This window comes from Pseudomonas sp. PDM10 (genome assembly GCF_014852295.1).
Lineage (GTDB): Bacteria > Pseudomonadota > Gammaproteobacteria > Pseudomonadales > Pseudomonadaceae > Aquipseudomonas.
Map to the genome: position 1 here is coordinate 170544 of NZ_JACVBJ010000008.1, position 56280 is coordinate 226823.

Here is a 56280-nt window from a genome sequence, read left to right on the forward strand (position 1 = left end):
CGGAAACCCGCGTACGCAGGTCGTGCGCCCCCAATACTCCCGGTACGCTGCAGGCCAGTTCGAGCATGTGCCGGCTGACGTCCGTTGGCAGCGCTTCATCCATCAGCACCGTAAAACTTTCCCGGGCGATCTGAATCGCGCTCCAGAGAATGTACACGGCAATCCCTAGCCCGAACCACGGGTCGACCTGATGCCAGCCATACTCGGCGAGCACCAGCGCCACCAGAATGCTACCGTTGAGCAGCAAGTCCGAGCGGTAATGCAGGGAGTCGGCGCGCACCGCGTTGGAGCCGGTCGCCTTGACGACCCGATGTTGCAACATCAGCAGGGCGACGGTCAGCACCAGGGAAAACACAATCACCCCGATACTGATCCAGGGCGCCCCCACCGGTTCCGGGTGTTTCAGTCGATCGATCGCCTGCAAGGCAATCAGCACCGCACTGCCGCCAATGAACAACGCCTGGGCCATGCCCGCCAGCGACTCGGCCTTGCCATGGCCGTAACGGTGATCATCGTCGGCCGGGCGCAAGGCGTAATGCACCGCGAGCAGGTTGAGCAGCGAGGTGACGCCGTCAAGGGTCGAATCAGTCAACCCGGCGAGCATGCTCACTGAGCCGCTCAACCACCAGGCGATGGCTTTGGCGACGATCAGCGTGCACGCCACCGCCACCGAGGCACGGGTCGCCAGCCGCAGCAGGCGGGCGTGTTCGGAGCTGGAAATCATAAGTGCGGCTATTCCTTTATGTGCACGGGTTACGCCGCAGGTTGCAGGCCGAACATGGCCAGTTGCTGGGCGCTGCCCTTGTGCTGGATCAAGCGTGGGTCATCCAGCGGGAAGCTGCGGCCCAGTTCAGTTTCAAGAATAGTCTGCAACTTGTGATTATCGACCTTGCCGTCGGCGCCGATGGCTTCCTTGAGTTTTTCCGGGGCCACCTGTGCGGTCTCGCCGGGCGCGTAGTAAATCGCGCCAGTGGCGAAGTCGACCGCAAACGCGATCAGCCCGGGGATGATGTAGAACAGCAGACCCACGGCATCCAGCGCGGCGATGGCCGGGTCGATCTTGCCGTCAATCTGACCGCGACGGTCAGGGTAGAAAATCGACCCGCAAGCGGTGACCTGGGTCAGCAACGTCGCGACCAATACACCGCCAATCAAACGAAAGGGAACACGCATATGAAATCTCCTGAGTCATCTGGAAAACGAAGCGTAGCCGTTATGAATTAGGACCACGACGAACGCCAGGCAGTTCGCCGTTATACTCGGCCCTCTGTTTTGGAGCCAGCATGATTTCTTTGCCGATTGATGAAGTTTTACCCGCCCTGCGTGAAGCCTTGGCTACACGCCACGAAGCCGTGCTCGAAGCACCGCCCGGCGCCGGTAAAACCACCCGCGTGCCGCTGGCCTTGCTCAACGAGCCCTGGTTGGCCGGGCAGACCATTCTGATGCTCGAACCGCGGCGCTTGGCCGCACGCGCGGCAGCGGAGCGGCTGGCCAGTGAGCTGGGCGAGAAGGTCGGCGAAACCGTCGGTTATCGCATTCGTCTCGACAGCAAAGTCGGCCCCAACACCCGCATTGAAGTGGTCACCGAAGGGATTCTGACCCGACGCTTGCAGGACGACCCGGCGCTCGAAGGCGTTGGCCTGCTGATCTTCGACGAATTCCACGAGCGCAGCCTCGACGCCGATCTGGCGCTGGCCTTGAGCCTGAATGGCCGCGAGCTGTTTCGTGACGATCAGCCGCTGAAGATCCTGTTGATGTCGGCAACCCTGGAAGGCGAACGCCTGGCCGGGTTGCTCGATGACGCGCCGATTCTGCGCAGTGAAGGCCGCATGTACCCGGTGGCGATGCGCTGGGGTCGGCCGTTCCAGCCCGGTGAATTCATCGAGCCGCGTCTGGTGCAAACCATTCTCGAAGCCTTGAATGATGAAACCGGCAGCGTGCTGGTGTTTCTGCCGGGGCAAGCGGAAATCCGTCGGGTGCATCAGCAACTCGCCGATGCACTGGGCGAGAGCACGCAAGTTTTGCTCTGCCCATTGCACGGTGAGCTGGATCTGGCCGCGCAACGCGCCGCGATCGATCCTGCCCCCACCGGCAAACGTAAAGTGGTGCTGGCGACCAACATCGCCGAGACCAGCCTGACCATCAACGGCGTGCGCGTGGTAATCGATGCCGGGTTGGCGCGGGTACCGCGTTTCGACCCGGGCAGCGGCATGGCCCGCCTCGATACTCAGCGTATTTCCAAAGCCAGCGCCACTCAGCGCGCGGGCCGGGCCGGGCGGTTGGAACCGGGCGTGTGTTATCGCTTGTGGTCGCAGGATCAGCACGAGCAACTGGCGGCCTACGCCAGTGCGGAAATCCTCTCGGCGGACCTTGCCGGATTAGCCTTGCAGCTCGGTCGTTGGGGCGTGACACCGGGGCAATTGGTGTGGCTCGACGTACCGCCCGCCGCCGCTTATGCACAGGCTCAGGACTTGCTTGAGCGCCTGGGCGCATTGGACGGCGAAGCGCTGACCCGCCACGGTCAGGCCATGGCCGAACTGCCGGCACATCCACGTATTGCGCATTTGCTGTTGCGCGGTCAGGCGCTCGGCTTGGCCAACATGGCCTGCGATGTCGCGGCCTTGCTCGGCGAGCGGGATATCTTGCGTGGCGCCGGGGCGGATCTGCACAGCCGATTGGTGCTGTTGTCCGGCGAAGAACGGGCCGCACGCGGCGCTCAGGGTGGCGTGCAACGTGCCCGGCAACTGGCGCGGCAGTATCGCGGTTACCTGCGGGGTAAAGCGTCGGAACCGGTCAGCGATCCGGATCATCCGCGCTGGCTGGGCGCGCTGTTGGCGTTGGCCTATCCCGACCGCGTTGCCCAGCAGCGTCGTGCCGGTGGTGCGGAGTATCGTCTGGCCAACGGCCGTGCGGCGTTGTTCGCCGAAGCCGACAGTTTGATGAAGCAGCCGTGGCTGGTGATCGCCGATCTCGGCAGTCGTCAGGGCCAGCGTGAAGAACGGATTTATCTGGCGGCGGATTTCGATCCGGCGCTGTTCGATTCGGTGCTGGCCGAGCAAGTGCGCGTGGTCGATCAACTGGATTGGGATGAGCGCGAAGGCGTGTTGCGCGCCGAGCGTCAGCGCAAGGTCGGTGAATTGATCCTCAGCCGTGAACCCCTGACCGGGCTCGATGAAACTGCCCGCAGTCAGGCATTGGTGAATCTGGTGCGGCGCAAAGGTCTGGAGCTGCTGCCGTGGACTCCGGAGCTGCGTCAATGGCAGGCGCGAGTGGCGTTGTTGCGGCAGCTGGACCTCAGCAGTAAAGAGCAGAGCGAATGGCCGGATGTCAGCGACGCCGCCTTGCTCAAAAGCCTCGAACATTGGCTGATGCCGTATCTGGGCAAAGTCTCGCGGCTCAGTCATTTCGCCAATCTGGACCTGTCGAGCATCGTCCATAACCTGTTGCCGTGGCCGCTGCCACAACGGCTCGATGAGCTGGCGCCGCATCATCTGAGCGTGCCGTCGGGTTCGTCGATTCGTCTGGACTACAGCGAACAGCCGCCGATTCTGGCGGTGCGGTTGCAGGAGTTGTTCGGCCTGGCCGAGACCCCGCGGATTGCCGGTGGCCGGCAGGTGGTCAAACTGCATCTGCTGTCCCCGGCGCGACGACCGGTGCAGGTGACCCAGGATCTGGCGAACTTCTGGCGTAGCACGTATGCCGAGGTGAAGAAGGATTTGAAAGGGCGCTACCCGAAGCACTATTGGCCGGATGACCCGCTGGTCGCCGAGGCAACCGCTCGAATCAAACCGCGTAAAAGCTGAAGCGCTGATCGTTCCCACGCTCCGCGTGGGAATGCATCCCGTGACGCTCCGCGTCACTTCGGTGCCAGGCCCGACGCCAGCGGTGCTGCTGGAACGCGGAGCGTCCCTTGAGGCATTCCCACGCGGAGCATGGGAACGATCATAAGCGCTAAGTTCGGGTGCCGGCCTTGGCGGTGAGCTGCTCCCGGCAATAATCGGCAAACAACTGCGCCGGTTTGGTCAACTGCCCGCGCTTCAACCACGCCGCCACCAGCCCTGAGCCGGTGACGTCTTCGACGATGTCCACGCACACCACTTTCTGGCCGTCATAGGTGCATTCCGAATGCGGCCGGGTGACCAGGATCGAGAAGCCAAAGCCTTGCCCGACCATGCCCCGGACCATCTCGATCGACGGTGAGCTGAAGGCAATGTTCGGCGTCAGCCCCAACTCTTCGAACAGGCTGACGAAGTAGGTCCGGCTTGGTTGCACGTCCAGCAGAATCATTGGCTCCAGGCACAGGTCACGCAGCGACACTTGCTTGAGCTGAGCAAAGCGATGATCCGCCGGCAGCAGCGCATAAGGCCGTTGCGCCGGCATCAGGGATTCGGTCTGGATGGTGGCGTCGAGGTCGTGTTCATACAGGATCGCCAGGTCGAAGGTGCCCGAGGTCAGGCCTTGCACCAGCTCTTGCTGTTCGCCGTCGCGGATACGGATTTTCACCCCGGGATACAGCGCTGAGAACCCGGCAATCAACTGCGGCAGGTACAGCGGCGCGACCGTTTCGAAGCAACCGATATCGATTTGCCCGGCCACCACGTCGTTGTCAGCGAGGGCGTTCTGTTCGAACTCCTTGGCCATGCGCAGCAGTTCCTGGGCCTTGCGGTAGAAGCGGGCGCCGCTGGGGGTCAAGGACACGCCCTGGGCGTGATGACGGATCAGCAGTTGCACGCCGAAGCTGTCCTCCAGGCCTTTGATCGCCGTGGAAATCGCCGGTTGGGCGATGTACAGCTTGCGCGATGCCTCGGCGACGCTGCCGCATTCGACGGTGGTGATGAAGTACTTCAATTGACGCAGGTTGTAGGCAGCCACGGCAAACCTCGGGGTGGATGATGTCGACATCCAGGCAATTTTCGCGCCGACTGCATCCGTTCTGACGACGGTGTTGTTGTGCCTGAACAATAACCACATACCGCGCCACCGGGGAGATCGGCTGCCCAGTTTTTTCATGGTCTGCGAAGACATTTTTACTATTTTTCCTCGACACAGGCCTGGGCCATCATCCAATTCACAAGAAAAGCCCATGGAGCATCTGAACGTGTTCGAGCTTACAGACTGGCAAAAAAAAGCTGCTGCGCTGCGGTTTCCCGATCAAGCCGTGATCGACGGCAAACCCCGTGCGGCGCAGTCGGGGCAGACCTTCGCTGCGGTCAACCCCGCCACCGGCCAGTGCCTGGCCAACGTGGTTGCGTGCGGCAAAGAAGATGTAGACGCCGCGGTGCGCAATGCGCGGCAGGTGTTCGAGGCCGGCACCTGGTCGGCGCGTTCGCCGAGTGAGCGCAAGCAGGTGCTGTTGCGCCTGGCCGATCTGATCATGACCCACCGCGAAGAACTGGCGCTGCTCGATTCGCTAAACATGGGCAAACCGGTGATGGACGCCTACAACATCGACGTGCCAGGCGCCGCCGGGGTATTTCGCTGGTACGCCGAAAGCCTCGACAAACTCTACGACCAGATCGCCCCGAGCGCGCAGAACGTGCTGGCGACCATCACCCGCGAAGCACTGGGCGTGGTCGCTGCCGTGGTGCCCTGGAATTTCCCGCTGGACATGGCCGCCTGGAAACTCGCACCCGCGTTGGCGGCGGGTAATTCGGTGATCCTCAAACCCGCCGAGCAGTCACCGTTTTCCGCCCTGCGTCTGGCCGAACTGGCGCTGGAAGCCGGCCTGCCAGCCGGCGTGCTGAACGTGCTGCCGGGGCTCGGGGAACAGACCGGCAAAGCCCTCGGTTTGCACCCGGATGTCGATTGTCTGGTGTTCACCGGCTCCACCGAAGTCGGCAAATATTTCATGCAGTACTCCGCGCAATCGAACCTGAAACAGGTGTGGCTGGAGTGTGGCGGCAAGAGCGCCAATCTGGTGTTTGCTGATTGTCAGGACCTCGACCTCGCTGCGGAGAAAGCGGCGTTCGGGATCTTCTTCAATCAGGGTGAAGTGTGCTCGGCCAACTCGCGGTTGCTGGTGGCGCGTTCGATCCATGATGAGTTCGTCGAGCGTCTCAAAGTGCAGGCCGAGCGCTGGCAACCGGGTGATCCATTGGACCCGTCGAGTAGCGCCGGAGCCATCGTCGATAGCAGTCAAACCGCACGCATCATGAAGTTCATCCAAAACGCCGAGAGCCGAGGCGCGACCAAGGTGTGTGGCGGTCGACAGTCGATTTTCAACGGCTCCGACAACTTCATTCAGCCGACGATTTTTACCGGTGTGAGCCCGGACATGCCGCTGTTTCGCGATGAGGTATTCGGGCCGGTACTGGCGGTCACGGCGTTCGATGATGAGGCTCACGCCTTGCAACTGGCCAACGACAGCGTCTACGGTTTGGCCGCGTCGCTGTGGACCGACGACCTCAATCGCGCCCACCGCGTGGCGCGGCAATTGCGAGCCGGCACGGTGTCGGTCAACAGCGTCGATGCGCTGGACGTGACCGTGCCTTTCGGTGGCGGCAAACAATCCGGTTTCGGCCGCGACCTGTCGCTGCATTCATTCGATAAATACACCCAGTTGAAGACCACCTGGTTTCAGCTGCGCACATAACAGCCGCTCATAACAAAACGGAGAACTGGCGATGACCACACCACGTGAAACCCGCGACTACCAGGCCGCCGACGCTGCGCACCACATCCACGCATTCGTCGATCAAAAAGCGCTCAACGATGAAGGCCCCCGGGTGATGGTCCGTGGCGAGCGTCTGCACCTGTGGGACAACGATGGTCGGCGTTACCTCGACGGCATGTCCGGGCTGTGGTGCACCAACCTCGGTTACGGCCGCAAGGATCTGGCCGCCGCCGCGACCCGGCAACTGGAGCAGTTGCCGTACTACAACATGTTTTTCCACACCACTCACCCGCAGGTGATCGAGCTTTCGGAGCTGCTGTTCAGCCTGTTGCCGGGCCACTACAGCCACGCGATCTACACCAACTCCGGCTCCGAGGCCAACGAGGTGCTGATCCGCACCGTGCGTCGTTACTGGACCATTCTCGGCAAGCCCGAGAAGAAAATCATGATCGGTCGCTGGAACGGTTACCACGGCTCGACCCTGGCGGCGACGGCGCTCGGGGGCATGAAATTCATGCACGAAATGGGCGGCATGATTCCCGACATCGAACACATCGATGAGCCGTACTTTTTCGCCCACGAGGGCAACCTGACCCCGGCTGAATTTGGCCTGCGGGCGGCGCAGCAATTGGAAGCGAAGATTCTCGAGCTAGGCGCGGACAAGGTCGCCGGGTTTATCGCCGAACCGTTCCAGGGCGCTGGCGGGATGATCTTTCCACCCGAGAGTTACTGGCCGGAAATTCAGCGGATCTGCCGTAAGTACGACGTGCTGTTGTGCGCTGATGAAGTGATCGGCGGCTTCGGCCGTACCGGCGAATGGTTTGCCCACGAGTACTTTGGTTTCGAGCCGGACACGCTGTCGATCGCCAAGGGTTTGACCTCGGGTTACATCCCCATGGGCGGTCTGATTCTGTCGAAGAAAATGGCTCAGGTGCTGGTGGAGCAGGGCGGGGTGTTTGCCCACGGCTTGACCTACTCCGGGCACCCGGTGGCGGCCGCAGTGGCCATCGCCAACCTCACGGCATTGCGTGATGAAGGGGTGGTGGCGCGGGTCAAGGATGACATCGGGCCGTACCTGCAACAGTGCTTGCGCGAGGTGTTCGGCAATCACCCGTTGGTGGGTGATATTCAGGGTGTCGGCATGGTGGCGGCGTTGCAATTGGCAGAGGACAAAACCAGTCGCAAGCGCTTTGCCAATGAAAACGACATTGCCTGGCGTTGCCGCACGATTGGCTTTGAAGAGGGGGTGATTATTCGCTCGACATTGGGGCGGATGATCATGGCGCCGGCGTTGATTGCCAGTCGGGAAGAGGTTGATGAACTGGTTGGCAAAACCCTGAAAGCGGTTGATCGTACGGCGCAGGAATACGGTCGGCTTTAATCTTGTAGCGTTCTTGCGGGCCTCTTCGCGAGCAAGCCCGCTCCCACAGGGGATCTGTGTTGATCACAAATCCCCTGTGGGAGCGGGCTTGCTCGCGAAAGCTATGGTCGATTCACCACACTTCTGATGTTTTGCACCCACCTCGGGCATCCCCGCCCACAGCGCCCTTTTACGGCGCACGCTACCCAGTTTTTTCATCACTCCCAACGATATATTTCCTGATTTTCCTTCTCCCGGCCTTGGGCCAACATCGACCTCGCCAGTCAGCCAAACGCTGCTTGCCGAAAGGTCCATCAGAGACCTCAGGTAGCAGCACTTCTCCAAGGCCGCTGGCCGTACTGCCCATGACAAAACTAAATCAACAGCTTTGGGAGTGCTCCATGATCAAGTCCTTGCTTACTCGCTTCGCACATCCACTGGCGGTCACCGCCATCGCCGCGACGGTCGCTACCAGCGCCCAGGCCGGCACCCTCTCTATCGGCCACACCACGTGGGTCGGTTACGGAACGCTCTACCTGGCTCAGGACCTGGGCTATTTCAAGGAAAACGGTTTGACCGTCGAATTGCCCGTCGTCGAAGAGGCCTCGATGTACATGGCCGCGCAAGCCTCGGGCGAGTTGTCGGGCTCGGCGTCGACCATCGACGAAGTGCTCAAGTACCGCCCACAATTCTGCTTCAAGGCTGTAGCTGCACTGGATGACAGCCATGGTGGCGACGGTGTTCTGGTCGGCAAGGACGTCAAGAGTTTGCAGGAGTTGAAAGGCAAGGCCGTGGCGGTGAACGAAGGTTCGACCTCGCAGTTCTGGTTGTCTTATTTGCTGAAAAAGCACGGCATGAAAATGAGCGACATCACCGTGCAGAACATGACGGCTGACGACGCCGCCACCGCGTTCATCGCCGGTCGCGTGCCAGCGGCCGTGACCTGGGAACCGCACCTGTCGATGGTTCGCAGCAAGCAACAAGGCAAGGTGCTGATCGACAGCAGCAGTACGCCGGGAGTGATTGTCGACGTGGTCGCGCTCAACTGCACGGTTATCGAGAAGCAGCCGGAAGACGTCAAGGCGTTGGTGGCCGGTTTGTACAAAGCGGTGCAGTACACCAAGGACCATCCGCAAGAAGCTTACAAAATCATGGCCAAAGGCGTCGGCGGTTATCTGGCCGATCCGAAGGAACTGGCCGCTGCCGCGCAGGGCGTGCGCTTCTACGATCAGGCCATGAGCGAAAAACTCCTGGGCTCGCCGGGCAATCCGGGCGACAGCGAACCGCTGATCAAACTGGCCAACGAGACCGCCAGTGAATTGCAGGGCAAACCCTACAACGTCAGCAATGACGACCTGATCGACAACCGCTTCGTCAGCCCGCTCTAGGAGGTTCGCATGTTCAAGCGCAATTCATGGCTGAGCCGCTGCATCACGCCCAAGACCGGCCTTCCGGTGTCGGTGATCTGGAGCGCGAGCGGTCTGGCCTGGGTGTTGTTGGTCGGCCTGTGGGCCGGGTTGTCTTACGGCGGCGTGGTGCCGGGCATGTTCTTGCCGACACCGGGCGCGGTGGTCGAGGCCGCTGTGCGCCTGAGCCGTGACGGCACGCTGGGCCAGCATGTGTGGGCCAGCCTCGAAGTGGTCATGGTCGGCTTCATCGTGTCGTCGCTGGTGGCCGTGCCGCTGGGGTTGCTGATGGGCAGCTTTCGCATCGTCCAGGCGTTCCTTGAGCCAATGGTCAATTTCATCCGCTACCTGCCGGTCACGTCGTTCGTGCCGCTGTTCATTCTGTGGATCGGCATCGGTCTGGAGCAGCGGGTGTCGGTGATCATCTTCGGCGTGTTCTTCCAGCAACTGGTGATGATCGCGGACGTGTCCAAAGGCATCTCCAAGGACCTGATCAACGCGTCTTACACCTTGGGTTCGAACCGCCGCGATGCGGTGCTGCATGTGATCGCCCCGGCGTCGTTGCCGGGTGTGCTCGACACTTTGCGCGTGACCATGGGCTGGGCCTGGACTTACCTGGTGGTTGCCGAGCTGGTCGCGGCTTCCAGCGGTCTGGGCTACTTGAGCCTTAAAGCCATGCGCGGCTTTCAGGTGGATGTGATTTTCCTGGCAATCGCGATCATCGGCCTGTTGGGCCTGGTCACCGATCAACTGTTCCGTTTTCTCCGTCTGAGGATCGCCGCATGGGCTCAGTAAGCGCCGTCAACCCTCGTTTCGTCACGTCACAGGCCGCCCCGGTGCACGCCGCGCCAAGGCTGCAAGTGGACAAGGTCAGCCTTCGCTATCAAAAGCCCGACGGTGGCGTGTTCACCGCGCTGGATCAGGTGTCGTTCGAAGTGCCGGATCAGCAATTCGCCGTGCTGGTGGGGCCTTCGGGCTGCGGCAAGTCGAGTCTGCTGTACCTCACGGCGGGTTTGAATGAGCCCACGGAAGGCGAGATCTACGTCGGTGGCCAGCAAGTTCAAGGGCCGGGTGCGGATCGCGGCATGGTGTTCCAGAGCTATACGCTGTTCCCGTGGCTGACGGTGCGGCAGAACGTCGAATTCGGCCTCAAGCGTCGCGGTATGGCCGCCGCCCAACGCAAGGAGATTGTCGACTACTACGTCAACGAAGTGGGCCTGACCGGGTTTGCCGACAACTACGCCAAGCAGCTGTCCGGCGGCATGATGCAGCGCGTCGCCATTGCTCGGGCGCTGGCCAACGATCCGCAAATCCTGCTCATGGACGAGCCCTTCGGTGCACTCGACAGCCAGACGCGCCTGCAAATGCAGCAGCTGTTATTGCGGGTCTGGGGCAACAGCAAAAAGACCGTGTTGTTCGTGACCCACGATATCGACGAGGCGATTCTGCTGGGCGACCGGGTCTATGTGATGGGCGCCAGGCCTGGGCGGATCAAGCAGATTCTGGACGTGCCGATCGAACGCCCACGGACGTTGGACATGGTCATGGAGCGCTCGTTTATCGACATGAAGCGCAAGATCTTCGGGCTATTGCATGATGATTTGGAGGAGGTGCATTGAGCCGATTTTCCGTCATGCCCAAATCCCCTGTGGGAGCGGGCCTGCTCGCGATTGCGATTGATCATTCAACAATGATGTCGACTGACACTACGCCATCGCGAGCAGGCTCGCTCCCACAGGTTTTGCATTAAGCGGAGGTTAGGGCGCTGCCGGCAGGAGGAACCGCGCAATCACCGGCAAGTGATCGGAGATCCGCAAGGTATCGTCCTGTCTCACCATCGCCTCGACCCGTTTGATCCGCGGACTGTAGAACAGGTAGTCGACAGTCCGGTCCGGGCCGTTCAAGCCCGGATCATTCGGGTAATGGGTCAACCACTGCGCCCGGTCGATGCCGCTGGCTTCGTTGTTGGTCGGGATCATCGGGTATTTGTCCCACAGCACATGCAGCGCACTGTCGGCGGAGTAGGGCGTGCGTTGCTCGTCGGGCAGACGTCGATATTGCCCCAGCGGCAACAGGTTGAAGTCCCCGCCGATCAACCACGGCGTGCCGCGGCTTTCGAACTTGTCGAGGACTTTGACCATGGCCGTCACCTGGGATTGCAGCGTTTCGTCGGGCTGGATGAGGCGGTCCAGATGGGTGTTGAGCACCGCTATCTGGCTGCCGTCGCTCAACGGCAGATACGTGACCAATAAGGCATTTTTCGGTTTGAACTGGCGGGTGATGAAATTGGCCGGTGCGACCGGTAATTGCAGGCGTTCGGCGTGTTCGATCTGGTAGCGGCTGAGGGTGGCCAACTGCCGGCCGACGCTGCCAAAGATGTGCGGTTCAGGCACGAAGTCGGCTTTCCAGTCGAAGGCGTGGGTGCTGCACGGATACAGGTCCGCGACTCGCTCCTGAAGCAGCTTGAACTGGTTTTGGTAATCGCTGGCCTTGGCGTCGTCATCGAGCTCCTGCAACAGCACGACGTCCGGTTGCTCGTCGCGGATCACCCGCGCCACTTCATCGAGGCTGAAAGCCATGTCTTCGGGCGTGGGTTTTTCGTCATTGCCAGCGGCCAGGTCATTCCAGAACACGTAGCGTTTTCCCGCCAGGTACTGGACGTTCCAGGTCATCACCTTCAGCGCCTGACCGGGCACCAGCGTCGGTGCCTGGGCGTTGCAACTGACCGGTAAGGCTTCCTTGGCTTCGGGGCGCCAGGTCAGGTTGTAGATCAGCAAGGCAATCAGGCCGGTCACGGTCAACAGGCCCAGCAGGGTGTAGCGCAGTAGACGGGTCATGGCTCGGCTTATAGCGTTACAAAAGTTGACCCCGAGCATAACCGAGCGTCGGGTTTAATCCCAAGGGCGAAACAGCCTGCCCAGCAATTAGCCAAAACACACACCTTTTGTAGCCGCGGCCTTGTGGTGAGGGGATTTATCCCCGTTCGGCTGCGCAGCAGTCGTAAATTCGGCGCATGCGATTTGCCTGGTTCACCGCGAGCACTGATTTTACGACTGCTACGCAGCCGAACGGGGATAAATCCCCTCGCCACAGTCCTCCATGTCCCCGGTGCAAACAGGCAGTGCTACAAGGGGCGCGTTGTTCTTTAAAGAGGTCGATCAATCTTTTCCGGCACCTTGTCGATCAGCATGAACAAGCGGAACAGCACCACGCTGACGAACAGTTGCAGGAAGCTGTGAGCGCTGTCGATCAGCAGGGAAATCACCGGGTTCTGTGGTTCGGGATAGACCGCCAGGGTCGCGCCCTTGAGCACCCACAACGGGCCCATTACACAGAGAATGCACACCAGAATGCGCAGGAAGTGGCCGCGGGTCAGGCGCAGGCTTTCTTTCATTGCCGCCAGCGGTGCCATGCCGCGCAGCACCAGCAAATACTCGCCAAACGCGAGGGTCACCATTAGCCAGATGCCCGGCAGGAAATACAGCGACAGGCCGATCAGGATCAGCAGCGTATTGAGCGCCGTCAGCACGGCAAAACGCGGCCATAGGTAGGCGGACCTCGACAGCAGGTCACGGTTACGCGGCGATTCGCCACGACTGCGGGCATCGAGAAACAGGATCAGTGCGGCGGTGTACAGCGGGTAAATCAACAAGCCGACCATCACGCTGATGCCGGGAAAACTGTCGGGTTCCGTGGAATGGTCGACCACTTGTTGCAAAAGCGCCTCCAGAATCACCAGCGGCAGGCACAGCCGCACGATCTGGCCCAGATTGCGCTTGAAGAAATACAGTGAGTCACGCAGTACATCGAACGAATTCATCAGTCGGTATCGCAGGTTGGAAGCAGTGGCCCACTTTAACCGATGAAGCGCTTTGGGGCGCAAACGTAAACGTTCGGTAAAGACCATTGAAACATCCCGTATCAGCCTCCATTACGGATAAGCACCTTGTCCACAGTGGATAAGGGCAACGATATTCCCGGCAATCTACGAGGTCGCCATGAACAGCGAAGAACAAACCCTGATCGATGGACTGTTTTCCCGGCTGCAACAGGCCGAAACGGACTCAGCCCCGCGCGATGCCCAGGCCGAGGCGCGGATCAAGGAACACCTGACTCGCCAACCCGCGGCAGGCTATTTCATGACCCAGGCGATTCTGGTTCAAGAGGCTGCCATCAAGAGCCTCGACGAACAGAACAAACAACTCGCCCAGCAAGTCCAGCAATTGCAGGCCGAACTGCAATCGGCCAAGGCGCAGCCGGCGGCTGCAGCACCGAGCAGCGGTGGCTTTTTGTCGAGCATTTTTGGTGGCGGTTCCCGTGATCCGCAGCCAGCGCCCACCCAAAGTCCACCCGCATCGGGTGGTGGCGGCTGGCGTGAACCGACGCGGCCGTCGTTCAACTCGCAGCCGCCACAACAGAACTTCGGTGCAGCGCCGCCTCAGCAGAATTACGCCCCGCAACAGCCTGCCGGCAGTGGTTTCCTCGGTGGTGCGCTGAAAACCGCCGCCGGTGTGGCCGGTGGTGTGATGCTGGCGCAAGGCATCAGCAGCCTGTTCCATCACAATCAGCAGCCGGAAGTGGTTGAAGTCATCAAGGAAGAACCGGCTCAGGTCAATGATCAGAGCGGCGATAACGGCTGGAGAGATGATCAGCGTGTGGCTGACAACTCCAGTGATCAGGGTGGCTTTACCGACGCCGACTACAGCGATGACAGCTCATCGTTCTTCGGCGGCGACGACGATTCCTTCGTCTGATACATCTGTGGCGAGGGGATTTATCCCCGTTCGGCTGCGCAGCAGTCGTAAAATCAGTGCTCGCGGTGAATCAGGCAAACCGGGTGCGCCAAATTTACGACTGCTGCGCAGCCGAACGGGGCGGTGCGACGTTTCGATAAATCCCCTCGCCACACGGCCGATTATTCGCGGAACAATCCTTCAGGCTGGCATACTGGGCAACTTTTCGGGCCTGGTGCCTGATCCTGCCTGCGCTGCGGCGCGCCAACGAGGATGACCGGTGAAAAAAATCGCAGTGTTCGCCGATGTCCAGAACCTCTATTACACCGTGCGTCAGGCCTATGGTTGCCATTTCAACTATGCCGCGCTGTGGGCTGATATCAGCAAACAGGGCGAGATCGTCGAGGCTTATGCCTACGCCATCGATCGTGGCGACAGCAAACAACAGCAATTCCAGCAGATCCTGCGCAACCTCGGCTTCGTCGTGAAGCTCAAGCCCTACATCCAGCGCAGCGATGGCTCGGCCAAAGGCGACTGGGACGTGGGCATCACCCTCGACATCATGGACGCCGCCGATCATGTCGACGAAGTGGTGCTGGCCTCCGGTGATGGTGATTTCGACATGCTGCTGGAGCGCATCATCACCAAGCACGGGGTGCAAGCCGTGGCCTACGGCGTGCCGGGCCTGACGGCCAACTCGCTGATCCGCGCCGCCAGCCGCTACGTGCCGATCGAAGGCACGTTGTTGCTCAAGAATTGATTTTTACGGAGTTGAAACAGGTTTGGAACGCATAGCAGTCATCGACTTTGAAACCACCGGGATCTCCCCGAGCAGCAGCTGCCGGGCCACGGAAATTGCCGTGGTGATCCTTGAACAGGGGCGCATCGTCGAGCGTTACCAAAGCCTGATGAATGCCGGCGTGCGCGTCCCGGCCTTCATCGAACAACTCACCGGCATCAGCAACGCCATGCTGCGCACCGCGCCATCGGCCGAGCAGGTGATGAACGAAGTCAACGAATTCGTCGGCATCACACCGCTGCTGGCGCACAACGCCGCGTTCGACCAGAAGTTCTGGGACTTTGAGCTGGGGCGTATCAAACGCACACGCTTGCAGAACTTTGCCTGCTCGCTGCTCCTCGCCCGCCGTTTGATGCCCGCCGCGCCGAACCACAAACTCGGCACCCTCACCACGTTCGCCAGCCTGCCCAATACAGGTAAAGCTCACCGGGCCATGGCCGATGCCGAGATGGCCGCTAACCTGACGGCGCATTTGGCCCAGGAGTTGCGGCAGAAGCACGGGTTGCGCGAGCTGTCACATGATCTGCTGGTGAGCTTGCAAAAAGTGCCGGCGGCGAAGATCAATGAGCACCTGAAGCGCCATCGCGGGTTCTAGCAGCAACGCCATTCCCCTGTGGGAGCGAGCCTGCTCGCGATAGCGGTTCATCTTCAACCGTGATGTTGACTGACACTCCGCCATCGCGAGCAGGCTCGCTCCCACAGGGTCGGTGTCCGATCTTGTTTATTGTGTTTAACCACGCCTCACATTCGACGATCGCTCCTACCGAACTTTAGGGATTGTCCGTCTTGCCCCTCAAGGCGCCGGATATAGCGGCGTTCGCGGAGTCTGATCACACCGCAAATCCCCTGTGGGAGTGAGCCTGCTCGCGATTGCGATTTATCATTCAACATTGCTGTTGATTGATACGCCGCTATCGCGAGCAGGCTCGCTCCCACAGGGATTGCGCCGTTTCAGATTCTGCCATTGCCTTCCAACTGCCCCAACGGCACGCGCTTCTCGATGGCGCTCGATAGCACAATCGAGGTCTTGCTGAACCCGAATTTGGCGATCCGGTTGATCAACTCTTCCAGCTCCGGCATCGAACCCACCGCTGCTTGCATGATCACGCACGGATCACCCGTCACCCGATGGCATTCGGTCAGTTGCGGGATTTTGATCAGGTCGTCGTAGGCCTTTTGGTTGCCATGCTGGTTCAGGCGCAGTTCGATGACGCACTGGATCGGCAGACCGATTTTCGACATGTCGACCTTCGCCTGGTAACCGGTGATCACCCCGCAGGCTTCCAGTTTGGCCACGCGCTCGGCCACGGCCGGAGCGGACAGGTTCACTTTGCGCGCCAGGTCGGCGTAGGACGCACGACCGTTTTCCAGCAGGGCGCTGAGGAGCATGCGGTCGTATTTGTCCATGGTCGGACTCCTGAAAAATGACTGACTTTCGAAAACACGGTTTATAGCGATGATCTCCGTGTTTTAAAAAGTGTACCGGCGCTATAAACAGGTTTTGTAACTTATTTTACGCCGCTGGCCTTTCTAGAATAGCTGCTCACTTGTCTTGCCTACGAGCTGCCCCATGCCTGGCTTACGTCGTTTTCCCTTACCGTTGATCGCTGCCTTTTTCGCGTTGTACGTGATTTGGGGCTCGACTTACCTGGTGATTCGCATCGGCGTGGCGTACTGGCCGCCGTTGCTGCTCGCCGGTATCCGCTTCGTGATCGCCGGGACGTTGATGTACGCGTTCCTGCGTTGGCGCGGGGCGCCAGCACCGACCTGGGCGCAGTGGAAAGCCGCCGGGATCATCGGGATTTTGCTGCTGGCGTGCGGTAACGGCGGGGTGAGCGTGGCCGAACACATGGGCGTCGCCTCGGGTGTGGCTGCGTTGGCGGTGGCGACGGTGCCGCTGTTTACCTTGCTCTGCGGATATTTCTGGGGCGCGCGTAATACCCGTCTCGAATGGGCCGGGATTGTGCTCGGGCTGATCGGCATTGCCATGCTCAATCTCGGCTCCAACTTGCAATCGAGCCCGCTGGGCGCCGCCTTGCTGATATTTGCGGCAGCGTCCTGGGCCTTCGGTTCGGTGTGGAGCAAACACTTGCCGCTGCCCCAAGGCTCGATGGCCAGTGCCGTGGAAATGTTGGTCGGCGGTGTAGCGCTGCTGATTGGCAGTGCGCTGAGTGGTGAGCATCTGGACGCCATGCCGCCGATCGAAGGCTGGGCGGCCCTGGCCTACCTGACCTTCTTCGGTTCGATCATCGCTTTCAACGCTTATATGTATCTGTTGAAAAACGTGCGGCCAGCTGCGGCCACCAGTTATGCCTACGTCAACCCGGCGGTGGCGGTGTTGTTGGGGATCGTGTTTGTCGGCGAGACCATCGGGATCGAAGAAGCGCTGGCCATGCTGGTGATCATCAGCGCCGTGGTGTTGATCGGTTTGCCGCAGTGGCGCCGGATGCCGGAACGACCCGCTGCCGTGGTGCAGACAGAATCGAGCGTGAATTAGGGTAAACTGCGCGCCATTGCATCTTGTTTTGCACACTTGTTTTGAAAAACCCGCGCTGAATTTTCCTACGGTAATCCCATGACTTTCGCCTCCCTTGGCCTGATCGAACCCTTGCTGCGCTCTCTCGAGACGCTCGGCTACCAGACCCCGACGCCGGTTCAGGCGCAAGCCATTCCGGCGGTGCTGGCCGGTCGCGACCTGATGGCCGCCGCCCAGACCGGGACAGGCAAGACCGCCGGCTTCGCGCTGCCGCTCTTGCAATTGCTGGCCATGGAAGGGCCGAAAGTGGCGTCCAACTCGGTGCGCGCCCTGATCCTGGTGCCGACCCGCGAATTGGCCGAACAGGTTCACGAAGCCGTGCGTCAGTACGCCGAGAATCTGCCGTTGAGCACTTACGCGGTGTACGGCGGCGTCAGCATCAACCCGCAAATGATGAAGCTGCGCAAGGGTGTTGACGTGCTGGTGGCGACGCCGGGCCGTTTGCTCGACCTGTATCGCCAGAAGGCCCTCAAGTTCAATCAGCTGCAAACCCTGATCCTGGACGAAGCCGATCGCATGCTTGATCTGGGTTTCTCCGAGGAACTGGGGAATATCTACCGCGTGCTGCCCAAGCAACGTCAGACGCTGCTGTTCTCCGCGACGTTCTCCGACGCGATCCGTTTGCTGGCCGGACAAATGCTCAACGATCCGTTGAGCATCGAAGTCAGCCCGCGCAACGTGGCTGCCAACACCGTCAAGCAATGGGTGGTGACGGTGGACAAGAAGCGCAAGCCGGAGCTGTTCATCCACTTGTTGCGCAAGGGCAAGTGGAAGCAGGTGCTGGTGTTCGCCAAGACCCGCAACGGCGTGGACGCGCTGGTGGAAAAACTCCAGGGACTGGGCGTCAATGCCGACGGCATCCACGGCGACAAACCGCAGGCAACCCGTCAGCGTGCGCTAGACCGCTTCAAGGCCAGTGAAGTGCAGATTCTGGTGGCCACCGACGTCGCGGCCCGTGGTCTGGATATCGAAGATTTGCCATTGGTGGTCAACTTTGACCTGCCGATCGTGGCGGAGGACTACATCCACCGGATCGGTCGTACCGGTCGCGCGGGTGCAACCGGGCAGGCGATTTCGCTGGTCTGCGCTGATGAAGTGAATCTGCTGTCGGCCATCGAGACGTTGACCCGTCAGACATTGCCTCGCCAGATGGAGCATGACTTCGAGCCTGAGCACCGGGTGCCGGATACCGATGCCAGCGGTCAGGTCGTCAAGAAGCCGAAAAAACCGAAGAAGCCGAAGACCTCCGGTGGCGGTAAACGCAATCTGGGTAAGTGGGTCGAGAGCGGTGATGCATCGGCGCCGGAGCCTTCGATCAAGCCTGTGCGCAAGGTGCCGGTGTTCAACACTGGGCCGCGCAAGAAGAAGCCTTGAATACACGCGGCGTCTGTTAGGCCGCCTTCGCGAGCAAGCCCGCTCCCACACTGGATCTGTGTCGTCTACAAATCCCCTGTGGGAGCGCGAAGGGGTCAACTCGGTTTCAAGCCTTGTGCTTCAACCACTCCACCATCCCCAACCCCGCCGCTCGCCCACTGGCGAAACACGCGGTCAGCAGATAGCCGCCCGTCGGCGCTTCCCAATCCAGCATTTCCCCCGCGCAGAACACGCCGGGCAATTGCTTGAGCATCAAACGCTCATCCATCGCTTCGAACATCACGCCACCCGCACTGCTGATGGCCTCGTCCAGTGGGCGGGTTTTCACCAGTGTCAGTGGAAGCGCCTTGATCGCTTTGGCCAGCAGCGCCGGATCGGCGAAGTATTCGGCCGGCGTCAGTTCGCGCAGCAGAGCCGCTTTCACGCCATCAATGCCGAGCTGACTGTGCAGGTGTTTCGACATTGAGCGTGAACCACGCGGTTTGCTCAGCGCAGCCTGCACTTTATCCACAGGCTTGCCCGGCAGCAGGTCGAGGTGAATGGTTGCCGAGCCGTGCTGATTGATGGCTTCACGGATCGGCGCGGACAAGGCGTAGATCAAGCTGCCTTCAATCCCGGTTGCCGTAATCACACATTCCCCGAGCCGCGGCATGTCGTCATTGAGGCCAATGGCGATGTTTTTCAGCGGGGCGCCGGCGAATTTGCTGACCATCAACTCGCTCCAGGCCTGCACCTCGAAGCCGCAATTACTCGGTTGCAGCGGTGCGAGTCCTACGCCGTGTTGTTCCAGTGGCAGCATCCAGGCGCCGTCCGAGCCGAGCCGCGACCAGCTGCCGCCGCCGAGGGCCAGCAAGGTGGCGTCAGCTTTGACGGTTTTTTCGCCTTCGGGGCTGTTGATGCGTAATCCACCGCTGTCATCCCAGCCGAGCCAGCGGTGACGGGTGTGGATAACGACGCCGCTGTCTCGCAGGCGTTTGAGCCATACACGCAACAGGGGGGCGGCTTTCATGTCTGTAGGAAAGACTCGGCCGGAGCTGCCGACAAAGGTTTCGATGCCCAGGTCATGAATCCATTGGCACAGCGCATCGGCACCGAAGCCACGCAGCAGGGGCGCAATCTGCGGCGCGCGTTCGGCGTAGCGTGAGAGAAATGCCGGGTAGGCTTCGGAATGGGTGATGTTCATGCCGCCGACGCCTGCCAGGAGGAATTTTCGCCCTACTGAAGGCATGCCGTCGTACAGGTCGACCTTGATCCCTGCCTGGCTCAGCACTTCGGCCGCCATCAAGCCGGCGGGACCGCCGCCGATGATGGCGACGTGAGGGGGGAGGGCGGCGGATTGGGTCATGGCGAGAGCTGCGGCTTGGCGGAATAAGCCGCGCATTCTACCAGCACCATTCCCAGTGGGAGCGAGCCTGCTCGCGATAGCGGTCTGACAGTCACTTCAATTGCTGGATGTGCCTCCGCTATCGCGAGCAGGCTCGCTCCTACATGGGCTCTGTTGTGTTTATAAGAAAGTGATCAAAAAACAACCTGCGCTCTGTAGGCTACACAGCACATAGCCTGTAGGACCTTTCACTCAGGTTATCCACAGGCAGTTCCACAGGCATTGTGGGTAAAGACCCACAGCTCAATGACAACCTGATGACTGCCAGACCCGTTGTGCACTGTGATGCAGGATTCCATGACGGCGCGCCAATGCCTTGCGGTCCTTGCTGTAGCCGCCGCCGATAACCCCGACCACCGGGATATCCCGGCCCAGGCAATGGCGCATCACGCTTTCATCGCGAGCGGCGACGCCTTCGTCTGTCAGCTTCAGGTAGCCGAGCGCGTCATCTTTATGCACATCGACGCCGGCGTCGTACAACACCAGGTCAGGTTGGTAGAGCGGCAGCAAATAATTGAGCGCATCGTCCACCACCTTCAGGTAATCGGCATCGCCCATGCCCATGGGCAGTGGAATGTCCCAGTCACTTTCGGCTTTGCGTGCAGGAAAGTTCTTCTCGCAGTGCAGGGAAACGGTCACCGCTTCCGGGGTGTTGTGCAGGATCCGTGCAGTCCCGTCGCCCTGATGTACATCGCAGTCGAAGATCAGCACCCGATTCACCCGACCGCTTTCCAGCAGGAAATGGCTGATCACGGCCAGGTCATTGAAGATGCAGAACCCGGCAGGATGGTCGTAATGCGCGTGATGGGTGCCGCCGGCCAAGTGACAGGCCAAACCATGTTCCAGCGCCTGCTCGGCCGCCAGCAGCGAGCCGCCAACCGCCCGCACCGTGCGCCGGGCCAAGGCTTCGCTCCAGGGCAGGCCGAGGCGCCGTTGGTCTTCGCGGGACAACTCGCCGCCCATGTAGCGTTCGATATACGCAGGGTCATGTGCGAGCGCGAGAATCTCTGGCGGGCAAAGGTCGGGGCGCAGCAGGTCGGCGTCGCGAGTCAGTCCGCTGTCCACCAGGTGATCGCGCAGCAGGCGAAACTTGTCCATGGGGAAGCGGTGATCCGCCGGGAACTCGGGACTGTAGTCTTCGTGATAGATCAGGGGCAGGGGCATGACGAATTAACGTAGGAATGAAGGACGGATCCTACCAGCGTTGTAGACTTGCGGCATGGAAAGGGGGAGATGATGGAACCGATACTGGAACTCGAGAGCGCGCGACTGCTGTTACGGCAGTGGAGCGATGAAGATTTGCCGGAGTTTGCGGCGATGTGCGCCGATCCACAGGTGATGCGATATTTTCCGGCGCCTTTGAGTCGTCTGGAAAGTGCCTCGCTGATCGGACGGATTCGTGGTCATTTTGCCGAACATGGTTTCGGTCTCTGGGCGCTGGAGCGTAAGGACACCGGGGCATTTATCGGTTTTACCGGGCTCGCAGAGGTCGGCTTCGACGCACGCTTTACCCCGGCCACCGAAATCGGCTGGCGCCTGGCCCGCGAGCACTGGGGCCTTGGCTACGCCAGTGAAGCGGCGTGGACCGCTCTGCGCTGCGGGTTTGACCGGTTGGCGCTGAAAGAAGTGGTGTCCTTCACCACCGAAACCAACACGCCGTCGCAGAAAGTCATGCAGGCCATCGGCATGCACCATGATTCAGCCGATGATTTCGACCACCCGATGCTCGCGGTCGATCATCCCCTGCGTCACCATGCGCTGTACCGCATCACCCGTGAACAATGGCTGCAAACCTTGCATGGATAAGCCGGCACGGACGTTTACAATGGCTCCCATGGGCCCTGGCCAGAAATTGAATCGACCGTCGCAGCCATGACTGCGCGGCATGCGTTGTGTGAGGAGAGTCTGAATGAGCCAAGTGTTGGATGATCTGGTTGACCTGCTGACCCTGGAACCGATCGAAGAAAACCTGTTCCGTGGCCGCAGCCAGGACCTGGGTTTTCGTCAGCTGTTCGGTGGTCAGGTGATCGGTCAGTCCCTGTCGGCGGCCAGTCAGACGGTCGAAGAAGCGCGCCATGTGCATTCGATGCACGGTTATTTCCTGCGTCCCGGCGATTCCGCGTTGCCTGTGGTTTATCAGGTTGATCGGGTGCGCGACGGTGGCAGTTTCAGCACGCGCCGGGTGACGGCGATCCAGAAGGGCAACCCGATCTTCACCTGCAGTGCGTCGTTCCAGTACGACGAAGAAGGCTTCCAGCACCAGGCCGAGATGCCGGTTGTGGTCGGCCCGGAGAACCTGCCATCAGAGCTGGAGCTTGCTCAGCAACGTGCGCACCTGATTCCCGAGCACATGCGTGAAAAACTGCTGTGCCCGAAACCGATCGAGTTCCGCCCGATCACCGAGAAAGATCCCTACAACCCGCAGCCGTCCGATCCAATCAAATACGTCTGGTTTCGCGCTGACGGTGCCTTGGCCGATTCTCCGGCGCTGCATAAATACTTGCTGGCCTACGCTTCGGATTTCGGTCTGCTGACCACCGCGATGCAGCCCCATGGCAAATCGGTCTGGCAGAAAGACATGCAGGTCGCCAGCCTCGATCACGCGCTGTGGTTCCATCAGGATCTGCGCGCCGATGATTGGTTGCTGTATGCGATGGACAGTCCTTGGGCGGGCAACTCGCGCGGTTTCTGCCGTGGCAGCGTGTTCAATCGTGCCGGGCAACTGGTGGCGTCGGTCACGCAAGAAGGCCTGATTCGCCACCGCAAGGATTGGGCATGAGCCTGGCCGAGGTGCGGCACTGGGTGTTCGACATGGACGGCACCCTGACGGTGGCCGTGCATGACTTCGCGGCGATCCGCGTGGCGTTGGCGATTCCTGCCGAACACGACATCCTGACCCACCTCGCCGCGCTGCCGGCCGATGAAGCCGCCGCCAAACATGCGTGGTTGCTGGAACACGAACGGGACCTGGCGCTCGGTTCGAAAGCGGCACCGGGTGCGGTAGAACTGGTGCGCGAGCTGGCCGGGCGCGGTTATCGCCTGGGCATTCTCACGCGCAATGCGCGCGAACTGGCGCATGTCACGTTGGAGGCGATCGGCCTGGCCGACTGCTTCGCGGTGGAGGATGTACTGGGCCGTGATGAAGCGCCGCCAAAACCGCATCCCGGTGGTTTGCTGAAGTTGGCCCAGGCCTGGAATGTCCCGGCCAGTGAGATGGTGATGGTCGGCGATTACCGTTTTGATCTGGATTGCGGTCGGGCGGCAGGGGCGCGGACGGTGTTGGTGAACCTGCCGGAGAATCCCTGGCCTGAGTTGACGGATTGGCATGCCGCGGATTGCGTGGCGTTGCGGGAAATGCTTTCGGCTTGAGGGCCTCATCGCGAGCAGGCTCGCTCCCACATTGGTTTTGTGAACACTGGAGATCCCCTGTGGGAGCGAGCCTGCTCGCGATGGCGTCAGCTCAGCCACCACAAAAACTCACTGACCAAACAACGCCTTCTGCCCCTGCGGCGAGTTGAACATCCCATCCCCGTCATGCCCGACCCCGGGCACTTCAATCAGTTGCTGACTCAATCCTTGAGGATGCAGCCGCTTCAGATAAGCAAAATAATTACGCCCGCGAGCCAATCGATTGGCGCCCTGAGCCTGGGCCTCACAGCTTTTATCCAGCGCCGGCTGATTCGGGTCGTTGTCCTGCTGCCCGAGCAGGTAAACGACATCGCGCTTGACGTAGTTTTCTTCCAGCTGTTTGGCGGTTTGCCCTTTGGCATAGGCGGGTAAATCCACCAGTCCATATTTCCAGTGATTGAAATTCGGGCAACCGGCGTGTTTGAACGCCACCGGCCGTCGTTCATCGAAGTACGCATAAGACGACGGGTTGGCAATGACGTAACGCACCTGAATGTCGGCCGCCTTGAGAGCTGGCTGATCGTGGCCCAGTAACGCGTATCGCTGCACCACCTGAGCGCCGCCTGAGTGACCGGCGATGACGATTTGCTTCACGTCCGGAAACTGTTTTCGATCGCCGATTCGGGCGATGATTTCGTCGAGCGCCGCGTAGGAACTCATGGAAAACGGAGCGCTGGATTCACCGCCCGCCATCCAGTCATTGCCCTGCCAGCGCAATACGCTGTCAGCCACGGGATGGGCTGCGACGTCGGTTTCATTGAGAAATTGCGGGGCGATCACCAAGGTGCTCGCGGTTTGCCCGGCCTGTTCGGCCGCGTGCACGGCGCTTTGGCGATAGGTATCGGCATTGCGCAATCGACCATGGATGATGATCAGCACGCGTTCGATTTTCGTCGGCGCCGTGCCGATGCCCACCGCGATTTCACCTGCAGTCAGCAGCAGGCGTCCGGAGCTGACCTCTTTGACCGCATGCTCGGCAGCCTGGGCGCTTGCGCAGGTGATCAGTAGAGCTAACAGCCACTTATTCATTTATAGGTTTTTCGCTGCAAAGGTATCGCACTGGCCGACCTGGCCTTGTGCGAATCCGGTTTTGAACCAGCGCACCCTTTGCGCCGACGTACCATGAGTAAACGAGTCCGGCACCACACGACCCTGACCTTGCTGTTGCAAGCGGTCATCGCCGATGGCATTGGCGGCGTTCAAGGCTTCTTCGATGTCACCGGGTTCCAGCCAGTTCAGCCGTTTCTGCGCGTTGTTGGCCCAGACTCCGGCCAGGCAATCGGCCTGCAGTTCCTGGCGTACCAGCAAACCGCCGTCACCTTCCATCTGCCGACCCTGTTGGCGGGCGGTCTGAATTTTCGCCGACACACCGAGCAAGGTCTGCACATGGTGTCCGACTTCGTGAGCGATCACGTAGGCCTGGGCGAAGTCGCCAGCGGCGGAAAAGCGTTGGGACATTTCCTGGAAGAAACTCATGTCCAGGTAGACCTTCTGGTCCGCCGGGCAATAGAACGGACCGGTCGCCGAACTGGCCAGACCGCAGGCCGAGTTGACGCGGCCGCTGAACAGCACCAGGGTCGGGTCCTTATATTGACGACCGGCCTGCTGGAAAATCTGACCCCAGGTGTCTTCGGTATCGCCGAGGATCGAGCGCACGAACTCGGCTCCTTCATCAGTGGCCGGCGGTGCCTTGCGGGTTTGAGTCGGTGCCGGTGCAGATTGCTCGCTCATCTGCCCGGTCAGTTGCCCGAGGATTTGCAGCGGGTCCTGGCCGGTCATCCAGCCGATCCCGACGATCAGGATAATCGCCGTCAGGCTCAGGCCCTTGCCGCCACCGAAACGCATCCCGCCACCGCCACTGCCGACATCATCTCCACGGGCATCGACCACGTTGTCGCTGCGTCGGCCTTTTTTCCATAGCATGTGGGAATCCTCTGATTGTCCGTGGGGATGAGTGTTGCTGCTGAGCGGGAGCGGCGCCAGTCCGGTCGTCCATCTTTTGTTGCGCACAGCAGCCGTCCCGGCAACCTGTGGTGGGTGGCCGGGCGTCTTCCAGACTCGTATTGAACACGGACAACCCATCTAATTCCTTCAGGCGACGGGTTTTTATCGAGCAGGCGACCGCCTGCATCGTTATCGGACAGTTGGTTCCAGATTTCGCATTCGGTCGGTTGTCTTCTAGAATCGGACAAATTTTGTGTGGTATCTCCCATGGCCGGCAGTCAGATTGAACGTGTTTTCAGCGTGCTTGAAAGCCTCACCAGTGACCCTCGTGGCCTGCCGATGCAGACGCTGGCGGAGCAATTGGATATTCCCAAAAGCGCGACTCACCGGTTGCTCGCCGAGCTGATTCGGCTGGGTTATGTGCGGCAGAATCCGGAGAACCTGCGGTATCACCTGTCGACCAAACTGGTGGCCATGGGTTTCCGTTATTTGTCGGGCAGCGGCGCCGATATTGTGCAGCCGGTGCTTGATCGCCTCGCCGAGGAAACCGGCGAGCTGGTGCGTCTTGGGGTGATTGAAGGTGAGCGGCAGATCTGGATCGCCAAATCCCAGGGCGCCCGTTCCGGCCTGCGCTACGACCCGGACATGGGCCGCGATGCGCCTTTGTTTTACACCGCGTCGGGGCATGCGTGGCTGGCGTGTATGAGCGATGCCGAGGCGCTGTCCCTGGTCGAACGGCAGGGTGGTGAGCGGCCGAAAGACCTCGGGCCGAATGCACCACGCTCCAACATCGAATTGCTGGAGCGCTTGCGTCTGGCGCGGGAGCAGGGTTATGCCTGGGTTGAGGAGAGTTCGGCGGTGGGCACCTCGGCGATTGCTGCGGTGGTGCGACATCCGAGTGATAGTCGAGTCATCGGTGTGCTGAGCATCGCCGGGCCGAGTGCGCGGATGCCGGGGGCGCGATTGCATGAGTTGGCGCCACTGTTGTTGAAGTTTGCCGATGAGCTGTCGGCGGCCAGTCTGGCGTCGGAGCTGTTCAACTGACCACTACAGAAACCGTGCGTTGTTCGCACACTTTTTCGGTTTACTTGTGTAGGAATCTGGAACAAGGTTCTAAATTATTCGGGTTCGCCTTTCCTGTAAGGGATGCTTTTAAATAGTTGATGCACTACACAAGGGATACCGAATGACCGTCAGCACTCCGCTCTCCGGTGTAAACCAACCCTTCAAAGGGATTTTGCTGATCGTCGTTGCGACCTTCCTGTTTTCCAGTCACGACGCCTTGTCGAAATACCTCTCGGGGTTCTACCCGATCGTTATGGTGGTGTGGGCCCGTTATCTGGTTCACACCTTACTGATGGCCGGGATTTTTCTGCCGCAATCCGGGCTGGGTGTCCTACGAACCAAACGGCCGTTACTTCAGCTGTTGCGGGCGTTGTGCCTGTTGGGCACCAGTCTGTTTTTCACCACTGGCTTGCAGTACATCCCCTTGGCCGAAGCTACGGCGGTCAACTTTCTTGCGCCGGTTCTGGTGACTGCGCTGTCGGTGCCACTGCTGCGCGAGCACGTCACGCGTGGCCAGTGGATTGCGGTGATTTGCGGCTTCATCGGCGTGTTGATCATCGTCCATCCCGGAGGAGAACTCTTTACCCCGGCGGTGTTGCTGCCGCTCTGCTCGGCGCTGTTTTTCTGCTTCTATCAATTGCTCACCCGCAAGCTCAGCAACATCGACAGCCCGACCACTAGCAACTTCTTCGCCGGGCTGTGCAACACCCTGGTGATGAGTGCGCTGGTGCCTTTCTTCTGGCAAGTCCCCAGCCTGGGCCATGGATTCATGATGGTGGCGTTGGGCGCCTGCGGGATGACGGCTCACCTGTTTCTGACGCAAGCCTTCCGCCACGCGGCCCCGGCGTTGTTGGCGCCGTTTGGTTATTGCCAGATTGTCTTTGCCGGTTTGCTGGGCTGGTTGCTGTTTTCTCACACGCCGACCCTGACCACCGTGGTCGGGATCGCGGTGATTTGTTGCAGCGGGTTGGCAGCCGCCTGGCAGCAGAGTCGTCGGTGAGAGCAGCAGGGCAGGCCTGGAATCAGGCCTGCCGGGGGAGGGGTTTTACGGGGTGACGGTCGGAATCTTGCGCGGCGCCATGAAGTACATCCAGATCAGCGCGATGAAATACATCGCCGGAATCATGGTGAACAGCACGGTGTAGTTGTTGTTGGTGATCGTCAGAATGTGGCCGACCAACTGGGTCATGAACATCCCGCCGATGGCCGCGCACATGCCACCGAAGCCGAACACCGTACTCATCATGTGTTTAGGCGTGTAGTCCATCACCAGGCTCCAGATGTTCGCGGTCCAGGCCTGGTGCGCACCGATGGCCAGGGAGATGGCGAACACCGCGACCCACAGGCTGCTCGAACCCGCCGCCATGATCACGCCGACGATGCAGCAGGCGAACAGGAACATGGACATCAGCCGCGCCTTGATCGGGTTGACCCCACGGCCGATCAGGAACGAGGACAGGATCCCGCCGCCGACGCTGCCGAAATCGGCAGTGAGGTAGATGATGATCAGCGGGATACCCATCTGGGTCACGTTGATCCCCAGGTTGTATTGCTGATTGAGGAACGGCGGCAGCCAGTAGAGGTAGAACCAGAACACCGGCGCGGTGATCGCGTAAGCCAGGGCGAAGGCCCAAGTGCCACGCATGCGCAGGATTTTCGAGAACGGTACGCGGGATTGTTCTGGCTCTACTTCCTTCTGGATGTAGTCCAGTTCCGATTGTTTGACGCTCGGATGTTCTTCCGGGTTGTAGTACTTCAAGCCCCAGAACAACAACCAGATCCCGCCCAGTGCCGACATGCACAGGAACGCGGCCTGCCAGCCCCATACATGCAGGATCAGCGGCAATAACATGGGGGTGAACATCGCGCCGACGTTGGTCCCGGCGTTGAAGATGCCGGTGGCCACGGCGCGTTCGCCGGCCGGGAACCACAACCGGGTGGTCTTCACGCACGCCGGGTAGTTGGCGGCTTCCGTCAGACCCAGAATGAATCGGCAGACCATGAAGCCGACGGCCGAAGTGGCCAGGCCATGGGCGCCGGTCGCCAGGCTCCAGAGCAGCACGGCGAAGAAGAACACGCGCTTGACGCCGACCCGATCGATCAACCGGCCTTGCAGCACGAAACCGATGGCGTAGCCGACCTGGAACCAGAAGTTGATGTTGGCATAGTCCATCGCCGTCCAGCTCATTTCCTTGGCGAGAATAGGCTGCATCACGCCCAGTGCGGCGCGGTCGATGTAGTTCAGGGTGGTGGCGAAGAACACCAGCGCCAGCATGCCCCAACGGGTTTTGCCGACCGCCATTGCACCGCGGATCTTGTCGCCGATGCCGCCAGTGGCAGGAGTCATGGAGGAACGCTCCATGGAAGAGCTTTCAGAAGGAATCATGTAGGCCACCGATTATTTTTATGTGGTGTTCTGGGTCTTTGGTCATCCGGGGCCCGTGGTTGATGACGGCCCCCAATGTGGCGTTGATGTTGCGCAGTGGACGAAAAATCGTCAATTCGCCAAGGGCCATTGTGTTCGATAATCGCACGCAAAACTAACTGGGTAGTACACTTTGAATTGCTGTGTCGATTCGACCGGCCAATAATCCATCCCAAGTTAAACGCCATCCCTGTAGGAGTACGGCTTGCCGGCGATGGCGTCCTCGAAATCGCCATCGCCGGCAAGCCGTGCTCCTACTCGAAGCGTGCGATTGATAACAAGATTGTCTCCACCACCGGGAGTCGAAATATGCAGCGTTCCATTGCCACCGTGTCCTTGAGCGGTACCCTGCCGGAAAAACTTGAAGCCATCGCCGCCGCCGGTTTCGACGGGGTGGAAATTTTCGAGAATGACCTTCTCTACTACGACGGCAGTCCGCGGGAAATTAAACAGATGTGCGCCGATCTCGGGATCGCGATCACGCTGTTTCAACCTTTCCGGGATTTCGAGGGCTGCCGCCGCGACCGCCTGCCGCGCAACCTGGAGCGGGCCGAGCGCAAGTTCGACCTGATGCAGGAACTGGGCACCGACCTGGTGCTGGTGTGCAGCAACGCTTCGGCCGACGCCATCGGTGACGAACAGATTCTGATCGACGACTTGCGCCTGCTGGCCGAACGCGCCGGTGCTCGTGGTTTGCGGATCGGCTACGAAGCGCTGGCCTGGGGCCGCCACGTGAACACTTATCAACAGGTATGGAACATCGTCCGTCAGGCCGATCACCCAAACCTCGGCGTGTTGCTGGACAGCTTTCACACGCTGTCACTCAAGGGTGATCCGAGCGCGATCGCCGAGATTCCCGGCGACAAGATTTTCTTCGTGCAAATGGCCGACGCGCCGATCCTGGCCATGGACGTGCTGGAGTGGAGCCGGCATTTTCGCTGTTTCCCGGGCCAGGGCGAATTCGATCTGCCGGGTTTTCTCGCGCCAATCATCAAGAGCGGTTACACCGGGCCGTTGTCGCTGGAGATCTTCAACGACGGCTTCCGCGCCGCGCCGCCACGGGCCAATGCCGCTGATGGTTTGCGCTCGTTGCTGTACCTGGAAGAGAAAACCCGCGAGCGTCTGGCGCAGGAAGCCAAGCCACCGGCCACTGTCGACATTCTGTTCGAGACGCCCCAGGCCAGCGAGTACAACGGCATCGAATTTCTTGAATTCGCCGTGGACGAAAGTCTTGGCGCCAAGCTGTCACATTGGCTGGAGCGGCTGGGTTTTGTCAAAGCCGGCCAGCATCGTTCCAAGAGCGTGAGCTTGCTGCGTCAGGGTGATATCAACCTGATCCTCAATTCCGAGCCTTACTCGTTCGCCCACAGTTTTTTTGAGGCACATGGCCCCTCGCTGTGCGCCACCGCCGTGCGGGTCAAGGACAGCGCCAGTGCGCTGGCTCGGGCCGTGGCTTATAAAGGTCAGCCGTATCGCGGGCTGGTCGGCCCCAATGAACTGGAGCTCGCCGCGGTGCGCGCGCCGGATGGCAGCCTGATTTATCTGGTGGACCAGGACGCCGATGTCTACGGCACCGACTTCAATCTGCAACCCGCCGCCGTGGCCAGCGGCGGCCTCAAGCGCATTGACCACATGGCCATGGCGCTGCCGGCCGACAGCCTCGACAGTTGGGTGCTGTTCTATAAAAGCCTGCTGGATTTTGAAGCCGATGATGAAGTGGTGCTGCCTGACCCGTACGGCTTGGTAAAGAGTCGGGCACTGCGCAGCCGGGACAGTTCGATCCGCTTGCCGTTGAACATTTCCGAGAACCGCAACACCGCGATCTCACATGCACTGTCGAGTTATCGCGGCTCCGGCGTGCATCACATCGCCTTCGATTGCGACGATATTTTTGCCGAAGTCAGCCGGGCCAAGGAGGCGGGCGTACCGCTGCTGGATATCCCGCTCAATTACTACGATGACCTCGCCGCGCGGTTCGATTTCGACGACGAGTTCCTCAGCGAACTGGCCTATTACAACGTGCTCTACGACCGCGATGCCCAAGGTGGCGAGCTGTTCCATGTGTATACCGAACCGTTCGAAGGACGCTTCTTCTTCGAAATCATCCAGCGCAAGAACGGTTACGCAGGTTACGGCGCAGCCAACGTCGCGGTGCGACTGGCGGCCATGGCCAAGTCTCGAAGCGGTGCCGTACGTCAGGCAAAGTTGTAGGAAAATCGTAAACATGGGTACAAACCGCCGCCGCTCGGCTTCCTTCACTGTGCGGCGCGGCCCATAATCGCCAACTTGTGCAGTGATGGCCGTGAGCCCGCAATGACGATAACTTCAGAACTCTCCGCCGCGCCCGACGAGCCGATTGTCGAGCCGCGCAAGAGTCGCAAGAACAACCCGGAAAAGACCCGCGAGAATATCCTTCAAGAGGCGATTGTCGAGTTCGTCCAGCAGGGACTTTCCGGCGCTCGCGTCGATGCGATTGCCGAGCGCATCCACACCTCAAAACGCATGATCTATTACTACTTCGGCAGTAAGGAACAGCTCTACGTCGAGGTGCTGGAGAAACTCTACGGCGATATCCGCAGCACCGAAAATCGTCTGCACCTGACGGAACTGGCTCCGGTGGAGGCGATTCGGCGGCTGGTGGAGTTCACTTTCGACCACCATGATCGCAACGTCGACTTCGTGCGTATCGTCAGCATCGAGAACATTCACAACGCTGAATACGTGAAGCGCTCCGATGCGATCAAGGCGATGAACAACACCATCCTCGATTCACTGGGCGAAATTTTGCGTCGCGGTGCTGAGGAGGGTGTGTTCCGGGCAGGGCTTGATCCGTTGGATGTGCATCTGCTGATCAGCTCGTTCTGCTTCTATCGCGTGTCGAACCGCCATACCTTAAGTGAGATTTTTCAGATCGACCTGCCGGAAGAAAGCATCAAGCAACGTCATCGGGCGATGATCTGCGAGTCGGTTTTGCGCTATTTACACGCCTGATACCTTCGCTTTTCAGCCATTCATGCTCTGAAAATGCTCGAGCATTCGCTGCGCATCCGGCACCACGCCGCTGAACAACTCAAACGCCTTCACCGCTTGAAACACCGCCATGTTGCCGCCATCCAGCGTGCGGCAACCCAACGCGCGGGCGTTGCGCAGCAGTTCGGTTTCCAGCGGAAAGTAAACGATCTCCGCCACCCATAACTCACCTCGAAGCAGCTCCACCGGCACCGGCATGCCCGGCAGTTTCTTCATGCCAACGGGGGTGGTGTTCACCAGGCCGTCGGCCTGGGCGAGAGTGCTTGGCAAGTCGTGACCCGCAACAGCCCGGCTGCTGCCGAAATGTTGATTGAGGTTGTCCGCCAGGCTTTGGGCGCGGCTGGTCTCCACGTCGAAAATGCTCAGCAGCTGTACGCCTTCACTCAAGAGTGCATGGGCCACTGCCGCGCCGGCGCCACCGGCGCCCATTTGCACGACGCGCTCAAGGGCAACGCCCTGCAAGCCACGACGGAAACCTTCGGCGAAGCCCAGGCAATCGGTGTTGTGGCCGATGCGTTTGCCGTCCTTCAGCACGACCGTGTTCACCGCCCCAATGCCTCGGGCTTCCGGTGACAATTCGTCGAGTAGCGGGATGATCGTCTGCTTGCACGGAAAGGTGATGTTCAGGCCGGTGAAGTTCATCCGCTCGGCGGCTAACAGCAGGTCGGGCAGGGCGCTGCTATCGAGTTTCAACGGGTCCAGATCGATCAGGCGATAGAGGTAATGCAAACCCTGGGCATCGCCTTCATGCTCGTGCAGCGCCGGGGTGCGAGAAGCCTGGATGCCGGCGCCGATCAGTCCGGCCAGTACAGCGTTGGTCTGAGTCACGGTCTTCATCCCTTCAAACGTTGGCTGAAATGCTCCAGCGCCAGGCGATAGCCGTGGCTGCCGAAACCGGCCATCACCGCCGTGGCGATGGCCGACACAAAAGAGTGGTGGCGGAAGGGCTCGCGGGCATGAACGTTGGACAGGTGGACTTCGATCACCGGCAATTCGCTGGCGACCAACGCATCGCGGATCGCGACCGAGGTGTGGGTCCAGGCGGCCGGGTTGATGACGATCCCGGCGCAACGACCGCGAGCGGCGTGAATCCAGTCGAGCAGTTCGCCTTCATGATTGGTCTGGCGAAACTCCACCGCCAGGCCGAACTCTTCGGCGGCACGACCGCACAATGCAGAGATGTCGGCCAGGGTTTCGTAGCCGTAAGTCGCCGGCTCACGGGTGCCGAGCAGGTTCAGATTCGGGCCGTTGAGCACCAGAACGATAGGGGACATCGGGGTCTCTCCACTTATTGTTTTTGGCATTGGCCGAGGGTTTCAGCCTGTGGAGATAAATTGTACTAGCTGGTTAATTTGGTCAATTGAAGAGGCGGTTCTCAGGGTTAATGTGTGCGGTGATCGGACGGTTTCGCTTTTCAGCGGGGCAGATGCTCAACCAGGAAGTCGATAAACGCCCTTAAACGCAACGGCATATGGCGCGTTTGTGGGTAGAGCAGGGTGAACGGTCGCGAGCGCCCGCCATACGGCTTGAGCACTTCCACCAGCGAGCCATCGGCCAGTTCGTTTTCGACGATGAAGCGATAGGTCTGGAACAGTCCCGCGCCATGTTTGGCCAAGGTCACGCCGCCCAGCACATCGTCGGAACAACTGAGGTTGCCTTCGGCCAGAATCTCCCGGTGCACGCCATTGTCGTTGAACAGCCAGGCAATCCGTCGACCGCTGCTGGGCAATTCGTACTGGATGCACTCGTGCTGTTTAAGATCATCCAGCGTTTGTGGAATGCCCGCGTGCTTGAGGTAGTCAGGACTGGCAATCATCACCAGCGCGGCGTCTTCTAACTGTCGGGCGATCAGGCCGGAATCCGGAATCGCCCGCACGCGGATCGCCATGTCATAGCCTTCACCGACGAAATCGATGTTGCGATTACTGATGTGCGACTCGACCTTCACCGCTGGAAAGCGCGCCCGGAAAGCCGGCAACAACGGCAGAATCCGGTGATGGGCATAGGTGGTGGGAATGCTGATGCGCAGGGTGCCGGAAGGCTGTTGCTGCTGGCCCATGACCTCACGCTGGGCCTCGACCAGTTGCGCCAGCGCCTGGCGACATTCTTCGTAATACCGGCGACCACTGTCGGTCAGCTTGACGCTGCGAGTGGTGCGGGCGAACAACTGCACGCCCAGGCGTTCTTCCATGCGCGACACCGAACGGCTCACGGCTGCGGGCGTCACGCCAGCCACCAGTGCGGCAGCGGTAAAGCTGCCGGCCTCGGCGGCCAGGCAAAACAGCTCGATGCTGCCCAGTTGAAGATCGTCGAATTGTCGCTGCATGATTGATTACACCGGGGATCAAATGAAGTGTGTGAGTCAGTGTTTATCAGATGTCTGCACACAGATACAGGGCGTTCGTGATGAACAAACCCGTCGGGTTGATTTCCTGACAAGCCAAGACAGCCGTCCTCGGGACGGCTTTTTTGTAGGCGCGAGGAAAGGATTGCTTACCATTTTGCGGTGTTATCCATCGGCCCGAGCCGAGCCTTGGCGCTAGTCTCAAAAGTCGCAGTGATGATTCAGCACTGTGCCAGTTATCGGATTTTCCAGGGAATGTCGGGTCTTCGGGCTCATTAACCTAACGGATGGGTTAGCATGAGATTATTCAGCTACAAAGGGTTTTCAATGGTGATCATGTTGCGCGATGAGCACTGCCCACCGCATGCACATGTGGATGCCGGAACCTGGAGTGCGCGCTTCAAATTCAGCTTCTGGCACAACAGTGTCGAGCTGTGGGACGTGGTTCCTCATTCTCGAAGGCCACCTGTAGCGGTGTTGGAAGGGTTGCGTCACGCGCTCGGACAACCCGCTCATTTGCGCCGCGCTCGGTGCATCTGGTGGGACAAGCTGCACACGGTCTGCCTCGATCATCAGATATGGGACTGGCAAACCAGCGAAGTCGTGGTGGTAAAAAGGGTCGCCAGTACGACCTGCATGATTGGCTCGGCTTGCTATGAGCCCGAGACGAACAAGACCCTGCTGGCGCTGATAGGCGTTCCGGAGGGCGTGGAGATCGAACTATGAAAACGATAACAGCAAAAATGTTGGTGGATCGGCCCGTAACCGAAGCCGTGCTGGATGAAGCCATCCAGCGTGGCCAGCTGCGCCACAAAGGCGGTCTGCGGGCGACTTCGGTGACCTTTGTGGAACCGTGCCTGGCGGTCAATTTCATTGATGGCAGTGGCGTGCTATTGCCCGTGCAGCACTATCCGGAGTTCGATGATTTCGACGTCGAGGATTTCGCAGACCTGAAAGTCGGCTTTTCCGGGACTGCCCTTTGCCACGAGGGCAAGGATCTGCAAGTCTCCATCGCCGGGATGGTTTCGGCCAGCAAGCCGTTGATGGATATGGCCGCGTCGGTCATCGCCTCGCGTAATGGTCGCCAAAGCAGCGCTGCCAAAGCAGAGGCTGCGCGGGCGAATGGCCGTAAGGGCGGGCGCCCGCGCAAGACCGATATCACCGTTTAAGCACGCACAAAAAAGCCGTCGTGATGACGGCTGATTTGTATCTGGCGTCGGCAATTACCGGCGTGTCAACAACACCCCGGATTCCATGTGATGGGTCCATGGGAACTGGTCGAACATTGCGCATCGGGTGATGCGATGGGTGTCGTGCAACTGGGCGATGTTGGCCGCCAGGGTTTCCGGGTTGCAGGAGATGTAGAGGATGTTGTCGAAGCGACGGGTCAGCTCGCAGGTGTCCGGATCCATGCCGGCCCGAGGCGGATCGACGAAGACGCTACCGAACTCGTAGCTCTTCAGATCGATACCGTGCAGACGACGGAACGGACGAACTTCGTTCAGGGCTTCGGTCAGCTCCTCGGCGGACAAGCGCACCAGGGTGACGTTATTCACAGCGTTTTCGCTGAGATTGCTCAACGCGGCATTGACCGACGCCTTGCTGATTTCGGTGGCCAGCACTTTGCGCACGCGCGTGGCGAGCGGCAAGGTGAAGTTGCCGTTGCCGCAATACAGCTCGAGCAAGTCGTCGGAGCGATCGCCAAGTGAGTCGTAAGCCCAGTTGAGCATCTTCTGGTTCACGGTGCCGTTGGGCTGGGTGAACGCGCCTTCCGGCTGGCGATAGCTGAAGGTGCGACCGCCGACGTCCATCTGCTCGACCACGTAATCGTGACCGATCACTTCGCGTTTGCCCTTGGAGCGGCCGATGATGCTGACGTTCAAATCGGCTGCCAGTTTCGACGCCGCCTCGTGCCAATGCTCGTCCAGCGGGCGGTGATAGCACAAGGTGATCATCGCATCGCCAGCCAGGGTGGTCAGGAACTCCACCTGAAACAGCTTGTTGCTCAGGGCCGCACTGGCTTGCCACGCTGCTTTCAGCTGCGGCATCAATTCGTTGATGCGCAGGCTGGCGATCGGAAATTCTTCGATCAGGATCGGCGTGCGCTTGTCTTCCTGGGAAAACATCGCGTAGTGACGATCACCGGCTTCGCGCCACAGGCGGAATTCGGCGCGCAGGCGGAAGTTTTTCAGCGGCGAGTCGAACACCACAGGTTCTGGCGCACCGAACGGGGCCAACAGGTCACGCAGGCGCGTGACCTTCTCTTCGAGCTGAACGGCGTAAGCCTTGGAATCAAAAGTCATGCGTTGAACCAACCCAGCTTGATCACGAACAGAATCGACAGAATCACCAGTGCCGAGTTCAGCTCACGGCCGCGGCCGGACAGCAACTTGATCGCGGTCCAGGAGATGAAACCGAAGGCGATGCCATTGGCGATGGAATAAGTGAACGGCATGGCCAGAGCAGTGACCACGACCGGTGCGGCGACGGTGATGTCGTCCCAGTCTATTTCGGCCAGGCCGGATGTCATCAGTACCGCGACGAACAGCAGCGCAGGTGCGGTAGCAAAGGGTGGAACGCTGGCCGCCAACGGCGAGAAGAACAGCGCCAACAGGAACAGAATCGCCACGACAACGGCGGTCAGGCCAGTGCGGCCACCGGCACTCACGCCGGCTGCGGATTCGATGTAACTGGTGGTGGTCGAGGTGCCCAGCAGCGAACCGGCCATGGCCGCGGTACTGTCGGCGATCAGGGCGCGACCCATTTTCGGCATGTGGCCGTCCTTGCCCATCAGGCCGGCGCGCTTGGCGACGCCGATCAGGGTGCCGGAGTTGTCGAACAGGTCGACGAACAGGAAGGCGAAGATCACGCTGACCAGCCCGATGTCCAGGGCGCCCTTGATGTCCAGTTGCAGGAAGGTCGGGGCCAGGGATGGCGGCATCGACATCACGCCGCCGAACGGGGTGAAGCCCATCACGATCGAAGCGATGGTGACTGCCAGAATGCCGATCAGTACTGCGCCGCGCACTTTCAGCGCTTCAAGGGCCACGATCAGGGCAAAGCCGAGGGTCGCGAGGATCGGGGCCGGTTGTTTCAAGTCGCCGAGGCCGACCATGGTTGCCGGGTTGCTCACCACGATGCCTGCGTTATGCAGGGCGATCAGGGCCAGGAACAGGCCGATACCGGCGGCAATCGCCGAGCGCAGCGGCAACGGGATACTGTTGATGATCCATTCGCGGATGCGGAAGATCGACAGCAGGAAGAACAGCACTGCCGAAATGAACACCGCTCCCAGCGCTACTTGCCAGGTGTGGCCCATGTGCAGGACCACGGTGTAGGTAAAGAAGGCGTTCAGGCCCATGCCCGGCGCGAGCGCGATCGGGTAGTTGGCGATCAGGCCCATCACCGTCGAACCGATGGCGGCTGCCAGACACGTGGCGACGAACACCGCGCCCTTGTCCATGCCGGTTTCGCCGAGAATGCTCGGGTTGACGAACAGAATGTAGGCCATGGCCAAAAAGGTCGTGAAGCCCGCCAGAATCTCGGTCCGCACGTTGGTGTTGTGTGCCTTGAGTTGAAACAGCCTTTCCAGCATGTCTGCTCCCCGTGGCGCGCCAGGCGCCGTGAATGTATCGACCTCAACAGCAAAGCACAGACCGCTGCTGGCGCCTGGTAATTTTCTGTGGGTCGGAAAAAGCCGCGCATCATACCAGCCGCGTGGGGTTATGGCTGCTTATGGCTGCGATCGTCGTCGATGTTTTGCGGTAAAGCCAAGTACGCCATACTGCGCGCTGGTTTTGGGGGTACTTATGTATTGCATGAATAAACGTCTGATTGCCGTATTCGGAGTGTCGATCGCCTTGTTCCTGGGGGCGCACACCGCCTCGGCTGCATCGGCGGCGCCGTTGAGTCAGGTGAAGGTACTCAAGGTCGAGTCGCCGAGCTGTGGTTTTGAAGACATTGCGCAGGGGCAAGAGCAAACCCGCTGCAATCACAGCGGACCGAACATCAAGGTCTACGTGCTGGAAGTCGGTTACGGTCGTAGCGCGCATGTCGGGCTGGACGGTTTTGAAGTGAACGGCACCCGGACCCCGGTCTGTGCTTTTGATAATGGCAACCTGACTGAGTGCACCGTCGGGAAAAAAACCGTCGGCTATCTGTACGTCTTCGATCTGGCGGGTAAACAGGAAGGCACGTTCACCTTCAGCAACACGTCGATCAACGCGCCAGGCAATACGCTGTCGACGCAGCTTTACATCAAGTAACGGCAGGCTCGAACAAGGGGCGGGAAAGCTGACTACGCTTTAAAGATCATCCAGTGGACTGCGCCCATGACCTTTAGAGCTCTGATTACCCTCGCCGAGGGCATCGATGACCTGCAATCAGTGACCCTGATCGATGTGCTACGCCGTGCCAAGGTTGAAGTGGTTGTGGCCAGCGTCGAGGGACGGCGCATGCTCACCTGCGCGCGCGGCACCCGAGTGACGTCCGATGCGATGCTGGTGGACGTGCTGGCACAGCCGTTCGACCTGATCGTCCTGCCCGGTGGTGACGTGGGGGCGCAACATCTGGCGGCGCATCAACCCCTGCAACAATTGATCAAGGATCAGGCAGCGGCCGGGCGCCTGTTCGCCGGCATCGCCGAGGCCCCGGCGCTCGCATTGCAAGCCTTTGGCGTACTGCGTCAGCGGCGCATGACCTGCCTGCCCTCGGCCAGCCATCAACTGTTGGGGTGCAACTTCGTCGATCAACCGGTGGTGGTCGATGGCAACTGCATCACCGCGCAGGGTTCAGGGGCGGCGTTGCAATTCGCCCTGACGCTGGTGGAACAACTCTGCGGTAAGGCCACGCGAGCGGCGGTGGCGGGGGAGTTGGTGGTCTAGAACGTGCCCCGGACAAACTGCTTCAGACCTTCACTTCTTCCACCGGCACATGCATGCGGTCGCGCTTAGCCAGGGTCGGGAACAGTTTGATCCACGCCCCGGTCACCACCAATGTGCCAATACCGCCCATGACCACGGCCGGTACGGTGCCAAACCAGTGGGCGGTCAAGCCGGATTCAAACTCGCCCAACTGGTTCGAAGCACCAATGAACAGACCGTTCACGGCACTGACCCGGCCGCGCATTTCGTCCGGGGTTTCCAGTTGCACGAAGGAGGCGCGGATCACCATGCTGATCATGTCCGCCGCGCCCAGCACCACCAACACCGCCAGGGAAAACCAGAACGAGGTCGACAGGCCGAACGCAATGGTCGCGACGCCGAACACACCCACTGCGGTGAACATGACCCGTCCGACTTTGCGCTCCACGGCAAATCTCGCCAGGTACAGCGACATCAACAGTGCACCGACTGCCGGCGCTGAACGCAGCAGGCCCAGGCCCCAAGGGCCGGTCAGCAGGATGTCCTTGGCGAACACCGGCAGCAACGCCGTTGCGCCACCGAGCAGGACGGCAAACAGATCCAGAGAAATCGCCCCGAGAATGTCCGGACGACTACGAATGAAGCGGATGCCCGCCAGCAGCGAATCCAGCGTCGCCTTGCCCTTGTTCAGCGGTGTCTGCCGTGCAGGCAAGTTGAGCATCAGCAGGCAGGCGATGAGGTAGAGGATCACTGTCGGGCCATAGACCCAGACGCTGCCGAAGGCGTAAAGCAATCCTCCGAGGGCCGGGGCAACGATAGTCGCCGATTGCTGTGCGGATTGGGCGGCGGCGACGGCGCGGGGAAACAACGCGCTGGGCACGATGCTCGGCAACAAGGCTTGAGTGGTCGGCATTTCGAAGGAGCGGGCGGCACCGAGCAGAAACGCGAGGATGAAGATCATCTCCCGGGTGACATTGTCGGTCGCGCTACCGATGGCCAGCGACAGGGCGATCAACGCTTGCACGGACTGACAGATTGCCGCGACCTTGCGCCGGTCATAACGGTCCGCGACATGCCCGGTGTGCAGCATGAACAGCACCCGCGGGGCGAATTCCACCAGACCGACGAGGCCCAGGTCGAGCACATTGCCGGTCAATTGGTAGAGGTTCCAGCCAATGGCCACGGTGAGCATCTGGAAACCGCTGGCGGTAAACACCCGAGCCAGCCAGAACGCGATAAAAGGGCGGTGATGACGTAACAGCAAAGGCGCTTGGCTGGGCATCTGAGGGCAGGTCTTGAGCGAGGGGAGGGTCGAGATTATCACCAAGCTGTAACCAAAAGTTGCAGGGCAGGGAAATTTAGTTAGCTAGACACCGATCTCGAAAACGCAGAAAGCCCGCTCCCACAGGGAATATGTTTCTGCCTATGACCGTAGCGCTGAGGCAACCTGTCACGCGGCAAAAGACCACACCGTCCATCGTCAAAAATGGGACTACTCTTTCAACGTTGCTTGATCCAGATCAAGACCGCTCGTGGAATTGATCCGGCGGCCAGATGGCCAGACTCCCTACGTTGTGATGTTTGTAGAAAAAGAACGAATTCAAATTCGCCACACTCCATATCCGTGGGGGCAGTGGGTGTAGGCCGCAAGCCTTCAGCCGGTATTACCTGACAGAGGAAGACTTATGTTCGGTTTGGAGGCACTTGATCTCGCCCGGATTCAGTTCGCGTTCACCATTTCGTTTCACATTCTATTTCCCGCCATCACCATTGGCCTGGCGAGTTACCTGGCGGTGCTCGAAGGTCTGTGGCTGAAAACCCATAACGACACGTACCGCGATCTGTACCACTTCTGGTCGAAGATTTTTGCGGTCAACTTCGGCATGGGCGTGGTCTCCGGACTCGTCATGGCCTATCAGTTCGGCACCAACTGGAGCCGCTTCTCGGACTTCGCCGGCTCCGTGACCGGGCCACTGCTGACGTACGAAGTACTCACCGCTTTCTTCCTCGAAGCCGGTTTCCTCGGGGTCATGCTGTTCGGCTGGAACAAGGTCGGGCGCAATCTGCACTTCTTCGCCACGGTCATGGTCGCCATCGGCACACTGATCTCGACCTTCTGGATTCTCGCGTCCAACAGCTGGATGCAGACGCCGCAAGGCTACGAAATCGTCAATGGCCAGGTCATTCCGGTGGACTGGCTGGCGGTGATCTTCAACCCGTCGTTCCCGTACCGCCTGATGCACATGGCCACGGCAGCGTTCGTTGCGACCGCCTTCTTCGTCGGTTCCTCGGCGGCCTGGCATTTGCTGCGCGGCAAGGACAATCCGGCGATCCGCACCATGCTCTCGATGGCCATGTGGATGGCCTTGATCGTGGCGCCGATTCAGGCGGTCATCGGTGACTTCCACGGGCTGAACACGCTTGAGCATCAGCCGGCGAAAATCGCCGCGATTGAAGGTCACTGGGAAAACCACGGCGATGAGCCGACCCCGCTGATCCTGTTCGGCTGGCCGGACATGAAAGAAGAACGGACCAAATTCGCGGTAGAGATCCCGTACCTGGGCAGCCTGATCCTCACGCACTCGCTGGACAAACAGGTCCCGGCACTCAAGGAATTCCCGCCTGAAGACCGACCGAATTCAACCATCGTGTTCTGGTCGTTCCGGATCATGGTCGGCCTGGGTTTCCTGATGATCTTCACCGGTCTGTGGAGCCTGTGGCTGCGTAAACGCGACAAGCTGTATACCTCGCGACCGTTCCTGTACCTGGCGTTGTGGATGGGGCCGTCCGGCCTGATCGCGATCCTCGCGGGTTGGTTCACCACTGAAATCGGCCGTCAGCCGTGGGTGGTCTACGGCCTGATGCGCACGGCAGACGCGTCCTCCAATCACAGCTTCATGCAGATGAGCATCACGTTGATCATGTTCGTCGTGGTCTATTTCGCGCTGTTCGGCGCCGGTCTGGGCTACATGATGCGCCTGGTGCGCAAAGGGCCGAAGATCGACGAAGGCAAGGAAACCAACGAGGGTGGTCCTGGCCAGAAACGCACGCCGGCCCGTCCGCTGTCCGCCGCCGATGACAACGGTGACGACGACCACCGCCCCAGCCTGACCAAGGAGATTTGACTCATGGGTATTGATCTTCCGCTGATCTGGGCCGTGATCATCATCTTCGGCATCATGATGTATGTGGTCATGGACGGTTTCGATTTGGGGATCGGGATTCTCTTCCCGTTCATTCCGGGCAAGACCGATCGTGACGTGATGATGAACACCGTCGCGCCGGTCTGGGACGGTAACGAAACCTGGTTGGTACTGGGCGGTGCAGCGTTGTTCGGTGCCTTTCCGCTGGCCTATTCGGTGGTGCTCTCGGCGTTGTACCTGCCGCTGATTTTCATGCTGATCGGGCTGATCTTTCGCGGCGTGGCCTTCGAGTTTCGCTTCAAGGCCAGGGACGACAAGCGCCATCTCTGGGACAAGGCGTTCATCGGTGGCTCGGTTGCCGCCACCTTTTTCCAGGGCGTTGCGTTGGGTGCATTCATTGATGGGTTGCCGGTGGTCAATCGCCAATTTGCCGGTGGCTCACTGGACTGGTTGACGCCGTTCACCCTGTTCTGCGGCGTGGCGCTGGTGGTGGCTTATGCGCTGCTCGGTTGCACCTGGCTGATCATGAAGACCGAAGGCAAGTTGCAGGAACAGATGCATGACCTGGCTCGGCCACTGGCTTTTGTGGTACTGGCGGTGATTGGTATTGTCAGCATCTGGACCCCGCTGGCCCATGCCGAGATTGCCGCTCGCTGGTTCACCCTGCCGAATCTGTTCTGGTTCCTGCCGGTGCCGATTCTGGTGCTGGTGACCATGTACGGTCTGATCCGTGCAGTGGCTCGCAATGCGCACTACACGCCATTCCTGCTGACGCTGGTGCTGATCTTCCTCGGCTACAGCGGTTTGGGTATCAGCCTGTGGCCGAACATCGTGCCGCCGTCGATCTCGATCTGGGACGCTGCCGCACCACCGCAAAGCCAGGGCTTCATGCTGGTGGGCACGCTGTTCATCATCCCGTTCATCCTGGGTTACACCTTCTGGAGCTACTACGTGTTCCGCGGCAAGGTCACCCACGAAGATGGCTATCACTAGAACGCGCGACTGTGGCGCAGGGCTGATACCTGCGCCGTTTCTTCAGAGGAGATTGCGATGATGGCGGGTAAACATTCCTTGCAGGAAATCGAAGCAGCAGAGAAAAAGCCGCTTTGGCAGCGACTCGGCTGGCTGGCGATGATCTGGACCGGTAGCGTTGTGGCGCTGTTCATCGTGGCCAGTCTGATGCGCATGTTCATGAATGCCGCGGGGCTGACGACCCACTGATTTTTTGCAACAGATCCCATCCCGTTGCCTTGCGGCACGGATTCACAACCCTCCTTGGCTGGAGGGTTTTTTTTACCCGGGATTATTTTCGGGCTTTAAGGATCACGAACTTGGGTGTGGCCGCCACTTGCTCGACACCGCGGAACAGCCGCGCGAGCTTGCTGTGATAACCCAGGTGACGGTTGCCGACGATGTACAGCGCGCCACCGACGACCAGCGCCTCTCGGGCCTGCTGGAACATGCGCCAGGCCAGGAAGTCGCCGACGACTTGTTGTTGGTGAAACGGCGGGTTGCACAGTACGACGTCCAGAGACTCAGGTTCCTGACCCGCCAAACCATCGCCGGCACGTACCACCACTTCCCGGTCACCCAGTGCCGCGCGCCAGTTTTCGGCCGCCGATTGCACGGCCATGAACGATTCATCCACGAGCGTGTAGTGGGCCTCTGGGTTTTGCAGGGCGCTGGCGATGGCCAAAACACCGTTGCCACAACCGAGGTCGGCCACCCGCGCGGAGCCAAGGTTCTTTGGCAGGTGCGGCAAGAACGCTCGCGTGCCGATATCCAGCCCTTCGCGGCAGAACACATTGGCGTGATTCAGCAGTTCGATCTCAGGGGCGTCGAGTCGATAGCGGGTCGGGTAGGGGGACACGACGGGGGCTTTGACTTCAGCGGTCGCGATCAATAGCCGAGCCTTCTTCACCGCCAGCGAGGCTTGCACCGGGCCGATGTAGCGCTCCAGCAGATCGCCCGCAGCGCGGGGCAAATGCTTGATCATCGCCGCCGCAATCACCTGGGCTCCCGGCGCCAGTTGGCCCTGCAAGCGAATCAATTGTTCTTCCAGCAAGGCGAGGGTTTTCGGGACCCGGATCAGGACCCGGTCAAAGGGGCCTGAAAAGGCTTCACTGGCAGGTACGCTTGGCACCGCATCAAATGCCTGGCCGTTACGGATCAGATTTTTTTCCAGTCCCTGAAAGGCCAGGAACGAGTCGCCGCTGCTGGTCACTTGAACCTTGCCCACCAGGCTGGCGGCCAATGCGCCAAAGCTGTCGTTGAGCACCAAAACCCGAGTGTCGGCCGAGGGCGGTTGGTCGGCCAGATGGGTTAGCAGGTATTCGTCTGCGGCGTCAAACGCCTGCAGCGGTTCGTTCTGCTGTTCGGGCTGGCGGATCAGGTCGAGTCGGGCGAAGGGTGTTTCGAGCAAGGGCATGAGGCGGGGCTCTGGGTAATCAACGGGGTCATCAACAGGTGTCCCGCAGCCCAAGGGCGTTGTAGCGGGCGAGACCGTCCGAGTGTACTGCGCCGTGAAGGTTTACACGTCATCACTCAAGAAGGACCGCAAATGGTACGTTTTTTTCTTTTGGATTACTTGCAGGTTTTTTGGCTCAGCGAATCGCGCTGCTGTTGAGAATACCGTCCTTGGTTGCGGCGATGACTGCGGAAATCTTGTTATTGACTCCCAGTTTCAGAATCGCGCTTTGCACATGAAAATTGACCGTGCGTGCGCTGAGATTGAGGATTCTGGCACTCTCATAGGCAGTCTTGCCATCAGCCGCCAGCCTCAATACATCGATTTCGCGGGGAGACAAATGCGGCACGACCGGCTTCGCCGCTTTCTTGGGCAGTGTCTGTGTGACCAACCCGTGCAGGTGGCGCCCGATGAACACCGAGAAACCGAGATTTTCATACAGCTCAAATGCAGTGATCGGGCAATGGCTTCTGGCCAGGCTCAGAATGCTGCAAACACCACTGTCCTCGTCATGGACCGATTGTGACCAGCCATGCTGCAATCCTTGCTTCTCAAGCGCATCCCACAACCAGGGAGTCTTGGAAAAAAGTTCTTCGCTCCATAGGATAGGCAATCTGGAGTGATTGCAGTGAGCCACTACCGGGTCTATTGCATTGAAATTTTTCTGTTCATATTCAATGTTCCAATCCGTCGGGTAGTTGTTGAGTTGGACTGTATTAAAGTGGTCAGTTTTTGTTTGGTATGTTGTTGAAAAAGCGAAAAACTTAAAGCCAAGGTTTTTCGCAAAGCCGAGTGAAATCCGGTAGGCAGTCTCAATCTCCGTTGCCCGTGATAATTGATTGAGTTGTGATTCCTTCCACCTCTCCATTGCATCTCTCCAAGTGTGATGTTACTTAGTGGCGCCTTTTTGGATCCAATAATCTGGCACGTGCCGAGTGTAGGACGTTTCTTATGGTTGTGTGAGATTTTTTGGCTTTGTTTACGATTTATAAGCAAGTATCTGGTTCTAACGTTAAGGAGCACTGGCGTAGATAACAAAAATGTCAATCTCACTATAAACAGGCTTGAATGTGTGTGTTAACCGGCTGGTTAATGTTCAGTCGTACTGTGAAGTTAATGCGAATGAGGTCCTGGCTAAAGCCACTACAAATCACCGGTGTTTAAGCCGCCCGCTTTGCGGGACACTGTGGCTATCTGTTGAATGGAGCACCCCATGACCGCCAGCGCAGAAAAATTCACTCGCCAGACCTTGCTCGACGTCCAGTCGCTGACCCCCAGTCTGTTCACCCTGCGGACCACCCGGGACCCGGGTTTTCGTTTTCGTGCAGGACAATTCGCCCGGCTGGGCGTTACCAAGGCTGACGGCAGCACCGTATGGCGCGCCTATTCCATGGTGTCGTCGCCCTATGACGAGTTCCTCGAATTCTTTTCCATTGTGGTGCCAGGGGGAGAGTTCACCAGTGAGCTGAGTCGGCTGGGAGTCGGCGATACGCTGCTGGTCGAGCGTCAGGCCTTTGGTTACTTGACGCTCGATCGCTTTGTCGACGGCCGTGATCTCTGGCTTTTATCCACTGGCACCGGCCTGGCGCCGTTTCTGTCAATCCTGCAGGACTTCGAGGTCTGGGAGAAATTCGAACGAATCCTCCTGGTCTATAGCGTGCGCGAAGCCCGGGAACTGGCTTATCAGGACCTCGTCAGCGGGTTGGCCGAGCGCGACTATTTAGCGGAGTTTGCGCACAAGCTGCAGTTCATCACTACCGTCACCCGGGAGCAGCATGCTGGCGCTCTGAGCGGCCGGATCACGGCGCTGATCGAAAATGGCGAGCTGGAGCGGGCGGCAGGCCTGGCGCTGACGGCCGAGCACTCACGGGTCATGCTCTGCGGCAACCCGCAGATGATCGATGACACGCGCAAATTGCTCAAACAACGCCACATGCACTTGAGCCTCAGTCGCCGGCCCGGGCAGGTGGCGGTGGAAAACTACTGGTAAAAAAACGGCGCCTCAAGGGGCGCCGTTGATTGTTTGACTACCGTCTTCAGGGCCGATTGTTCTGAGCCTTGAGCAAATCGCGGATCTCTTCCAGCAGCTCTTCTTCCTTGGTCGGAACCGGCGGCAGCGTTGGCGCTACGGCCTCTTCGCGTTTCAGGCGGTTGATGGCTTTGACGCCCATGAAGATCGCGAAAGCGACGATGATGAAGTCAATCAGGCTCTGGATGAATTTGCCATACGCCAGCACTACCGCGGGGACATCGCCGTTGGCTGCCTTGAGCGTTACCGCCAGATCACTGAAGTCCACCCCTCCGATCAGCAGGCCAATCGGTGGCATTACCACGTCGCCGACGAACGATGAAACGATCTTGCCGAAGGCGGCGCCGATGATGATACCGACCGCCATGTCGACCACGTTACCTTTGACCGCGAAGGCCTTGAACTCACTTATCACGCCCATAGGTTATTCCTTGTTACAGATGAGGTTGGTGAAGGCATTGTAAGTCAGCATGGTGCTTCGTGCTTGAAACAACTGTGTACAGCGCTTGCCGGCCACCGTGTTCGGGGTAGCCGCTTTAATGTTGGGCGTCCCGGGCGCCCGTGGGCTTTTTCTCCCTCGAACGCTCAGTTCTGCTGAGTGGAGGGAGTGCAGAAACAAACATAAAAAGTAGGGGGTTTAGTATCACTCGCTCGATGCAAGGATAAGCTGCGGTATATGTCGTTTTATGTGAATGGTTACAGGATGTATGGACTCGTACCTTAAACAGTCCCTCTGATATTCGATGCGGAGAATGCCATTATATTGCCATTGGCTTGGTTGTTCGTATTGTAAAGTTTGCTTAACGGCTGCATTGTACATCCAAGTTATAAATGATGAAGATCTGTACAGGTTCTGGTTTTTGTTTTATTGAGCGAGACAACTATTGTGTAAAGTAATTTCTGAGAAAGTTGTACAGTTTTTCACAGTTAGTAATGCAGTGGATGTATTCAAAAGACTGAACAAGTTGCTGCCAGGGGGGCGCTGGGTAACTTCGCCGCGCGTGACCCACTCCAGCTGAGCTATCATCGCGGTTTTTGCCGGGAGTTCAGATGGCCAAGGCCAAGCGCATGTACGGCTGCACCGAGTGCGGCTCAACCTTCCCCAAGTGGGCTGGCCAATGCGGCGAGTGCGGGGCCTGGAACACCCTGACCGAAACCATGGTGGAAAGCGGTGGCGCAGCAGCCCCCAGCGGTCGCACCGGCTGGACTGGTCAACAGGCACAGATCAAGACCCTGGCCGAAGTCAGTGTTGAAGAAATCCCGCGTTTTTCCACAGCGTCCAGCGAACTCGATCGGGTGTTGGGCGGTGGCCTGGTGGACGGTTCGGTGGTGCTGATCGGCGGTGATCCGGGCATCGGCAAATCGACCATTCTCCTGCAAACCTTGTGCAACCTCGCCAAAGTCATGCCGGCACTGTACGTCACCGGCGAAGAATCCCAGCAGCAAGTGGCCATGCGCGCGCGCCGTCTCGGCTTGCCTCAGGATCAACTGCGGGTGATGACCGAAACCTGCATCGAAACCATCATCGCCACCGCCCGGCAGGAAAAACCCAAGGTGATGGTGATCGACTCGATCCAGACGATCTTCACCGAGCAACTGCAATCGGCACCGGGCGGCGTGTCCCAGGTCAGGGAAAGCGCGGCGTTGCTGGTGCGCTATGCGAAGCAGAGCGGCACGGCCATTTTCCTGGTCGGCCACGTGACCAAGGAAGGCGCTTTGGCGGGGCCACGAGTGCTGGAGCACATGGTCGACACAGTGCTGTATTTCGAAGGCGAATCCGATGGGCGTTTGCGTTTGCTGCGGGCGGTGAAAAACCGTTTCGGCGCCGTCAACGAACTGGGCGTATTCGGTATGACCGACAAGGGGCTGAAAGAAGTCTCCAACCCTTCGGCGATTTTTCTCACCCGTGCGCAGGAAGAAGTGCCGGGCAGTGTGGTCATGGCGACGTGGGAAGGGACGCGGCCGATGCTGGTGGAAGTCCAGGCGCTGGTTGACGACAGCCATCTGGCCAATCCACGTCGGGTAACCCTGGGTCTGGATCAGAATCGGCTGGCGATGTTGCTGGCGGTGTTGCACCGTCACGGCGGCATTCCGACCCACGATCAGGATGTGTTTCTCAACGTGGTTGGCGGGGTGAAGGTGCTGGAAACGGCCTCCGATCTGGCGCTGATGGCGGCGGTCATGTCCAGTTTGCGCAACCGGCCACTGCCCCACGATCTGTTGGTATTCGGCGAGGTCGGGCTTTCCGGCGAAGTACGCCCGGTGCCGAGCGGCCAGGAACGCTTGAAAGAAGCCGCCAAGCACGGCTTCAAACGCGCCATCGTGCCTAAGGGCAATGCGCCTAAAGAAGCGCCGCCGGGGTTGCAGATTATTGCCGTAACGCGCCTGGAACAGGCGCTCGACGCCCTGTTCGAATAACTTTCCAGACAGAACACAAACCCTGTGGGAGCGGGCTTGCTCGCGAAGAGGGAGTGTCAGTTGCCATCAATGGCACCTGACACACCGCTTTCGCGAGCAAGCCCGCTCCCACATTGGAATGACGCCAGTCTTTAGATTTCGATCAGAGCGCCCAGTTCGCGCTCAAGCTGTTGCGGATCGCCAAGGTTGAGCTCAACCAACCGCCGCAGGCGTTCGATGGATTCCAGGCTGATGTGTTTGCAGACGAAGCCGAGCTGACCATGATCATCGTGGGTCAGTTGCACATCCATCTTGATGGCGACGTCCTCGTTGAGATGAACATCGACCAGGAAATGCCACTCCCGATTTCCCAGCCACGGTTCGGGCTTTTCGATCAACAGTCCCTTCAGTGACAGATCGATCAACTTCACCGGCCAGATGAATTCCCCTTGGCTCAGCTCGGTTCGGGCATCGAACGCAATACGTTTGAAGCGGCGGCGATCGGCAGGGTGCTCGCTCATGAGGCAATCCTCGTAAATGTTCGCTGACTATAGACCCGCATTGTCACAGGTTGCCAGCAAAGTGATGGCTCAACCCATGTCGGGGGATGGCCTTTGCGGCCGTTAGCGCTAAACTCGGGATGACTGTCTTTCTTGTCCACCCTGGCTGGAATCATAAAATGAAAAATAATAATAGCCTGCTACGCCACCTACCCTGGCTGCTGCTGGCAACCGTAGGGGCGTGCGCCCTGGGTGTAGTGGCATTGCGCCGAGGCGAGGCAATCAACGCCTTGTGGATTGTGGTCGCTGCCGTGGCCATCTATCTGGTTGCGTATCGTTACTACAGTCTGTTCATCGCTAACAATGTGATGCAGCTCGACCCGCGACGGGCCACCCCCGCCGTGCTCAACAATGACGGTCTGGACTACGTGCCGACCAACAAACACATCCTCTTCGGCCACCACTTCGCAGCCATCGCTGGCGCGGGACCGCTGGTCGGTCCGGTCCTGGCGGCGCAGATGGGTTACCTGCCCGGGACGTTGTGGCTGATTGCCGGCGTAGTGCTGGCCGGTGCCGTTCAGGACTTCATGGTCCTGTTCATGTCCACCCGCCGCAACGGCCGTTCCCTGGGCGACATGGTTCGTGAGGAAATGGGCCGCATTCCCGGGACCATCGCGCTGTTTGGCTGCTTCCTGATCATGATCATCATCCTCGCGGTGCTGGCGTTGATCGTTGTGAAAGCCCTGGCCGAAAGCCCATGGGGCATTTTCACGGTGATGGCGACCATCCCGATCGCGATGTTCATGGGCATTTACATGCGCTACATCCGTCCGGGCCGCATCGGTGAAATCTCCGTGGTCGGCGTGCTGTTGCTGCTGGGTTCGATCTGGCTGGGCGGGCAGATTGCCGCTGATCCGTACTGGGCCAAGGCGTTCAGCTTCAACGGCGTGCAGATTACCTGGATGCTGGTCGGTTACGGTTTCGTCGCCGCCTCGTTACCGGTGTGGCTGATTCTGGCCCCGCGTGACTACCTGTCGACCTTCCTCAAAATCGGCACCATCGTGGCCCTGGCGATCGGCATCCTGATCACCATGCCCGAGCTGAAAATGCCAGCGCTGACCCAGTTCGTCGACGGTACCGGGCCAGTGTGGAAGGGCGGTCTGTTCCCGTTCCTGTTCATCACCATCGCCTGTGGCGCGGTCTCGGGTTTCCACGCGCTGATCTCCTCTGGCACCACGCCGAAACTGCTGGATAACGAGGTCAACGCCCGTTACATCGGTTACGGCGCCATGCTGATGGAATCCTTTGTCGCCATCATGGCCATGGTTGCCGCGTCGGTGATTGAGCCGGGCGTGTATTTCGCCATGAACAGCCCGGCGGCAGTCGTCGGCGGTGACGTGGTGGCCGTGGCACAAACCGTCAGCAGCTGGGGCTTTGCAATTACCCCGGAAGCGTTGCAAGCGGTGGCCAAGGACATCGGTGAAATCACGGTCCTGGCCCGTGCTGGCGGTGCGCCGACCCTGGCGGTTGGTATCGCGCAGATCCTGCACAGTGTCCTGCCGGGTGAAAACACCATGGCATTCTGGTACCACTTCGCAATCCTGTTCGAAGCGCTGTTTATCCTCACGGCTGTGGACGCCGGTACCCGTGCCGGCCGTTTCATGCTGCAGGATTTGCTCGGCTCCTTCGTGCCGGCGCTGAAACGCACCGAATCCTGGGCCGCCAACCTGATCGCAACCGCCGGTTGTGTGGCGATGTGGGGTTGGTTGCTGTACCAGGGCGTGATCGATCCGCTGGGCGGCATCAACACCTTGTGGCCGCTGTTCGGTATCTCCAACCAGATGCTGGCCGGTATCGCGCTGATGTTGGCGACTGTCGTGCTGATCAAAATGAAACGCCAGCGCTACGTCTGGGTCACCATGTTGCCCGCCGTGTGGCTGCTGATCTGCACCACCACCGCCGGCTTCATCAAGCTGTTCGATGCCAACCCGGCGATCGGCTTCCTGTCGCTGGCCAAGAAATACAGCGATGCGCTGGCCAACGGTCAGATCCTCGCCCCGGCCAAGGACATTACGCAGATGCAGCACGTGATCTTCAACGCCTACACCAACGCAACGCTGACGGCGCTGTTCCTGTTCGTGGTATTCAGTATCCTGTTCTATGCGCTCAAGGTCGGCATTTCCGCCTGGGGCAGCAAACAACGTACGGATAAAGAAGCGCCATTCCAGGCTCTGCCGGATGCTTGATCGAGGATTGCAGTATGTTCAATGACCTGAGTCGCCTCGGTAAATACCTCGGTCAGGCCGCGCGCCTGATGGTCGGCATGCCCGACTACGACAATTACGTCGAGCACATGCAAACCAAACACCCGGACAAACCGGTGATGACCTACGAGATGTTCTTCCGGGAACGCCAAGAGGCTCGTTACGGTGGCAAGGGTGGGCCGAAGTGCTGTTGATCCAGTTGTCGGGTTAACAGCAATCCCTGTGGGAGCTAGCCTGCTGGCGATGACGGCTGAACATTCAACATCACTGTTGATTGACAGTCCGCCATCGCCAGCAGGCTAGCTCCCACATTTGTTTTGTGTTGATACTTTTATTCAGTGAGTCAGGAGATTCAGTTTGTCCTCTCCCATCCCGGTAACAATCCTCAGCGGCTTCCTCGGCGCCGGCAAGACCACGCTGTTGCGCTACCTGCTCAAAGCCGAACACGGCCTGAAAATCGCCGTGATCGAGAACGAATTCAGCGACGCCGGTATCGACACCCAACTGTTGGGCGACGAACCGGTGCAAGTGATGACGCTGTCCAACGGCTGCGTCTGCTGCACCATCCACACCGATCTGACAAAGGCCTTGTACCTGCTGCTCGAACGCCTGGACAGCGGCGAAATCGCCTTCGACCGTCTGGTGATCGAATGCACCGGCCTGGCCGACCCGGCACCGGTGGCCCAAACCTTTTTCATCGATGAAGAGCTGCGCGAGCGCTACATCCTCGACGGCATCATTACCCTGGTCGATGCGGCGCACGCCGACACTCACCTGACTCAAACCATCGCCCAGGCGCAGATCGGTTTCGCCGACCGGTTACTGGTGAGCAAGCGCGATCTGGTGGACGAGGCGACCTTTACCGCGCTGAGCGAGCGCTTGACCCGCATCAACCGTCGCGCACCGATCCGTGTGGTCGAGCACGGCAAGATCGATCTGGCCGAATTGCTCGACGTGCGCGGTTTCAACCTCAATGCCGACCTTGGCGGCGGTATCAGCCTGCGCCCGGTGAGCAAAGCGCCGTCCATCGACCGCATTTCGAGCCTGGTGCTGCGCACCGACAAGCCGCTGGATATCGACAAGCTCAGCGAGTTCATGAACGAACTGCTGGAAGATCATGGCAAGCAATTGCTGCGCTACAAAGGCGTGTTGAACATCCTTGGCGAGCCGCGGCGCATGGTGTTTCAGGGGGTGTTGAAGTTATACGGATTCGATTGGGACACGGAGTGGGCTGACGATGAAACGCGCGAAAGCGTGATCGTGTTCATCGCCGATGATTTGCCGGAAGAGAAGATTCGCGAGGGGTTTGCGCGGGTTGCGGCGGAGTAAGGTCCGACATTTTCAGCGGGCCTGATGCCGCCATCGCGAGCAGGCTCGCTCCCACAGAGGAATCTATTTCAAATGTGGGAGCGAGCCTGCTCGCGATAGCGGCCTAACCGACAACACGATTCTGACTGAGTGTCGGTCCGGCGTTGAGCAACATCGCTTCCAAATGATCCAGATGCTGGCCCAGCAAGTTCTCAGCCTTCACGGCTTCGCCGCGTTCCACGGCTTCCAGAATCGCCTGGTGCTTATGCCAAACGCAATAACCCTCCAACCCTACCTCAAACTGCGCAATCGCCAGTGAAGTCAACGGCACCAAGCTGCCAAGAAAATGCGCCAACGGTGCGTTCCCCGCCATTTGCGCCAATCGCAGATGAAACTCCCCCGATAACCGGATCGCCGCACCCCGCGCGGTGCATTGGCGCTCGCTCTCGATCAAGTTTCGCAGCGGCTTCAAGTCCTGTAGGCGCGATTGACAGGCCAGTCGCACCAAGGTGATTTCGGCCAACCGTCGTGCATGCAGCATTTGCCGGGTTTGCTCGCTGTCGAGCGCGGCGACCCGGGGCCGATGATTGGCTCGAAGGACGATGATCTGCTGATGGGACAGTTGCGTCAGCACGCCACGTATGTCGCTGCGCCTGGCGCCGAACATCTGCGCCAGGCTTTCTTCCGTAAAGCGACTGGCCGCATGAATGCGCTGTTCGAGAATGGCGTCGAAGACTCGCGAATAGAGATCCTCCGCCGGCAGGGGAAAGGGCAGGGCGCTGAGGGTTTGCGGTGAGGCGAAGCTGTTCATGGCTTGTCTCCAGTTCGAAGCGGACTCAACTGACGAGGTTGTCGTCCGGAATATTCAATTCGATGCCCATCCGCTGGCCTTCCCGAAGGATGTGCCGACGCATCTCGGCGCTGGCCTGGGCGCTGTTTTTGCTGCGGATAGCGCGCACCACGGCTTCGTTCTCTTCAAGGCGCTCAGCCAAATGCTCCGGGGAGTTGCGCAGCACGTCGGCACTTTGCTTGAGGGCGTTGCTGGTCTGTTGCACCACACTCTGGAAGATCGGGTTCGAGGTCAGCGTGAACAGCTCTTCGTGGAACGCGATGTAGGCGTTCACCCCGGCTTCGCTGTCGTTGGCTTCCAGCGCTTCGCGCATGTCCATCAGGGTCAGGCGCAGTTGCCCGACTTCCTTGCTGCTGATCGACTGCGCCACCAGGCCGACAATGAACGGCTCGAGGGTGTAGCGCAGTTGCAGCACGTCTTCCAGGCTCGCACCGGCGACTGCGCTGTCGTGGCTTTGGCTGTCGCTGAGATTGGCCTCCAACACCACCACGCCTTTCCCCGGCATGGAACGCACCAGCCCAAGGGTTTCCAGCACGATGACCGCTTCACGCAGGCTCGGGCGGCTGATGCCCAGTTGCTCAGCCAACTCGCGCTGCCCCGGCAGCATCTCGCCGGAGCGCCACTGACCACGGGCCAAAGCGGCCCGGAGTTTTTCTACTACTGAATTCACAACGGTCGACGAGGTGATCACTGTTCGCTCCATGAGCATCCAAAACGATTGATGACCGTGCCTGCCCGTGGGCAGGCACGGCGATTATTCAGAATTCCTGCTGATGCGCAGGGCCGACGGGCTTTCTCGGCTGGAAGGTATAACCCACCTGGCCAGAAAGTACTTTGTTCGCCCGTTGGATATCGATGTCCTTTTCCCAGCGCGCGATGGCCACGGTGGCGACGCAGTTGCCGATCAGGTTGGTCAGCGCCCGGCCGATGCCCATGAACCAGTCCACTGCCAACACCAGCACCAGGCCGACCACCGGAATCGCCGGGATCGCCGTCAGTGTCGCCGCGAGAATCACCAGCGCCGAGCCGGGAATCCCATGGGCACCTTTGGAGGTGATCAAAGACACCAGCAGGATGGTCAGCAGGTCGGTCATGGCCAGCGGCGTACCGGTGGCATTGGCGATGAACACGATGGCGAGGGTCAGGTAGATCGAGAAACCGTCCAGGTTGAACGAGTAACCGGTAGGAATCACCAGCCCGACCGTCGAACTACCGATGCCCAGATGCTCAAGCTTGCGCATGATTTGTGGCAGCACGGCGTCGGAGGAGGCGGTGCCCATGACGATCAGCAGTTCTTCACGCAGGTACTTGAGCAACGGCCACATCTTCAGGCCCGAAAGGCGCATCACCAGGCCGAGAATCAATGACACAAACGCGAAACAGGTCAGGTAAAACAGGCCGACCAGGCTGCCCAGGTGTTGCAGCGAATCCAGGCCATATTTGCTGGTGGTGAAAGCGATGGCGCCGAACACGCCGATCGGCGCCAGACGCACGATCATGCCCATGATGCGGAAAATTACGTGGCTCAGCTCATTGATCAGCCGGGAAATACCCGACGCTGCTTCGCCCACCAGGTTCAGCGCACTGCCGAACAGCACCGAAAACAGCAGGACTTGCAGAATATTGTTCTCCGCGAAGGCGCCGATCACCGAGGTCGGGATCAGGTCCATCAGGAACTGCGTGGTGGTGTGCATGTGCTGACCGCGCTGGGCGATGTCGCCCATGTCGGCAGCGGAAAGCTGATCCAGATGAATATTCGCGCCGCTGCCGATGCCGGTGCTGAAAGCGAACACCAGACCAATCACCAGGGCGATGGTGGTCAAGACTTCGAAGTAGATCACCGATTTCAGGCCGATGCGTCCGACCTTCTTCAGGTCGCCGGCACCGCTGATGCCGCTGACCACCACGCAGAACACGATCAGACCGATAAGCATCTTGATCAGTTTGATAAAGCCATCGCCGAGCGGTTTGAGCTGGGCGGAGTATTCAGGAAGGGTCAGCCCACAGACGATGCCGAGCACCAGTCCGAGAACCACTTG

The 56280-nt window shown here is 59.8% G+C and carries 54 protein-coding genes (2 of these 54 running past the window's edge); 30 read left to right on the top strand and 24 right to left on the bottom strand.

Going from position 1 to position 56280, the window contains the following annotated elements:
• Positions 1-724, bottom strand: partial view of a cation diffusion facilitator family transporter gene (locus tag IB252_RS26870; RefSeq protein WP_192410827.1) — the 5' portion only. The gene continues 182 nt to the left of window position 1, outside the view; the window shows 724 of its 906 coding nt (coding positions 1-724); its start codon is at positions 722-724; its stop codon lies beyond the left edge, outside the window.
• 29 nt (positions 725-753) lie between these two features.
• Positions 754-1173: a hypothetical protein gene (locus IB252_RS26875; protein ID WP_008152885.1), complete on the bottom strand. Its 420-nt coding sequence runs from the start codon at positions 1171-1173 to the stop codon at positions 754-756.
• Between the two features lie 110 nt (positions 1174-1283).
• Here IB252_RS26875 and hrpB point away from each other — a divergent pair, with 110 nt between their 5' ends.
• Positions 1284-3803 carry an ATP-dependent helicase HrpB gene (gene hrpB, locus IB252_RS26880; protein ID WP_192410828.1) on the top strand — a complete coding sequence of 840 codons (2520 nt, stop codon included), beginning with the start codon at positions 1284-1286 and terminating at the stop codon, positions 3801-3803.
• Between the two features lie 148 nt (positions 3804-3951).
• Here hrpB and IB252_RS26885 read toward each other — a convergent pair whose 3' ends face one another.
• Entirely contained in the window at positions 3952-4872 is a 921-nt protein-coding gene (locus tag IB252_RS26885) for a LysR substrate-binding domain-containing protein (protein ID WP_192410906.1), read from the bottom strand.
• A gap of 226 nt (positions 4873-5098) precedes the next feature.
• Here IB252_RS26885 and IB252_RS26890 point away from each other — a divergent pair, with 226 nt between their 5' ends.
• The 5 genes from IB252_RS26890 to IB252_RS26910 all read left to right on the top strand — a co-directional run bounded on the left by IB252_RS26890 (position 5099) and on the right by IB252_RS26910 (position 10998).
• Positions 5099-6592, top strand: a complete 1494-nt coding sequence (locus IB252_RS26890; RefSeq protein WP_192410907.1) for an aldehyde dehydrogenase — start codon at positions 5099-5101, stop codon at positions 6590-6592.
• Positions 6593-6623: 31 nt separating this feature from the next.
• Positions 6624-7994, top strand: a complete 1371-nt coding sequence (locus IB252_RS26895; protein ID WP_111451149.1) for an aspartate aminotransferase family protein — start codon at positions 6624-6626, stop codon at positions 7992-7994.
• A gap of 380 nt (positions 7995-8374) precedes the next feature.
• Positions 8375-9361 carry an ABC transporter substrate-binding protein gene (locus IB252_RS26900; protein ID WP_046048731.1) on the top strand — a complete coding sequence of 329 codons (987 nt, stop codon included), beginning with the start codon at positions 8375-8377 and terminating at the stop codon, positions 9359-9361.
• Between the two features lie 9 nt (positions 9362-9370).
• Complete coding sequence (locus IB252_RS26905) at positions 9371-10174, top strand: ABC transporter permease (protein ID WP_192410829.1); 804 nt, start codon at positions 9371-9373, stop codon at positions 10172-10174.
• The gene (locus IB252_RS26910; RefSeq protein ID WP_192410830.1) at positions 10162-10998 is read left to right on the top strand and encodes an ABC transporter ATP-binding protein; all 837 of its coding nucleotides are present in this window, start codon (positions 10162-10164) and stop codon (positions 10996-10998) included. Before IB252_RS26905 ends, IB252_RS26910 begins: the two co-directional genes overlap by 13 nt.
• Positions 10999-11136: 138 nt before the next feature.
• Here IB252_RS26910 and IB252_RS26915 read toward each other — a convergent pair whose 3' ends face one another.
• Together IB252_RS26915 and IB252_RS26920 are read right to left on the bottom strand one after the other, a co-directional pair.
• A complete protein-coding gene (locus IB252_RS26915; RefSeq protein ID WP_192410831.1) occupies positions 11137-12216 on the bottom strand; it encodes an endonuclease/exonuclease/phosphatase family protein in 1080 nt (359 codons plus the stop codon).
• A 308-nt stretch (positions 12217-12524) separates the two neighbouring features.
• Positions 12525-13199, bottom strand: coding sequence for a YciC family protein (locus IB252_RS26920; protein WP_192410832.1), 675 nt, complete (start codon positions 13197-13199; stop codon positions 12525-12527).
• 178 nt (positions 13200-13377) lie between these two features.
• On the opposite strand from IB252_RS26920, the gene IB252_RS26925 reads away from it, so the two are divergent.
• From IB252_RS26925 to IB252_RS26935, 3 genes are all read left to right on the top strand, one after another.
• Complete coding sequence (locus tag IB252_RS26925; protein ID WP_192410833.1) at positions 13378-14133, top strand: DUF2076 domain-containing protein; 756 nt, start codon at positions 13378-13380, stop codon at positions 14131-14133.
• Between the two features lie 259 nt (positions 14134-14392).
• Positions 14393-14872 carry an NYN domain-containing protein gene (locus tag IB252_RS26930; protein WP_192410834.1) on the top strand — a complete coding sequence of 160 codons (480 nt, stop codon included), beginning with the start codon at positions 14393-14395 and terminating at the stop codon, positions 14870-14872.
• 22 nt (positions 14873-14894) lie between these two features.
• Positions 14895-15506 carry a PolC-type DNA polymerase III gene (locus tag IB252_RS26935; RefSeq protein ID WP_017340916.1) on the top strand — a complete coding sequence of 204 codons (612 nt, stop codon included), beginning with the start codon at positions 14895-14897 and terminating at the stop codon, positions 15504-15506.
• A gap of 356 nt (positions 15507-15862) precedes the next feature.
• Here IB252_RS26935 and IB252_RS26940 read toward each other — a convergent pair whose 3' ends face one another.
• Positions 15863-16318, bottom strand: coding sequence for an Lrp/AsnC family transcriptional regulator (locus tag IB252_RS26940; RefSeq protein WP_192410835.1), 456 nt, complete (start codon positions 16316-16318; stop codon positions 15863-15865).
• Positions 16319-16481: 163 nt separating this feature from the next.
• On the opposite strand from IB252_RS26940, the gene yedA reads away from it, so the two are divergent.
• Positions 16482-17408 (top strand): drug/metabolite exporter YedA, encoded by a 927-nt coding sequence (yedA, locus tag IB252_RS26945; protein ID WP_192410836.1) that lies wholly within the window; start codon positions 16482-16484, stop codon positions 17406-17408.
• A 78-nt stretch (positions 17409-17486) separates the two neighbouring features.
• Positions 17487-18821: a DEAD/DEAH box helicase gene (locus IB252_RS26950; RefSeq protein ID WP_074871125.1), complete on the top strand. Its 1335-nt coding sequence runs from the start codon at positions 17487-17489 to the stop codon at positions 18819-18821.
• 106 nt (positions 18822-18927) lie between these two features.
• On the opposite strand, the gene IB252_RS26955 is transcribed toward IB252_RS26950, so the two are convergent.
• Both IB252_RS26955 and IB252_RS26960 read right to left on the bottom strand, forming a co-directional pair.
• Complete coding sequence (locus tag IB252_RS26955; RefSeq protein ID WP_192410908.1) at positions 18928-20166, bottom strand: TIGR03862 family flavoprotein; 1239 nt, start codon at positions 20164-20166, stop codon at positions 18928-18930.
• A gap of 282 nt (positions 20167-20448) precedes the next feature.
• Positions 20449-21369, bottom strand: coding sequence for a histone deacetylase (locus tag IB252_RS26960; protein WP_008149211.1), 921 nt, complete (start codon positions 21367-21369; stop codon positions 20449-20451).
• A 72-nt stretch (positions 21370-21441) separates the two neighbouring features.
• On the opposite strand from IB252_RS26960, the gene IB252_RS26965 reads away from it, so the two are divergent.
• From IB252_RS26965 to IB252_RS26975, 3 genes are all read left to right on the top strand, one after another.
• Positions 21442-22011 (top strand): GNAT family N-acetyltransferase, encoded by a 570-nt coding sequence (locus IB252_RS26965; RefSeq protein WP_111451237.1) that lies wholly within the window; start codon positions 21442-21444, stop codon positions 22009-22011.
• Between the two features lie 103 nt (positions 22012-22114).
• Complete coding sequence (tesB, locus tag IB252_RS26970; RefSeq protein ID WP_192410837.1) at positions 22115-22984, top strand: acyl-CoA thioesterase II; 870 nt, start codon at positions 22115-22117, stop codon at positions 22982-22984.
• On the top strand, positions 22981-23574 hold the full coding sequence (locus IB252_RS26975) for an HAD family hydrolase (RefSeq protein ID WP_192410838.1): 594 nt from the start codon (positions 22981-22983) through the stop codon (positions 23572-23574). The genes tesB and IB252_RS26975 overlap by 4 nt, the downstream gene beginning before the upstream one ends.
• A gap of 108 nt (positions 23575-23682) precedes the next feature.
• On the opposite strand, the gene IB252_RS26980 is transcribed toward IB252_RS26975, so the two are convergent.
• Complete coding sequence (locus IB252_RS26980) at positions 23683-24642, bottom strand: alpha/beta hydrolase (protein ID WP_111451135.1); 960 nt, start codon at positions 24640-24642, stop codon at positions 23683-23685.
• Positions 24643-25536, bottom strand: a complete 894-nt coding sequence (locus IB252_RS26985) for a neutral zinc metallopeptidase (protein WP_111451134.1) — start codon at positions 25534-25536, stop codon at positions 24643-24645.
• A 288-nt stretch (positions 25537-25824) separates the two neighbouring features.
• Here IB252_RS26985 and IB252_RS26990 point away from each other — a divergent pair, with 288 nt between their 5' ends.
• Positions 25825-26601: an IclR family transcriptional regulator gene (locus IB252_RS26990; RefSeq protein WP_192410839.1), complete on the top strand. Its 777-nt coding sequence runs from the start codon at positions 25825-25827 to the stop codon at positions 26599-26601.
• A 142-nt stretch (positions 26602-26743) separates the two neighbouring features.
• Positions 26744-27622, top strand: coding sequence for a DMT family transporter (locus IB252_RS26995; protein ID WP_008149189.1), 879 nt, complete (start codon positions 26744-26746; stop codon positions 27620-27622).
• A gap of 45 nt (positions 27623-27667) precedes the next feature.
• Here the strand turns inward: IB252_RS26995 and IB252_RS27000 are convergent, their stop codons facing one another.
• Complete coding sequence (locus IB252_RS27000) at positions 27668-28984, bottom strand: MFS transporter (RefSeq protein ID WP_225607618.1); 1317 nt, start codon at positions 28982-28984, stop codon at positions 27668-27670.
• 372 nt (positions 28985-29356) lie between these two features.
• Between IB252_RS27000 and quiC the strand changes: the two genes are divergently transcribed.
• Both quiC and IB252_RS27010 read left to right on the top strand, forming a co-directional pair.
• Complete coding sequence (gene quiC, locus IB252_RS27005; RefSeq protein ID WP_192410841.1) at positions 29357-31258, top strand: 3-dehydroshikimate dehydratase QuiC; 1902 nt, start codon at positions 29357-29359, stop codon at positions 31256-31258.
• Positions 31259-31360: 102 nt separating this feature from the next.
• Positions 31361-32038: a TetR family transcriptional regulator gene (locus IB252_RS27010; protein WP_192410842.1), complete on the top strand. Its 678-nt coding sequence runs from the start codon at positions 31361-31363 to the stop codon at positions 32036-32038.
• A gap of 12 nt (positions 32039-32050) precedes the next feature.
• Here the strand turns inward: IB252_RS27010 and IB252_RS27015 are convergent, their stop codons facing one another.
• The 3 genes from IB252_RS27015 to IB252_RS27025 form a co-directional block, all read right to left on the bottom strand.
• Positions 32051-32914 carry a shikimate dehydrogenase gene (locus IB252_RS27015; RefSeq protein WP_225607607.1) on the bottom strand — a complete coding sequence of 288 codons (864 nt, stop codon included), beginning with the start codon at positions 32912-32914 and terminating at the stop codon, positions 32051-32053.
• Complete coding sequence (aroQ, locus tag IB252_RS27020) at positions 32911-33351, bottom strand: type II 3-dehydroquinate dehydratase (RefSeq protein ID WP_192410844.1); 441 nt, start codon at positions 33349-33351, stop codon at positions 32911-32913. The genes IB252_RS27015 and aroQ overlap by 4 nt, the downstream gene beginning before the upstream one ends.
• Positions 33352-33491: 140 nt before the next feature.
• Entirely contained in the window at positions 33492-34403 is a 912-nt protein-coding gene (locus tag IB252_RS27025; protein ID WP_111451128.1) for a LysR family transcriptional regulator, read from the bottom strand.
• A 315-nt stretch (positions 34404-34718) separates the two neighbouring features.
• Between IB252_RS27025 and IB252_RS27030 the strand changes: the two genes are divergently transcribed.
• Together IB252_RS27030 and IB252_RS27035 are read left to right on the top strand one after the other, a co-directional pair.
• A complete protein-coding gene (locus IB252_RS27030; protein ID WP_111451127.1) occupies positions 34719-35147 on the top strand; it encodes a DUF4160 domain-containing protein in 429 nt (142 codons plus the stop codon).
• The gene (locus tag IB252_RS27035) at positions 35144-35590 is read left to right on the top strand and encodes a DUF2442 domain-containing protein (protein ID WP_111451126.1); all 447 of its coding nucleotides are present in this window, start codon (positions 35144-35146) and stop codon (positions 35588-35590) included. Before IB252_RS27030 ends, IB252_RS27035 begins: the two co-directional genes overlap by 4 nt.
• 54 nt (positions 35591-35644) lie before the next feature.
• On the opposite strand, the gene trmA is transcribed toward IB252_RS27035, so the two are convergent.
• Positions 35645-36724 (bottom strand): tRNA (uridine(54)-C5)-methyltransferase TrmA, encoded by a 1080-nt coding sequence (trmA, locus tag IB252_RS27040; protein WP_192410845.1) that lies wholly within the window; start codon positions 36722-36724, stop codon positions 35645-35647.
• Positions 36721-38016, bottom strand: a complete 1296-nt coding sequence (locus IB252_RS27045) for an NCS2 family permease (protein WP_192410846.1) — start codon at positions 38014-38016, stop codon at positions 36721-36723. The genes trmA and IB252_RS27045 overlap by 4 nt, the downstream gene beginning before the upstream one ends.
• 214 nt (positions 38017-38230) lie before the next feature.
• Between IB252_RS27045 and IB252_RS27050 the strand changes: the two genes are divergently transcribed.
• Positions 38231-38686 carry a DUF4879 domain-containing protein gene (locus IB252_RS27050; protein WP_192410847.1) on the top strand — a complete coding sequence of 152 codons (456 nt, stop codon included), beginning with the start codon at positions 38231-38233 and terminating at the stop codon, positions 38684-38686.
• A gap of 66 nt (positions 38687-38752) precedes the next feature.
• A complete protein-coding gene (locus tag IB252_RS27055; RefSeq protein ID WP_111451122.1) occupies positions 38753-39304 on the top strand; it encodes a DJ-1 family glyoxalase III in 552 nt (183 codons plus the stop codon).
• 22 nt (positions 39305-39326) lie between these two features.
• Here IB252_RS27055 and IB252_RS27060 read toward each other — a convergent pair whose 3' ends face one another.
• Positions 39327-40565 (bottom strand): MFS transporter, encoded by a 1239-nt coding sequence (locus IB252_RS27060; protein ID WP_192410848.1) that lies wholly within the window; start codon positions 40563-40565, stop codon positions 39327-39329.
• Positions 40566-40968: 403 nt separating this feature from the next.
• On the opposite strand from IB252_RS27060, the gene IB252_RS27065 reads away from it, so the two are divergent.
• The 3 genes from IB252_RS27065 to IB252_RS27075 are packed head-to-tail and all read left to right on the top strand — an operon-like array spanning position 40969 to position 43647.
• Positions 40969-42408, top strand: coding sequence for a cytochrome ubiquinol oxidase subunit I (locus tag IB252_RS27065; protein WP_192410849.1), 1440 nt, complete (start codon positions 40969-40971; stop codon positions 42406-42408).
• A 3-nt stretch (positions 42409-42411) separates the two neighbouring features.
• A complete protein-coding gene (gene cydB, locus IB252_RS27070; RefSeq protein WP_056744661.1) occupies positions 42412-43419 on the top strand; it encodes a cytochrome d ubiquinol oxidase subunit II in 1008 nt (335 codons plus the stop codon).
• 60 nt (positions 43420-43479) lie between these two features.
• Entirely contained in the window at positions 43480-43647 is a 168-nt protein-coding gene (locus IB252_RS27075; RefSeq protein WP_074880353.1) for a DUF2474 domain-containing protein, read from the top strand.
• An 82-nt stretch (positions 43648-43729) separates the two neighbouring features.
• On the opposite strand, the gene IB252_RS27080 is transcribed toward IB252_RS27075, so the two are convergent.
• Both IB252_RS27080 and IB252_RS27085 read right to left on the bottom strand, forming a co-directional pair.
• Positions 43730-44854 (bottom strand): methyltransferase, encoded by a 1125-nt coding sequence (locus tag IB252_RS27080; RefSeq protein WP_192410850.1) that lies wholly within the window; start codon positions 44852-44854, stop codon positions 43730-43732.
• A 175-nt stretch (positions 44855-45029) separates the two neighbouring features.
• On the bottom strand, positions 45030-45761 hold the full coding sequence (locus IB252_RS27085; RefSeq protein WP_111451116.1) for a helix-turn-helix transcriptional regulator: 732 nt from the start codon (positions 45759-45761) through the stop codon (positions 45030-45032).
• A 345-nt stretch (positions 45762-46106) separates the two neighbouring features.
• Between IB252_RS27085 and IB252_RS27090 the strand changes: the two genes are divergently transcribed.
• The gene (locus IB252_RS27090; protein WP_192410851.1) at positions 46107-46883 is read left to right on the top strand and encodes a ferredoxin--NADP reductase; all 777 of its coding nucleotides are present in this window, start codon (positions 46107-46109) and stop codon (positions 46881-46883) included.
• A gap of 46 nt (positions 46884-46929) precedes the next feature.
• Here the strand turns inward: IB252_RS27090 and mscL are convergent, their stop codons facing one another.
• Positions 46930-47343, bottom strand: a complete 414-nt coding sequence (mscL, locus tag IB252_RS27095; RefSeq protein WP_008149145.1) for a large-conductance mechanosensitive channel protein MscL — start codon at positions 47341-47343, stop codon at positions 46930-46932.
• Positions 47344-47972: 629 nt separating this feature from the next.
• Between mscL and radA the strand changes: the two genes are divergently transcribed.
• On the top strand, positions 47973-49340 hold the full coding sequence (gene radA, locus IB252_RS27100; RefSeq protein ID WP_008149143.1) for a DNA repair protein RadA: 1368 nt from the start codon (positions 47973-47975) through the stop codon (positions 49338-49340).
• 131 nt (positions 49341-49471) lie between these two features.
• Here radA and IB252_RS27105 read toward each other — a convergent pair whose 3' ends face one another.
• Positions 49472-49840: a PilZ domain-containing protein gene (locus IB252_RS27105; RefSeq protein WP_192410852.1), complete on the bottom strand. Its 369-nt coding sequence runs from the start codon at positions 49838-49840 to the stop codon at positions 49472-49474.
• Positions 49841-49998: 158 nt separating this feature from the next.
• Here IB252_RS27105 and IB252_RS27110 point away from each other — a divergent pair, with 158 nt between their 5' ends.
• The 3 genes from IB252_RS27110 to yjiA all read left to right on the top strand — a co-directional run bounded on the left by IB252_RS27110 (position 49999) and on the right by yjiA (position 53412).
• A complete protein-coding gene (locus IB252_RS27110) occupies positions 49999-52065 on the top strand; it encodes a carbon starvation CstA family protein (RefSeq protein WP_192410853.1) in 2067 nt (688 codons plus the stop codon).
• A gap of 14 nt (positions 52066-52079) precedes the next feature.
• Positions 52080-52277: a YbdD/YjiX family protein gene (locus IB252_RS27115; RefSeq protein ID WP_008154232.1), complete on the top strand. Its 198-nt coding sequence runs from the start codon at positions 52080-52082 to the stop codon at positions 52275-52277.
• Positions 52278-52440: 163 nt separating this feature from the next.
• Positions 52441-53412 (top strand): GTPase, encoded by a 972-nt coding sequence (gene yjiA, locus IB252_RS27120; protein WP_192410854.1) that lies wholly within the window; start codon positions 52441-52443, stop codon positions 53410-53412.
• Between the two features lie 103 nt (positions 53413-53515).
• Here yjiA and IB252_RS27125 read toward each other — a convergent pair whose 3' ends face one another.
• From IB252_RS27125 to IB252_RS27135, 3 genes are all read right to left on the bottom strand, one after another.
• Complete coding sequence (locus tag IB252_RS27125) at positions 53516-54202, bottom strand: GntR family transcriptional regulator (protein ID WP_192410855.1); 687 nt, start codon at positions 54200-54202, stop codon at positions 53516-53518.
• 25 nt (positions 54203-54227) lie between these two features.
• Positions 54228-54932 (bottom strand): FadR/GntR family transcriptional regulator, encoded by a 705-nt coding sequence (locus tag IB252_RS27130; protein ID WP_008154237.1) that lies wholly within the window; start codon positions 54930-54932, stop codon positions 54228-54230.
• Between the two features lie 67 nt (positions 54933-54999).
• A protein-coding gene (locus IB252_RS27135; protein WP_111451110.1) for a C4-dicarboxylate transporter DctA crosses the window boundary here: on the bottom strand, positions 55000-56280 show its 3' portion. It continues 33 nt past the right edge of the window; the window shows 1281 of its 1314 coding nt (coding positions 34-1314); the start codon falls outside the window, past its right edge; its stop codon occupies positions 55000-55002.

What these genes read in the sequence shown, in the direction of transcription:
- IB252_RS26875 (WP_008152885.1), bottom strand. Translation starts at nt 1,173, where the DNA reads ATGCGTGTTCCCTTTCGTTTGATTGGCGGTGTATTGGTCGCGACGTTG.
- hrpB (WP_192410828.1), top strand. Translation starts at nt 1,284, where the DNA reads ATGATTTCTTTGCCGATTGATGAAGTTTTACCCGCCCTGCGTGAAGCC.
- IB252_RS26895 (WP_111451149.1), top strand. Translation starts at nt 6,624, where the DNA reads ATGACCACACCACGTGAAACCCGCGACTACCAGGCCGCCGACGCTGCG.
- IB252_RS26900 (WP_046048731.1), top strand. Translation starts at nt 8,375, where the DNA reads ATGATCAAGTCCTTGCTTACTCGCTTCGCACATCCACTGGCGGTCACC.
- IB252_RS26905 (WP_192410829.1), top strand. Translation starts at nt 9,371, where the DNA reads ATGTTCAAGCGCAATTCATGGCTGAGCCGCTGCATCACGCCCAAGACC.
- IB252_RS26910 (WP_192410830.1), top strand. Translation starts at nt 10,162, where the DNA reads ATGGGCTCAGTAAGCGCCGTCAACCCTCGTTTCGTCACGTCACAGGCC.
- IB252_RS26915 (WP_192410831.1), bottom strand. Translation starts at nt 12,216, where the DNA reads ATGACCCGTCTACTGCGCTACACCCTGCTGGGCCTGTTGACCGTGACC.
- IB252_RS26920 (WP_192410832.1), bottom strand. Translation starts at nt 13,199, where the DNA reads ATGAATTCGTTCGATGTACTGCGTGACTCACTGTATTTCTTCAAGCGC.
- IB252_RS26925 (WP_192410833.1), top strand. Translation starts at nt 13,378, where the DNA reads ATGAACAGCGAAGAACAAACCCTGATCGATGGACTGTTTTCCCGGCTG.
- IB252_RS26940 (WP_192410835.1), bottom strand. Translation starts at nt 16,318, where the DNA reads ATGGACAAATACGACCGCATGCTCCTCAGCGCCCTGCTGGAAAACGGT.
- yedA (WP_192410836.1), top strand. Translation starts at nt 16,482, where the DNA reads ATGCCTGGCTTACGTCGTTTTCCCTTACCGTTGATCGCTGCCTTTTTC.
- IB252_RS26950 (WP_074871125.1), top strand. Translation starts at nt 17,487, where the DNA reads ATGACTTTCGCCTCCCTTGGCCTGATCGAACCCTTGCTGCGCTCTCTC.
- IB252_RS26955 (WP_192410908.1), bottom strand. Translation starts at nt 20,166, where the DNA reads ATGACCCAATCCGCCGCCCTCCCCCCTCACGTCGCCATCATCGGCGGC.
- IB252_RS26960 (WP_008149211.1), bottom strand. Translation starts at nt 21,369, where the DNA reads ATGCCCCTGCCCCTGATCTATCACGAAGACTACAGTCCCGAGTTCCCG.
- IB252_RS26965 (WP_111451237.1), top strand. Translation starts at nt 21,442, where the DNA reads ATGGAACCGATACTGGAACTCGAGAGCGCGCGACTGCTGTTACGGCAG.
- tesB (WP_192410837.1), top strand. Translation starts at nt 22,115, where the DNA reads ATGAGCCAAGTGTTGGATGATCTGGTTGACCTGCTGACCCTGGAACCG.
- IB252_RS26975 (WP_192410838.1), top strand. Translation starts at nt 22,981, where the DNA reads ATGAGCCTGGCCGAGGTGCGGCACTGGGTGTTCGACATGGACGGCACC.
- IB252_RS26980 (WP_111451135.1), bottom strand. Translation starts at nt 24,642, where the DNA reads ATGAATAAGTGGCTGTTAGCTCTACTGATCACCTGCGCAAGCGCCCAG.
- IB252_RS26985 (WP_111451134.1), bottom strand. Translation starts at nt 25,536, where the DNA reads ATGCTATGGAAAAAAGGCCGACGCAGCGACAACGTGGTCGATGCCCGT.
- IB252_RS26990 (WP_192410839.1), top strand. Translation starts at nt 25,825, where the DNA reads ATGGCCGGCAGTCAGATTGAACGTGTTTTCAGCGTGCTTGAAAGCCTC.
- IB252_RS26995 (WP_008149189.1), top strand. Translation starts at nt 26,744, where the DNA reads ATGACCGTCAGCACTCCGCTCTCCGGTGTAAACCAACCCTTCAAAGGG.
- IB252_RS27000 (WP_225607618.1), bottom strand. Translation starts at nt 28,984, where the DNA reads ATGGAGCGTTCCTCCATGACTCCTGCCACTGGCGGCATCGGCGACAAG.
- quiC (WP_192410841.1), top strand. Translation starts at nt 29,357, where the DNA reads ATGCAGCGTTCCATTGCCACCGTGTCCTTGAGCGGTACCCTGCCGGAA.
- IB252_RS27010 (WP_192410842.1), top strand. Translation starts at nt 31,361, where the DNA reads ATGACGATAACTTCAGAACTCTCCGCCGCGCCCGACGAGCCGATTGTC.
- IB252_RS27015 (WP_225607607.1), bottom strand. Translation starts at nt 32,914, where the DNA reads ATGAAGACCGTGACTCAGACCAACGCTGTACTGGCCGGACTGATCGGC.
- aroQ (WP_192410844.1), bottom strand. Translation starts at nt 33,351, where the DNA reads ATGTCCCCTATCGTTCTGGTGCTCAACGGCCCGAATCTGAACCTGCTC.
- IB252_RS27025 (WP_111451128.1), bottom strand. Translation starts at nt 34,403, where the DNA reads ATGCAGCGACAATTCGACGATCTTCAACTGGGCAGCATCGAGCTGTTT.
- IB252_RS27030 (WP_111451127.1), top strand. Translation starts at nt 34,719, where the DNA reads ATGAGATTATTCAGCTACAAAGGGTTTTCAATGGTGATCATGTTGCGC.
- IB252_RS27035 (WP_111451126.1), top strand. Translation starts at nt 35,144, where the DNA reads ATGAAAACGATAACAGCAAAAATGTTGGTGGATCGGCCCGTAACCGAA.
- trmA (WP_192410845.1), bottom strand. Translation starts at nt 36,724, where the DNA reads ATGACTTTTGATTCCAAGGCTTACGCCGTTCAGCTCGAAGAGAAGGTC.
- IB252_RS27045 (WP_192410846.1), bottom strand. Translation starts at nt 38,016, where the DNA reads ATGCTGGAAAGGCTGTTTCAACTCAAGGCACACAACACCAACGTGCGG.
- IB252_RS27050 (WP_192410847.1), top strand. Translation starts at nt 38,231, where the DNA reads ATGTATTGCATGAATAAACGTCTGATTGCCGTATTCGGAGTGTCGATC.
- IB252_RS27055 (WP_111451122.1), top strand. Translation starts at nt 38,753, where the DNA reads ATGACCTTTAGAGCTCTGATTACCCTCGCCGAGGGCATCGATGACCTG.
- IB252_RS27060 (WP_192410848.1), bottom strand. Translation starts at nt 40,565, where the DNA reads ATGCCCAGCCAAGCGCCTTTGCTGTTACGTCATCACCGCCCTTTTATC.
- IB252_RS27065 (WP_192410849.1), top strand. Translation starts at nt 40,969, where the DNA reads ATGTTCGGTTTGGAGGCACTTGATCTCGCCCGGATTCAGTTCGCGTTC.
- cydB (WP_056744661.1), top strand. Translation starts at nt 42,412, where the DNA reads ATGGGTATTGATCTTCCGCTGATCTGGGCCGTGATCATCATCTTCGGC.
- IB252_RS27075 (WP_074880353.1), top strand. Translation starts at nt 43,480, where the DNA reads ATGGCGGGTAAACATTCCTTGCAGGAAATCGAAGCAGCAGAGAAAAAG.
- IB252_RS27080 (WP_192410850.1), bottom strand. Translation starts at nt 44,854, where the DNA reads ATGCCCTTGCTCGAAACACCCTTCGCCCGACTCGACCTGATCCGCCAG.
- IB252_RS27085 (WP_111451116.1), bottom strand. Translation starts at nt 45,761, where the DNA reads ATGGAGAGGTGGAAGGAATCACAACTCAATCAATTATCACGGGCAACG.
- IB252_RS27090 (WP_192410851.1), top strand. Translation starts at nt 46,107, where the DNA reads ATGACCGCCAGCGCAGAAAAATTCACTCGCCAGACCTTGCTCGACGTC.
- mscL (WP_008149145.1), bottom strand. Translation starts at nt 47,343, where the DNA reads ATGGGCGTGATAAGTGAGTTCAAGGCCTTCGCGGTCAAAGGTAACGTG.
- radA (WP_008149143.1), top strand. Translation starts at nt 47,973, where the DNA reads ATGGCCAAGGCCAAGCGCATGTACGGCTGCACCGAGTGCGGCTCAACC.
- IB252_RS27105 (WP_192410852.1), bottom strand. Translation starts at nt 49,840, where the DNA reads ATGAGCGAGCACCCTGCCGATCGCCGCCGCTTCAAACGTATTGCGTTC.
- IB252_RS27110 (WP_192410853.1), top strand. Translation starts at nt 49,999, where the DNA reads ATGAAAAATAATAATAGCCTGCTACGCCACCTACCCTGGCTGCTGCTG.
- IB252_RS27115 (WP_008154232.1), top strand. Translation starts at nt 52,080, where the DNA reads ATGTTCAATGACCTGAGTCGCCTCGGTAAATACCTCGGTCAGGCCGCG.
- IB252_RS27125 (WP_192410855.1), bottom strand. Translation starts at nt 54,202, where the DNA reads ATGAACAGCTTCGCCTCACCGCAAACCCTCAGCGCCCTGCCCTTTCCC.